The 57671-nt window shown below is 42.3% G+C and carries 45 protein-coding genes, 1 tRNA gene and 2 pseudogenes (1 of these 48 running past the window's edge); 38 read left to right on the top strand and 10 right to left on the bottom strand.

The genetic code is table 11. The features are described from left to right. The 5 genes from RMY31_RS34670 to RMY31_RS34650 all read left to right on the top strand — a co-directional run. A protein-coding gene (locus tag RMY31_RS34670; protein WP_322659277.1) for an inorganic diphosphatase crosses the window boundary here: on the top strand, nt 1–140 show its 3' end. 373 nt of this gene lie to the left of the window's left edge; the window shows 140 of its 513 coding nt (coding positions 374–513); its start codon lies beyond the left edge, outside the window; the stop codon is at nt 138–140. 59 nt (nt 141–199) lie between these two features. Further along, nucleotides 200–583: an aspartate 1-decarboxylase gene (panD, locus tag RMY31_RS34665; RefSeq protein ID WP_322659276.1), complete on the top strand. Its 384-nt coding sequence runs from the start codon at nt 200–202 to the stop codon at nt 581–583. An 11-nt stretch (nt 584–594) separates the two neighbouring features. Beyond that, nucleotides 595–1497 (top strand): MBL fold metallo-hydrolase, encoded by a 903-nt coding sequence (locus RMY31_RS34660; protein ID WP_322659275.1) that lies wholly within the window; start codon nt 595–597, stop codon nt 1495–1497. Between the two features lie 935 nt (nt 1498–2432). Next, nucleotides 2433–4406 carry a long-chain fatty acid--CoA ligase gene (locus tag RMY31_RS34655; RefSeq protein WP_322659274.1) on the top strand — a complete coding sequence of 658 codons (1974 nt, stop codon included), beginning with the start codon at nt 2433–2435 and terminating at the stop codon, nt 4404–4406. Between the two features lie 41 nt (nt 4407–4447). Beyond that, complete coding sequence (locus tag RMY31_RS34650; RefSeq protein WP_322659273.1) at nt 4448–4897, top strand: YlqD family protein; 450 nt, start codon at nt 4448–4450, stop codon at nt 4895–4897. A gap of 172 nt (nt 4898–5069) precedes the next feature. Here the strand turns inward: RMY31_RS34650 and RMY31_RS34645 are convergent, their stop codons facing one another. Beyond that, nucleotides 5070–5594, bottom strand: a complete 525-nt coding sequence (locus tag RMY31_RS34645; protein ID WP_322659331.1) for a hypothetical protein — start codon at nt 5592–5594, stop codon at nt 5070–5072. A gap of 578 nt (nt 5595–6172) precedes the next feature. Between RMY31_RS34645 and RMY31_RS34640 the strand changes: the two genes are divergently transcribed. The 5 genes from RMY31_RS34640 (at nt 6173) to RMY31_RS34620 (ending at nt 12151) form a co-directional block, all read left to right on the top strand. Further along, nucleotides 6173–7483, top strand: a complete 1311-nt coding sequence (locus RMY31_RS34640) for a dihydrolipoamide acetyltransferase family protein (protein WP_322659272.1) — start codon at nt 6173–6175, stop codon at nt 7481–7483. Between the two features lie 152 nt (nt 7484–7635). Further along, nucleotides 7636–8856: a class I SAM-dependent methyltransferase gene (locus RMY31_RS34635; protein ID WP_322659271.1), complete on the top strand. Its 1221-nt coding sequence runs from the start codon at nt 7636–7638 to the stop codon at nt 8854–8856. 358 nt (nt 8857–9214) lie between these two features. Then, nucleotides 9215–10081 carry an NAD(P)-dependent oxidoreductase gene (locus tag RMY31_RS34630; RefSeq protein WP_322659270.1) on the top strand — a complete coding sequence of 289 codons (867 nt, stop codon included), beginning with the start codon at nt 9215–9217 and terminating at the stop codon, nt 10079–10081. Nucleotides 10082–10506: 425 nt separating this feature from the next. Continuing rightward, nucleotides 10507–10992 (top strand): hypothetical protein, encoded by a 486-nt coding sequence (locus RMY31_RS34625; protein WP_322659269.1) that lies wholly within the window; start codon nt 10507–10509, stop codon nt 10990–10992. Between the two features lie 79 nt (nt 10993–11071). Then, the gene (locus RMY31_RS34620; RefSeq protein ID WP_322659268.1) at nt 11072–12151 is read left to right on the top strand and encodes a glycosyltransferase family 4 protein; all 1080 of its coding nucleotides are present in this window, start codon (nt 11072–11074) and stop codon (nt 12149–12151) included. Between the two features lie 59 nt (nt 12152–12210). On the opposite strand, the gene RMY31_RS34615 is transcribed toward RMY31_RS34620, so the two are convergent. Next, on the bottom strand, nt 12211–12699 hold the full coding sequence (locus RMY31_RS34615) for a DUF6174 domain-containing protein (RefSeq protein WP_322659267.1): 489 nt from the start codon (nt 12697–12699) through the stop codon (nt 12211–12213). 254 nt (nt 12700–12953) lie between these two features. After that, a complete protein-coding gene (locus RMY31_RS34610; protein WP_322659266.1) occupies nt 12954–15182 on the bottom strand; it encodes a glycoside hydrolase family 10 protein in 2229 nt (742 codons plus the stop codon). A 505-nt stretch (nt 15183–15687) separates the two neighbouring features. On the opposite strand from RMY31_RS34610, the gene RMY31_RS34605 reads away from it, so the two are divergent. Next, nucleotides 15688–16125, top strand: coding sequence for a DUF6918 family protein (locus tag RMY31_RS34605; RefSeq protein WP_322659265.1), 438 nt, complete (start codon nt 15688–15690; stop codon nt 16123–16125). Nucleotides 16126–16570: 445 nt separating this feature from the next. On the opposite strand, the gene RMY31_RS34600 is transcribed toward RMY31_RS34605, so the two are convergent. After that, nucleotides 16571–16717 carry a hypothetical protein gene (locus tag RMY31_RS34600; RefSeq protein ID WP_322659264.1) on the bottom strand — a complete coding sequence of 49 codons (147 nt, stop codon included), beginning with the start codon at nt 16715–16717 and terminating at the stop codon, nt 16571–16573. A 175-nt stretch (nt 16718–16892) separates the two neighbouring features. On the opposite strand from RMY31_RS34600, the gene RMY31_RS34595 reads away from it, so the two are divergent. From RMY31_RS34595 to RMY31_RS34560, 8 genes are all read left to right on the top strand, one after another. Beyond that, a complete protein-coding gene (locus RMY31_RS34595; protein WP_322659263.1) occupies nt 16893–17756 on the top strand; it encodes an STAS domain-containing protein in 864 nt (287 codons plus the stop codon). 17 nt (nt 17757–17773) lie between these two features. After that, on the top strand, nt 17774–18187 hold the full coding sequence (locus RMY31_RS34590) for an STAS domain-containing protein (RefSeq protein WP_322659262.1): 414 nt from the start codon (nt 17774–17776) through the stop codon (nt 18185–18187). A 4-nt stretch (nt 18188–18191) separates the two neighbouring features. Continuing rightward, complete coding sequence (locus RMY31_RS34585) at nt 18192–18572, top strand: anti-sigma regulatory factor (protein WP_322659261.1); 381 nt, start codon at nt 18192–18194, stop codon at nt 18570–18572. Between the two features lie 4 nt (nt 18573–18576). Next, complete coding sequence (locus tag RMY31_RS34580) at nt 18577–19581, top strand: ATP-binding SpoIIE family protein phosphatase (RefSeq protein ID WP_322659260.1); 1005 nt, start codon at nt 18577–18579, stop codon at nt 19579–19581. 83 nt (nt 19582–19664) lie between these two features. Next, complete coding sequence (locus RMY31_RS34575; protein ID WP_322659259.1) at nt 19665–21806, top strand: ATP-binding protein; 2142 nt, start codon at nt 19665–19667, stop codon at nt 21804–21806. 11 nt (nt 21807–21817) lie between these two features. Beyond that, nucleotides 21818–23857 carry a response regulator gene (locus RMY31_RS34570; protein ID WP_322659258.1) on the top strand — a complete coding sequence of 680 codons (2040 nt, stop codon included), beginning with the start codon at nt 21818–21820 and terminating at the stop codon, nt 23855–23857. Nucleotides 23858–24004: 147 nt separating this feature from the next. Then, a complete protein-coding gene (locus RMY31_RS34565) occupies nt 24005–24325 on the top strand; it encodes a hypothetical protein (RefSeq protein WP_322659257.1) in 321 nt (106 codons plus the stop codon). A gap of 263 nt (nt 24326–24588) precedes the next feature. After that, complete coding sequence (locus RMY31_RS34560; RefSeq protein WP_322659256.1) at nt 24589–30141, top strand: AAA family ATPase; 5553 nt, start codon at nt 24589–24591, stop codon at nt 30139–30141. Between the two features lie 381 nt (nt 30142–30522). Here RMY31_RS34560 and RMY31_RS34555 read toward each other — a convergent pair whose 3' ends face one another. Further along, the gene (locus RMY31_RS34555; RefSeq protein WP_322659255.1) at nt 30523–31572 is read right to left on the bottom strand and encodes an anti-sigma factor antagonist; all 1050 of its coding nucleotides are present in this window, start codon (nt 31570–31572) and stop codon (nt 30523–30525) included. 196 nt (nt 31573–31768) lie between these two features. Between RMY31_RS34555 and RMY31_RS34550 the strand changes: the two genes are divergently transcribed. Together RMY31_RS34550 and RMY31_RS34545 are read left to right on the top strand one after the other, a co-directional pair. Then, on the top strand, nt 31769–32566 hold the full coding sequence (locus RMY31_RS34550) for a 7-carboxy-7-deazaguanine synthase QueE (RefSeq protein ID WP_322659329.1): 798 nt from the start codon (nt 31769–31771) through the stop codon (nt 32564–32566). Between the two features lie 209 nt (nt 32567–32775). Next, nucleotides 32776–34269, top strand: coding sequence for an esterase-like activity of phytase family protein (locus RMY31_RS34545; protein WP_322659254.1), 1494 nt, complete (start codon nt 32776–32778; stop codon nt 34267–34269). Nucleotides 34270–34315: 46 nt separating this feature from the next. Here RMY31_RS34545 and RMY31_RS34540 read toward each other — a convergent pair whose 3' ends face one another. Together RMY31_RS34540 and RMY31_RS34535 are read right to left on the bottom strand one after the other, a co-directional pair. Continuing rightward, a complete protein-coding gene (locus tag RMY31_RS34540) occupies nt 34316–34960 on the bottom strand; it encodes a DUF3318 domain-containing protein (RefSeq protein WP_322659253.1) in 645 nt (214 codons plus the stop codon). A 77-nt stretch (nt 34961–35037) separates the two neighbouring features. Further along, on the bottom strand, nt 35038–35595 hold the full coding sequence (locus tag RMY31_RS34535; protein ID WP_322659252.1) for a hypothetical protein: 558 nt from the start codon (nt 35593–35595) through the stop codon (nt 35038–35040). Nucleotides 35596–36254: 659 nt separating this feature from the next. On the opposite strand from RMY31_RS34535, the gene RMY31_RS34530 reads away from it, so the two are divergent. The 4 genes from RMY31_RS34530 (at nt 36255) to RMY31_RS34515 (ending at nt 40264) form a co-directional block, all read left to right on the top strand. Then, entirely contained in the window at nt 36255–37322 is a 1068-nt protein-coding gene (locus RMY31_RS34530) for an amino acid ABC transporter substrate-binding protein (protein ID WP_322659251.1), read from the top strand. Between the two features lie 71 nt (nt 37323–37393). Next, complete coding sequence (locus RMY31_RS34525; RefSeq protein WP_322659250.1) at nt 37394–38317, top strand: ABC transporter permease subunit; 924 nt, start codon at nt 37394–37396, stop codon at nt 38315–38317. Nucleotides 38318–38331: 14 nt separating this feature from the next. Next, nucleotides 38332–39483, top strand: coding sequence for an amino acid ABC transporter permease (locus tag RMY31_RS34520; RefSeq protein WP_322659249.1), 1152 nt, complete (start codon nt 38332–38334; stop codon nt 39481–39483). A gap of 40 nt (nt 39484–39523) precedes the next feature. Beyond that, the gene (locus RMY31_RS34515) at nt 39524–40264 is read left to right on the top strand and encodes an amino acid ABC transporter ATP-binding protein (RefSeq protein ID WP_322659248.1); all 741 of its coding nucleotides are present in this window, start codon (nt 39524–39526) and stop codon (nt 40262–40264) included. Nucleotides 40265–40348: 84 nt separating this feature from the next. Here RMY31_RS34515 and ilvD read toward each other — a convergent pair whose 3' ends face one another. Further along, nucleotides 40349–42040: a dihydroxy-acid dehydratase gene (gene ilvD, locus RMY31_RS34510; RefSeq protein WP_322659247.1), complete on the bottom strand. Its 1692-nt coding sequence runs from the start codon at nt 42038–42040 to the stop codon at nt 40349–40351. A 101-nt stretch (nt 42041–42141) separates the two neighbouring features. Here ilvD and RMY31_RS34505 point away from each other — a divergent pair, with 101 nt between their 5' ends. Continuing rightward, a complete protein-coding gene (locus RMY31_RS34505; protein WP_322659246.1) occupies nt 42142–43026 on the top strand; it encodes a LysR family transcriptional regulator in 885 nt (294 codons plus the stop codon). Nucleotides 43027–43485: 459 nt separating this feature from the next. Next, entirely contained in the window at nt 43486–44757 is a 1272-nt protein-coding gene (locus tag RMY31_RS34500) for a glycosyltransferase family 4 protein (RefSeq protein WP_322659245.1), read from the top strand. Nucleotides 44758–44779: 22 nt separating this feature from the next. Here the strand turns inward: RMY31_RS34500 and RMY31_RS34495 are convergent, their stop codons facing one another. Then, entirely contained in the window at nt 44780–44977 is a 198-nt protein-coding gene (locus tag RMY31_RS34495; RefSeq protein ID WP_409879300.1) for a hypothetical protein, read from the bottom strand. 752 nt (nt 44978–45729) lie between these two features. Here RMY31_RS34495 and rsfS point away from each other — a divergent pair. The 5 genes from rsfS to RMY31_RS34470 all read left to right on the top strand — a co-directional run bounded on the left by rsfS (nt 45730) and on the right by RMY31_RS34470 (nt 49407). Beyond that, on the top strand, nt 45730–46188 hold the full coding sequence (gene rsfS, locus RMY31_RS34490; protein ID WP_322659243.1) for a ribosome silencing factor: 459 nt from the start codon (nt 45730–45732) through the stop codon (nt 46186–46188). Then, entirely contained in the window at nt 46185–46685 is a 501-nt protein-coding gene (locus RMY31_RS34485) for a CGLD27 family protein (protein WP_322659242.1), read from the top strand. The genes rsfS and RMY31_RS34485 overlap by 4 nt, the downstream gene beginning before the upstream one ends. A gap of 77 nt (nt 46686–46762) precedes the next feature. Next, entirely contained in the window at nt 46763–47716 is a 954-nt protein-coding gene (locus RMY31_RS34480; protein WP_322659241.1) for an asparaginase, read from the top strand. A gap of 47 nt (nt 47717–47763) precedes the next feature. Next, nucleotides 47764–47840, top strand: a tRNA-Met gene (locus RMY31_RS34475). A gap of 103 nt (nt 47841–47943) precedes the next feature. Continuing rightward, nucleotides 47944–49407, top strand: a complete 1464-nt coding sequence (locus RMY31_RS34470; RefSeq protein ID WP_322659240.1) for a YcjF family protein — start codon at nt 47944–47946, stop codon at nt 49405–49407. 73 nt (nt 49408–49480) lie between these two features. Here the strand turns inward: RMY31_RS34470 and RMY31_RS34465 are convergent, their stop codons facing one another. Then, the gene (locus tag RMY31_RS34465; RefSeq protein ID WP_322659239.1) at nt 49481–49996 is read right to left on the bottom strand and encodes a hypothetical protein; all 516 of its coding nucleotides are present in this window, start codon (nt 49994–49996) and stop codon (nt 49481–49483) included. A gap of 49 nt (nt 49997–50045) precedes the next feature. Here RMY31_RS34465 and RMY31_RS34460 point away from each other — a divergent pair. From RMY31_RS34460 to RMY31_RS34435, 6 genes and pseudogenes are all read left to right on the top strand, one after another. Continuing rightward, nucleotides 50046–51244, top strand: a pseudogene (locus tag RMY31_RS34460) (DNA cytosine methyltransferase). A 160-nt stretch (nt 51245–51404) separates the two neighbouring features. Continuing rightward, nucleotides 51405–52085: a deoxyribose-phosphate aldolase gene (deoC, locus tag RMY31_RS34455; RefSeq protein WP_322659238.1), complete on the top strand. Its 681-nt coding sequence runs from the start codon at nt 51405–51407 to the stop codon at nt 52083–52085. A 99-nt stretch (nt 52086–52184) separates the two neighbouring features. After that, a complete protein-coding gene (gene recO, locus RMY31_RS34450; RefSeq protein WP_322659237.1) occupies nt 52185–53108 on the top strand; it encodes a DNA repair protein RecO in 924 nt (307 codons plus the stop codon). Continuing rightward, on the top strand, nt 53095–54735 hold the full coding sequence (locus RMY31_RS34445) for an MFS transporter (RefSeq protein ID WP_322659328.1): 1641 nt from the start codon (nt 53095–53097) through the stop codon (nt 54733–54735). The genes recO and RMY31_RS34445 overlap by 14 nt, the downstream gene beginning before the upstream one ends. Nucleotides 54736–55083: 348 nt before the next feature. Beyond that, nucleotides 55084–56235 (top strand): glycosyltransferase family 4 protein, encoded by a 1152-nt coding sequence (locus RMY31_RS34440; RefSeq protein WP_322659236.1) that lies wholly within the window; start codon nt 55084–55086, stop codon nt 56233–56235. 325 nt (nt 56236–56560) lie between these two features. Continuing rightward, nucleotides 56561–57671: pseudogene (locus RMY31_RS34435) on the top strand (hypothetical protein); the annotation flags it as partial.

Below are 57671 nucleotides of genomic sequence, written 5' to 3'. Positions count from 1 at the left end.
CACACCGCTTAGATGAAATTGCCGAATTTTTCCGCAGTTACAAAAATTTAGAAAAAAAAGTGACTGAAATTCTCGGTTGGCAGGATGTAGAACAAGTCAAGGCCTTAGTAGATAAGTCCATCAGAGCTTTTAAAGGATAACTTAGAAGAGACGCGCCATAACGCGTCTCCTCTAAAATTGTTGATTACCCCTAAACCAAATGCAGCGCACTCTCCTTTTGGCAAAAATTCACAACTGCACCCTCACGGGGGCTAATATCAACTATGTGGGTAGTATTAGCATCGATGAAACCTTATTAGACAAAGCTGGCATCTTGCCTTACGAGCAAGTCCAAGTAGTAAATAATGCTAATGGGGAGCGCTTTATTACCTATGCAATTCCCGCTCCAGCCAATTCAGGAGTAATTGAACTAAATGGGGGTGCTGCACGTCTAGGCATTATAGGCGATCGCTTGATTATAATGGCTTACGGGCAGTTCACTTCGGAAGAGTTAAAAAGTTACTCTCCCACAGTAGTTATGGTAGACGAAAAAAATCGGCTTTTAGAAGTGCGGTACTACGATAACCTGCTCAGTAAGGTCTAATTTCAAGGAAAATGTCAAATATTGAGCTGTCGGGTTCCCAGAGCTACGTAACTGAAAAGCCAACTAGGCTGCTAAATAGTCCAGCGGATAGTTTTCTAGTGCAATTCTGGGGTGTACGGGGTTTAATTCCAACCCCAGCCAGCAACGCCAACCGCTATGGTGGCAATACTACTTGTGTAGAAATGCATGTAGCCGGCAAACACTTGATTTTTGATGGAGGTACTGGCTTACGCATACTGGGTAAATCTTGGCAGCAAATACAACAGCCGCTAGAAGCCTATCTATTTTTTAGCAACTCCCAATCAAATCGTATCCAAGGGTTTCCCTTTTTTGCCCCTGCATTTATTGCCAAAAATTGCTTCCACATTTACGGTATAGCTGCCTCAAATGGAGCTTCTATCAAACAATGTTTGTACGACCAGATGCTCCAACCGCACTTTCCTTACCCTTTGCAAGTAATGCAGTCTGATTTACAGTTCTACAATATGATTCCTGGTAATGAGGTGAAGCTAGATGATGTCACGATTACAACAGCATTAATTAATCAAACTCAGCGGTCAGTGGGTTATCGGGTTACTTGGCAGGAATATAGCGTTGCCTATGCCACAGATTTGCACAGCAGTGCTGATGAAGTCGAGCAAGAGCGAATTTTACAGATTATTCAAGGTGTCGATTTGCTGATTGCTAATGCTACTTATATCCCTCCAACATCTCGCAACCATGACTCAGCCGATTTACAATGGCAAACTGCGGTGAATTTGGCTCACAGTGCAGGCGTGCAGCGGTTAGTTATCTCTCATTACCACCCAGATGATGAGGATGATTTTCTAGACAAGGTTCAAGTTGACCTTCAATCTGCCTTTCCCAACGGATTACTAGCTTGTGAAGGTTTGGTGTTACCTGTGGGTAAGTGATTTTCAACTTGTGAAGTAGAGCAGGAGGAGATAGGGAATAGGGGAGAGTGTAAACAACCGATAACCGACAACTGACAATTACTGAACACTCGGATGACTCCGGAGAGTCCATTTGCGACGGTCTCCACATGGTCTGGATAAAAGCCTATTGTGAGTAAAATATGGCGCAGCTAGTCTAGTGTGGACAAGTGAAACCCAATACTCGGCAATGGCTTGAAAAAATTAGTAGCAAACTGTTTGCTACCCATACGCATACAATGAGATATTTTTATTTGGAAGTCTCTGATATGAACCACGCAGAGATAAATATTTTCAGACAGTCCATCAATTTACAGAACACCTAGAACAAAAACTAGGACTGAATTTACAGAATTGGCTGCCTGTCATTACATAAACCGTACAATAAGGAAAACTGGTAATTGGAATTCTGACTTTTCGTGATGTTGAACTTGTTGTCAACGTTTTAGCAGGTTTGGTTTTAGATGCCAAAATAGTAGATATAAGCTTGGGCAACACCAAACAGGCAACAGCATTGATCAGGGTCAGGAACACAGCATCTACTAAACCCATAGGTAATCACCCCCTGTAGAAAAATAGGTGGTCTCTATTTTTAGCTGCAAGCAGAATTTGCAACCAAATTACAAAGCAATATATTGCTTTAAGTCTATATAAATTAACATTAACATAAATTTTTATCAATACAATTGATAAATTCACGAAATTACTGACACAGCAGACGATATAGATATTTAGGCAAAATATTATAGCGCAATAGCAGAATAAGCTGGAAAATAGTCAACAAACAGGGGTGTAAGGGAACCACATCAATTTGAGGCGTGGATGCAGTGGATGTAAAGGTTATCCAGCCTTCTGCCCTACATCTGACATTTTTACACCCCTTTTTTAGTCAATTTTTTAAATTGAGGTGATGTATTATGTCGAACATCCAACCTGCATCTTCTTTTTTATCCAATATCACAAAACAAGAAAGTCAGGCATTACAGCATTTAGTAGATTATACAAGTGTGAACTCTCTACCAGAGATTTGGCCATTGGCAGCAAAGCGATTTGGTAACATTGTTGCCCTGCACAATCCCCACACTACGCCAGAGGTTGTGATTACTTATGCCCAGTTAGCGGAGCAAATTCAACAATTTGCTACTGGGTTGCAAGCATTGGGAGTCAAAGTAGGCGATCGCATCTCCCTAATAGCTGATAATAGTCCTCGGTGGTTTATTGCAGATCAAGGCATAATGACTGCTGGGGCAATTGATGCAGTACGTAGCTCTCAAGCAGAAAAAGAAGAATTGCTTTTTATCGTAGCTAACAGTGGTAGTACGGCACTGGTAGTCGAAGATTTGAAGACATTTAATAGATTGCGCGACCGACTTGACGATTTACCAGTGACATTGGTCATCTTACTTTCGGATGAAGCACTACCAAAAGAGGAAACTCTTAAGGTGCTGAACTTTCCACAGTTAATCGAAATTGGCACAAACAATACTTTTATAAAGATTCAGCACAACTCCAACACCTTAGCTACACTAATTTATACTTCAGGAACTACAGGTAAACCCAAGGGTGTGATGCTGTCTCACAATAATTTGATGCATCAGGTGAAAGCGCTGGGGGCAGTAATTCAACCAGAACCAGGGGAGAATGTCCTTAGCATCCTTCCTACATGGCACAGCTATGAACGCAGCGGTGAGTATTTTTTACTTTCTCAAGGTTGCACGCAAATTTATACTAACTTGCGCTCTGTCAAACGGGATTTGAAAGAATTTAAACCTCATTACATGATAGCGGTACCACGCCTGTGGGAATCGATTCATGAAGGAGTGCAAAAGCAGTTCCGCGAACAACCAGCGAAAAAGCAACGCCTGATTAACTTTTTCTTGGGTATTAGCGAGAAATATATCCAAAATCGACGAATTGCCCAAGGCTTGCATTTAGATAATCTGAATTCCTCAGTCGTCCAAAGATTAGCAGCCAGAATAACAGCATCTGCCTTGTTGCCTCTCCATGCCTTGGGAGAACGACTAGTTTATGCCAAAGTACGAGAAGCAACCGGAGGACAAATCAAGTATGTGATTAGTGGTGGCGGTGCGCTGCCAAGGCACATAGATAACTTTTTTGAAATTGTTGGTGTTGAGCTTCTACAGGGTTATGGTTTAACAGAAACTTCTCCTGTCACTAATGCGCGTCGTCCTTGGCGAAATTTTCGTGGTTCATCCGGGCAACCAATACCAGGTACAGAAGTTAAAATTGTAGACCCTGAGACAAGAAAGCCCTTGCCAGTTGGCGAACGAGGCTTAGTGTTGCTCAAAGGCCCTCAAGTTATGCAAGGCTATTACCACAACCCCGAAGCGACAGCGAAAGCAATCGATCCCGAAGGTTGGTTTGATAGCGGTGATTTGGGTTGGGTGACACCACAAAACGACTTGGTACTGACTGGTAGAGCCAAAGATACGATTGTATTAAGTAATGGGGAAAACATCGAGCCACAACCGATTGAGGATGCTTGTTTGCGATCGCCCTACATTGACCAAATCATGCTGGTTGGACAAGACCAACGCAGCCTCGGTGCCTTGATTGTCCCCAATCTTGAAGCTTTAGAAAAATGGGCAGAAAGCCAGAACCTAAAATTCAGCATACAGGACGAAAATGTCAGCTCATCCAGTCAAAAAATTGACCTGGAGAGTAAAATGATCCAGGATTTGTTTCGGCAAGAACTGAATCGGGAAGTGAAAAACCGTCCAGGTTATCGACCAGATGACCGTATTGGGCCATTCAAACTTATACTAGAACCGTTTTCTATCGAAAATGGCCTGATGACACAAACGCTGAAAATTCGGCGACACATTGTCACTGAACGCTATCACGATATTATTAACGGCATGTTTGCCTGATAATTCCACACCGCAAACTATAGAGTGAACGCGAAACTTTTATGGATATCTCCAACCCCCAATTGCTTTTGAAGCGCATTGTTAACGTCAAAGTTATTGTCACTCCCCTCTGGAAAGAGGAAGTGCAACAGCAACTGCAAGCTAATATCAATCAACTAGACCAGCAACTGCAACAACTGGACCTTGAAGGACAAAGAGCGATCGCAGCAATTCAAAAGCAAAGTCTACAACCACCAGGGCCTCAGACCCTCCAACAAATTGACAATGTCCAACTCCAAGTCAATCAAAAGAAAAGTGAACTGCTAGAGCAAAAAAATCAATTACTGCAAAACCTCCAGCAAGTGCAGTTTCTCGAATTAGATCAAGAAGTCAATCAATTCCAAATGGAAGGCTTTTTCCGGGTCGAACGGGGTGATAACTTGATTAGCAAAATGCAGGTCGAAGTCTTGTTGCGCGATGGTGTTGTCGAAGATATTCGTGGCGATATCTAAATTTGTCAGTTGTCTGTTGTCAGCCAGTACGGTCTTGGGGAGGCAGTGCGGTGGACGGGTTACCCGGCATAAAGCACCTGCCGTGGTTTCCCCTATGAGTAACTGGTGTTAGCGCAGCGTTAGCAAGCCTGCGAGCGTCACCCGTAAAGGTCAGTTGCTCTGTGACTAATGACTAATTACAGCTTTGAGTTAATTTGTTATGGGGGCGACTCCCAGATTGACATTGTGTCTGGGAGCCAGCCCAAATAATTTGCCACACAGGAGGCGAACTCACTAAAAGCGATCGCCCAAAAGTTGTCATCTCAACTCGATATTTAATGACGCTCGCGAAATCGCCACTTGGCTGGATTTGTGTAATCGTTACAAAAGCTTGATTTCGTTGTGGATAAACTACCTCTACCTTTCGCCTTCCTCTTACTAATGCTTCACCATCCAAGGCATTCAGGGCAAGGGTAGCAGGATCGCTACCTTGGAGAGCAGAGGTAATACTTTCTAATGGTATGGTTTTATAGTGGGAACGCTGTGGGTATCCCACTATATCCTGAGACTGTTGTACCACCGAAAATTGCTGTTGTTGACTATTGCTAATTTCTGCAACCGTCATAGGTTGTTGGTGCTGGGCAATATAAACCCCAGCACCAGCAGTGGCAAAGATACTGAGTATTAAAATTAAAAAGAATTTCCACTTTACCGACATCATAACTAAACAGACAATTATCAATTTTGAATTTTAAATTGATGTTTAACCATTAAGCTCATATCATACTAATTCGTAATTAGTAATTCGTGAGGAAGTTGCCGTCTTGGCACGTGCGAAGGGTGGCAAACTCCCGAACCCGGAGGCTAACTTGTAATGAAGACAAACTTCAAAAATACTTTATACAGGCGGTTTTTCGTTCGTTACTCTCCTTGGTGGAACAGTACATCGAATTCCAATTTGGTATTATAAACTTTGGAAAAGCTGCTACTGTGTCTTGGTGAGTGGTTATAAGAAATATAAACTCCAAAACAGTTCTATTTGAGTTGTGGAAACCTCAAAATGGCTATTACATAGTCAACAATCGAGACACGATGTTCACAAATAATTTATGGCTGCCATATACATAGACCCCTAAGTCTTCTTGAGGTTCCAAGGGTCAGTTGTTGTTCTCCCCCTGCTCCCCAGTCCTGAACCTAAAATAAGAAAATCTAAAACCCAAAACTGCTCCGCCGAGATACAATTCGATCTGGCTGAAGCTGTTAAAGTCCATAAACCATTGATTCTGAAACCACCATATGAGCATTCACGAAGTATTTATGCCGGCGCTTAGCTCCACCATGACCGAAGGCAAAATTGTCTCCTGGGTGAAATCGCCAGGTGACAAAGTGGAAAAAGGCGAAACAGTGGTGGTTGTCGAGTCAGATAAGGCAGATATGGATGTGGAAACCTTCTATGAAGGATATCTTGCCCACATCATAGTACAAGCTGGTGACACAGCAAGTGTAGGGGCTGCGATCGCTTACATCGCAGAAACGGAAGCCGAAATCGAAACCGCCAAGTCTTTGGGTAACTCAGCTGGCGCTGCGGCTACTCCTGTATCTGCTCCCACACCAGTTGCAGCCACAGCCTCTGTGGGCATACCTGCCTTAGCATCTCAAAATGGGTCTAACCACCGGGAAGGAAGGCTTGTGGCTTCACCCCGCGCCCGCAAGTTGGCGAAAGAACTCAAAGTTGATTTGACCGCTCTCAAAGGCAGTGGCCCCTATGGTCGCATCGTTGCTGAGGATGTGGAAGCTGTCGTCAATAAAGGTAAGCAACCTGCCCCCGCACCTGTTGCCCCAACAACACCTGCACCAAGCATCACTCCAATTGCACCGCCACCATCTCAGCCGACAGCACCTGCACCCATCCCAGCCGCAGCCAGTGCTGTTCCTGGCCAAGTAGTACCCTTAACTACTTTCCAAAATGCTGTCGTACGGAATATGGTAGCTAGCCTGTCCGTGCCTGTTTTCCGTGTGGGTTATACAATTACCACTGATGGACTAGACAAACTTTACAAGCAAATTAAGTCCAAAGGGGTGACAATGACAGCACTACTGGCGAAAGCCGTAGCCGTGACATTGCAAAAACACCCATTATTAAATGCGAGCTATTCAGAGCAAGGAATTGTCTATCACTCTGACATCAACATTTCTGTAGCTGTGGCGATGGATGATGGCGGATTGATTACACCAGTGTTACAAAATGCTGATACAGTAGATATTTATTCTCTCTCGCGTATTTGGAAATCTTTAGTAGAGCGCGCTAGGACAAAACAACTGCAACCACAGGAATACAACAGTGGCACTTTTACCGTCTCAAACTTGGGAATGTTTGGTGTAGACAAATTCGATGCGATTTTGCCACCTGGACAAGGCTCAATTTTAGCGATCGGCGCATCCCGTCCGCAAGTGATAGCAACATCTGACGGTTTATTTGGCGTGCGGCAACAAATGCAAGTGAATATTACTTCTGACCACCGGATTATTTACGGTGCCCATGCTGCGGCATTCTTGCAAGATTTAGCGAAGTTAATTGAGACTAACCCTCAATCTTTAACACTCTAGAAGCCAAAAGTATAGAGGGAGCAGGAGGAATGAGAGGGACAAGGGAGACAAGGGAGATGGAAAGACATGGGAACACAGAGAAATTATTTAAGAATTCTCTCCTGTGCCCTTCTGTCCCTCTACCTCCTCTCTCCTAATTCGTAAGTTTTTCTATGGATTCCAATCCGACGCTGTGTGTAGCCATCACTCATCGTATTGCTGCTAGTCCCCAACGGCGAATTACTTTCGCTGAATATATGGACATGGTGTTGTATCATCCGGAATACGGCTACTATTCCAGCAATGCAGTCAAAATTGGATTTAAAGGCAGTGATTTTTTCACCTCTTCCAATCTTGGCAATGACTTTGGCGAGTTATTGGCAGAACAATTTGTCCAGATGTGGGAAATTTTAGGGCGACCCGTACCTTTTTCTTTGGTAGAAATGGGAGCAGGTCAAGGACTCTTGGCGTTGCATATCCTCAATTACTATCAGTTGCACTACCCAGATTTCTTTGCGGCGCTAGAGTACGTCATTGTGGAAAAGTCACCAACATTAAGGCAAGAACAAGAGCAACGCTTGCAGAAGTTCTCAGTGCGTTGGTGCAGTTTAGAGGAGATACCAACTAAATCAATTACTGGCTGCTTCTTTTCTAACGAATTGGTGGACGCATTCCCAGTGCATCAATTTATATTAGAGGCGGGGGAACTGCGAGAAATTTACGTGACAACGCCGCAGAACTTAACCTCCCTAGAAAGGCAGAAGGAGGAAAACTCTTTCATAGGGGAGAGATCCAATTTTGAATTTGTAGAAGTGACAGGGGAACCTTCTACACAGCAACTAGCACAATATTTCAATTTGGTAGGGATTGATTTTGGTCAAAGGACTTATGCAGATGGGTATCGCAGTGAGATTAATTTAGCTGCTCTCGACTGGTTGAGTATAGTAGCAGACCGCTTGCAAAGAGGGTATGTGTTAACAATTGATTATGGCTACCCTGCCAGCCGTTATTATAATCCCAGGCGATCGCAAGGAACGCTACAGTGCTACTACCATCATCGCTATCACGACAACCCTTATATCAATGTCGGGCGACAAGACATTACAACCCATGTTGATTTTACTGCTTTAGAACGATGGGGTGAGCAGTGCAGGTTAGAGAAGGTTGGTTTTATGCAGCAGGGTTTATTTTTGATGGCATTGGGTTTGGGAAGTCGCATTGCTGCCCTCTCCCATCAAGAGATACCTCTCTCACAGTTGCTGCAACGGCGGGAGTCATTACACCAACTACTAGATCCCACCAGACTGGGCGGTTTTGGAGTCCTAGTTCAAAGTAAAGGACTTACAGAACAAGAAAAATCTCAATCGCTAAAAGGATTAACTGTACCAGAGTAAAGGTAAATCTAAAAAGTTAAAACTCTCTTTAAGAATGCTGTATCAGTCTGATATGGATTAGCATTACATTGATTACTCTAAACTCAAAAATAATAGGAAAGTAATAATTATGACTGCTCATGAACTTTTATTGTTAGTGACGCTACTTACCCCCGGTATTTTGCTGTCAGTTCTAATTATGGTGACTTTTGCCGCAGGTGGCTGATCGCTAAAGTTAAGGAGTAGGGAATAGGGAGTAGCGAAGTTGAGGTGGAATCTTAAATTTTAAATCACTGCTCTCTAGTAAATAACAATCAAACAACCGAAACGCGATGTCTACGACGGGCTTCGCCTACGCTGTACTAAAGGAACGTGAACAATGAAGGTGGCATTTCTGGGAACTGGACTCATGGGACTACCCATGGCTCAAAGATTGTTAGCAGCAAATATACAGGTAGTTGCCTATAACCGCACCCCAGAAAAATTAGCACCACTACAAGCAGCTGGTGCGGAAATTGTCACACACCCCCGCTATGCTATTCGTGCGGCTGAGTGCATTATTCTCATGCTCACAAACGCCGCAGCTATATATCATGTTTTGCTTTCAGATACTTCTTGGCGAACTTTAGAAGGACGCACAATTATCCAGATGGGAACAATTACTCCCACAGAAAGCCAAGAAATTAGAGACTCAGTAGTTGGGGGGGGTGGTGAATATATAGAGGCACCCGTACTTGGTAGCATTCCAGAAGCAAAAACTGGCAAGCTGATTGTGATGGTAGGTGCTGAACCAGAGCAATATCAAAACCATTTAGAATTACTGCAAAATTTTGGCCCAGAACCTTTACTTGTAGGGCCAGTGGGAACTGCTGCTGCGCTAAAATTGGCACTAAATCAACTAATTGCTTCTCTAACAACTAGCTTTGCCCTCAGTCTTGCTTTTATTCAGCGTCAGGGTGTTGATGTGGATTTATTTATGCAAATCCTACGCGACAGTTCACTTTACGCGCCTACCTTTGACAAAAAGCTGCAACGAATGTTGGATAGAAATTATGCTAATCCTAATTTTCCCACAAAGCACTTGCTAAAAGATACAGATTTGTTTATCTCTGAAGCTAAATCCCGTGGCTTGGATCTCAGCAGTATTAAAGGTGTGCGACAAATCTTACAAACAGCAGTAAAAATGTCATTTGCTAATGATGATTACTCATCACTATTTTCTGCGATCAAAGAATGGGGAGATTAAACAATTCTAAATTCTAAAGCGATCGCTACCTTGATACCTGTAATTTTTGTAACTTTTGCACTTCGGTTTCAAGTAATGCAGTAAGTTGGCTGATTTGTGCGATCGTCATCCCAGATTGAAGTAAATTCTGTGCTACCTGTAGCTGTTGCTATAATTCATCATGCTTATTGAGTTCATTGTCAATAAATTTTGACACTTTTCTGAATCACTAATTCTTTTAATCTTTGCTACTTAAACTTTTCAAGCTTTTTGGTTTATCGTACTCACGTTAACATATAATCTTTTAACTCTTTCCTAGTCTCCATTGTCCCTAATCCCCAGAGTGGGTTGCGAGTTCTCCAGCCCCTATATTCACTTCTTCTTACTGGAAGCTTTTAGCAAGTAAGGTTAAAATCGCAAGAACAGTGTAAATCTGAAGTGGAATTATGAAGACTGCTGAAAAATTAGCTGCGGGTTGGCTACTAACACTCGGATTCATGTTTTTAACACTATCAGTCTCAGCGGTACTTGCGAAAAATACTATACTGAAGCAAATCCCAACAGGTGATGCAGAGGAAGTGGTAGATTTTCCTAATACAGAAGCTCTCTATGTACTTAATGCTACCGCTACACAAGGTTTAATTTTTGGCGTTCCTACTATGGTGTTGGGTGGATGGTTAAGCGTAGCATTATACCGTCAAGGCAAGCGTGAGGAAAAGGCCATTCAGCAACAAGTAAGCGATCGCCTACAATCTCTTTTTTATCAAATGCTACAAGAAAATCATGGGCGCGTAACTGTTTTAAGCTTTGCGATGCATTCACAACTACCAGCAGTAATCGCTAGGCAATATTTAGATGAGAAAGCTAAAGAATTCAATGCGAATTTTCAAGTGAATGAAGAAGGGGCTGTATCTTATCATTTTGACATTTAAATGGTAGTTTGATTAATCTACCAAAGCTAGGCAGTATCAAAAGATTTAAGATTTACTGGATATATCGATTCTTGAATGAATGACCGTTTCTGCCAAAACTGTGAAATTACTCTTTGTTTCCACTCCTGTTGGCCCCCTCGGTAGTGGACTCGGCGGTGGCGTGGAATTGACTCTGTATAATGTCGCCCAAGAAATGATTCGGCGGGGTCATCACCTGCAAATCGTCGCCCCCGCAGGTTCTACCTGGAATGATTTATCTTTGGTGCAAATTCCTGGTAATTTACAAATTATTGCCCAAAGCCAGAAACGTACAGATCCCATTACCATGCCAGAAAATTCTCTGCTGGCAAATATGTGGGATTATGCTCGTCAAGTTCAAGCTAACTATGACTTGATTGTAAATTTTGCTTACGATTGGTTACCATTCTACCTCACACCTTTTTTCCAGCGACCGATCGCTCACTTGGTCAGTATGGGTTCACTGAGTAACGCCCTAGATCGAGTTATCAAAAAAGTAGCACAGCAGTTTCCTAATACGATTGGCTTCCATACTCAAACACAAGCTGCTACTTTTGCTCTTAAGCAGCAGTCTGCTGTCTTAAGTAATGGCATTGATTTATCACTGTATGATTTTTGCCGCGAACCAAAACAACAGTTAGCTTGGGTAGGTAGAATTGCTCCAGAAAAAGGTTTAGAGGATGCAGTCGCAGCGTCGCAAGCTACAAATATTCCTCTAAAGATTATGGGTAAAATTCAGGATGATTTATACTGGCAAAAAATTTGTCAGGACTACCCAAATGCGCCTTTGGAATACCTGGGATTTTTATCAACAAATCAAATGCAGCAAGTAGTGCGTGAGTGTCAGGCATTGCTGATGACACCTCATTGGGTAGAAGCATTTGGAAATGTGACAATCGAGAGTCTAGCCTGTGGAGTACCAGTCATTTCTTATCGTCGGGGTGGGCCGGCGGAAATTATCCAAGATGGCAAAACTGGTTTTTTAGTAGAACCCGATCGCGTTCCTGGTTTGATAAATGCGATCGCTCGCCTTGATGAGATCGACCGAAAAGCCTGCCGCCACCAAGCAGAAACAGAATTTTCTCTCCAAGCACTAGGCGATCGCTTTGAAAATTGGTTCTACAAAATTTTAGACGCTTGATAGTTGGTGAGATGGTATTTCGATTTTTGTATGGCTTTGTAAGTTCATCAAAGCAATATTTAAAGTTTCTTAAAATTCTCAATTGTCAGATATAATTCTTCATCGGCTATCTGACTGCTGTAATCTATATTAATTTGCATTGGGTAGCCGAGTTTATGATTGTACTGGACATTCAAGCTGGATGCTTTACGTTCAATAGCATCTTGAATGACATCAAAAAGCTTGGGAATTGTATTGTACTTTTGAAAAAATTCTGGATTAGCTGGTTGACCATCAGCTAAAGTAATGGAAATTGTTTGACCGTTACGTACTTTAATAACTACTGGCCCTCTAGCTTCAGGTATACAAAAGCAACCATTGCTCAGTGTATATTGGTAGTTGTAAATATTTTGCTGATTCCACAAATTGCGGTTAAATTTTAATCGCCTTAAATTCAAATTATTATTTGTCTGTGCTTGTGCTATTTGCACTTGAGTTTGAGAGATCGCTGGGATATTCAGACCTAAAGATAGCAACAATCCCGCACTAATAATGATAGGTAAACGCATATAGTTACTTACTGTTATTTTGATTTGATACTCTAAATATATTGTTTGTTTCTTTGTTTAACTACAAGTTATCCTTTTATTAAAAATAAACATGATGCTAGTTTTTGATACTCTAGCATCAGGTTACGGGTGGTGTCAGCTTGACGCTCGCTGAACAACTCACGGTCTGATGAGCTAGCTTTATTTCTGAGCCACTATCGCACCATAATCGTAGTTAAAAAGCGAAACTCTCCAGCAAATTACCAGGAACAAACTTACCGCCGACTGCGAAAACCCTGTCTTCCATTAACTAGGTCAAAAAGTACATCGTATTTATCAAAAAACGCGATGCCAGGATTCACAAATATAGGAAGTTCTGCTTGTGGCGAGATACTCAAATTCCAACGATTAAATCCATCGCGGGTTCCTGGTGTCATACTGTAATCAAAAATACCATTAATTGCTACCTTCAGAGCATTTGCTGAGCGTAATACTCCTGGCTTGAGTTTGCCTGCTGTGGCAGCTGACTTAAATTCAGTCAAACCATTAATAGTTGCAGTATCAGTTATCATTCTGCCATTACAAGCATTTTTAGCAGAACTTCCAGCAATAGTTAAACAAACCTTGCTGAGTCGAGAATCCCATCTTTTACCTGGTACACCATTAATATCCGGTTGTTGACTCCAAGAAGCCATTTTGAAACCTTTTTGATTGTCGACGGTTAAACCGAGAATTAAACTGCCATTGTTGTTACTACCACCGTTACCAATGGCGATAAATCCGTTACTGAGATTTCCTGGTAATTTTCTCAACGGATTATAGGGAAGTACCTTTTCAAAATAATTGACACCGATAACACCGGAAAATGGCACGCCACTCTTTGCCAAACAATTAGGTTTTTGTGCAGTACACTGGCGACTAGTAACAACCTGTACGGGAACGGGTTCTGCGGCAGGAATCAGACCAAACCGGACATTAGTATAAACTAATTCTCCTTCCAAAATAGTACCATCACTTAATACCTCCTTGATATTTTGACCAGTTCTGCGGATAGGAGCATTGCCCAAAAACTCTTTGGGTACTCGCAGCCCTGCTGACCCTGTATCTAATAAAACACGCTTTGGCTGACCATTGGCGATCGCTACTTCCAGAAAATAGCCGCGAACGCGTTGGCCGAGGGAAGGTTTTGGATATAAAGGTAAAGATATGGTATTAAAAGTTGGCTGGCGGGGTGTATTTTCAGAGATGTCGCGTAACGCTGAATTTGGGAAAAGAGCCGCAAATGCTGACTGTCGTTGTTCTGCTGGTTCTGGCGCGATATCCCAAAGGCTTTCGTAGTAGAAAAAGCCGATACCTAAACCGCGTTGTTGGGCTGCTCGCACCTGGGATTGGATTTGTGCTATGGAAACTGGGCGATTGCGTAACCCCGCCATAATACCGATACCAGTTGGGATGATTTGTTGGGTTTCTAAAATTTCTGGGCGGGTAATTTGACCGATAAAACTTTCCAAATCATTACGGTATACCTGCATGACCAACTCATCGACAATACCCAACCGTACCCAGTTCAGCCAGTCTTGCAATTGCAGCTTGTAGGCAAAATCATAATAATTGGGAGAAACTGAGAAAATGGCATTCGGTTTTCGGGCTTTCACGGTTTGGTAGAGGTCTACCATGAATGCAGTGATTTTATCTGCCCGCCATTTTATCCATGCTTGGGCTTGGGGATTAGGTGGGGGAGGATTGCCAGTTTCTTGAGTATACAAACTAATCGTGTACTTATCGTAACCAAAATCGACAGGCAAACTCATGTGGTCGTCAAATTGAACGCCATCAGCATCGTATTGAGCGATGACTTCCATCACGAGTTCTCTGATAAACTTTTGCACTTCAGGGTGAAAGGGATTCAACCACGCTACTTCACCCGCAGCACTAATTGAAGTTTGAGTGCCATCCTGCTTTTGTGTCAGCCAATCTGGATGCTGGGATGCAAGTTCCGAAGTTAAGGGAACCATGAAACCAAATTCAAACCAGGGTATCGCTAGTAGCCCTTGTCTGCGGGCTTGGGTAATGATGTCTGCAATCACATCTTGTCCATCTGTTCCCTTGAAGAAAAAGGGGATACCGATTTTTTGCGCGATCGCACTAGGGTAGTGTGTATAGCCATCGTTCCACACTACGGGATAAACAGTGTTAAAGTTGAGCTGCCGCAGTTGGCTCATAGCTGCTTGCACCTGTGAGCGATTTCTAAAAACGCCAAAATCGTTACCACTCAGCCATACCCCGCGAATTTCTTGACGAGTTTGAGCAGGTAACTGGGCAACAGCAGGAGCAAAGCTGTTTAGTAGCAATACTGCAAAAAATGATATCAAAAATAATAATGGCAACAGACGCTTCCTTAAAAGCCACCAACCTTGATGAATGAGCAATCGCACAGGGTTGGATAGTAAGTTAGTTAAAATCGCGTTAACTCCTATGCTTTTTTCCCAAAACTGACTTGCCATTACTTCTGCTTACTAAATGAGGTTAATTGGTTATATTTCATTCCATACGAACACTAAATTACTGTACTAGGAAAATTAATACAGTAATTTAGCGTAAGATAGTTGACGCAATTATTGGGTTAGTAGTGCCAAGGAGAAATAGTTGCGATCGCTAACGAAGAGAATCAGCCGAGCTATTTCGACTCAATTCTAGATGGAGCATAAAACCATTTGAGGTGAATTTGCCATGTCCTTAGAAAAAATTGGCTGATAATGAAACTTTTTGATATCATTCCAAAAATGAATCAACCCCCTAGCAAACAAAGTCATAACAATGGAAAACAGCAGGACGTGGATCGCCCTGATTCACCTTATCTGTACAATTAGATACTCAAAATATAACTTGGGTTAATGATAGCTCTACTGCTCTACCTTTGTTTAAATTACCAAAATGAGCTAAAAATTCCATTAGCTAGGAAAATTAATTGAAGATAAATCAAGCAATTTGACATTAAAGAGGAGTGTAATGGGACTTAGCGACGGACTCTTGAACCCGGACAAAAAGACTATGGTCGTAGACGACTGCTGCAACATGATAGAAGCACAGCTTGCTTCTAAGTCGGGTATCAGCGGCATTGCTCTGAAAACTGCTTTCAGCGCCTTGAAAGGGGTGAAGCCAGGATATATCCCTTACGTTGTCGAGCAGCTCCTGCCGCTGTACTGCACAGCGCTCGATCCGCTCTGGAGTGAGGGCGTGCAGAATGGCAACCCAGTTGAGTACCTCGATACCAATCGCTCACGTACGGCAGAAGCACTGCTGGGCGTTACTGATGCGAGAGTCAAGAGCGTGAAGCGCCCAATCGTGCGAGGAACATATGACAAACTCCGCGGTTCAGCTAAAAAACACGTAGAGGAAGCAGTGCCAGACTTCGCCAAGATAATTGATAAATATACTAAGGTCTGAAGTGAGTGGGGGGACAAGAAGATATAAAAACTCTGGCGTTGCATAACAGTGGGATGAATTGGGGTAACAGGGGAGGCAGGGGATGCAGAGGAAGCAGGGGGAGAATTTTAAAAGTTGCTAAATCATCCCGCAACTATGCAACGCCAAAACTCTTAACTCTTGTAAGGGCGCAAGGCATTGCGCCCCTACGAACTCCCTTGTACAGATGTGATTAATCGCGTCTGTACTCCTAACTTCTGACTCCTGCTTTTTCTATGACTAAATAAAATACTGTTGTTATAAAAGTTCAGTTTAAGGTCTTTTGCAAAAAGTTTATTGTAAACGAGTAGCGATCGCCTGAAGAATCATTTTTGTTGACAGCTACAGCATGAGTGAGGGAATCAGGTGACACAACAAGCAGCTGACACTGAAGCATAGCTATGGGTAAAACCAAAAACTATTAATCTCACCAACGCAGAGATAGAGGTGTGAGGCAGAGAACTCTATCTTCTCCTTTAACCCTTTTTACTCCGGGTTTTCCGATCGCGTGAGCGATCGCCCCTTGCCTCCCAATAGCTTGATTTGATTGAGATACAAAAAGTTTGTGTGGCACTAATATCTTTATAATTAATGAATGAATAAACTAAGTTGCTTTGAGATACCTACCTCCAAGTTTAGTTGGTTGTTCGCATACTAAAAAAATTCAACCAAGGTATGGAGCTAGTTAACTCAAAAATCTTTAGTATAGATTTATACATAAATCGAAATTAAGTGAAAGGAATCAATGTATGGGAGCGAGCAGGGGCAGTAAAATTCCCGATGTTCTGAAAAAGTATGAAGCCGAAATATTAGCAGAATGGATTCAGGAATTGATGTCCGTCGGCGCTCGTAAAGGCTTGATTAAAGAAACACAAATGCGGGAGGAATGTCAAGAATTTCTCTATTTGTTTAGCAATGCGGTACAAGGTGGTAACTTAACTAACATTCAATCAGCTGAGTGGCAGAATGTGAGAGAAATGCTGAGTAGTGTTTCCCGCACGCGATCGCAGCAAGGTTTTACACCTTCGGAAACTGCCCTTTTTGTATTTTCGCTCAAACAACCACTCTTTAATTATTTGCGTCAAGAACTCAGCCAAAACTCCACAGACTTAATAGAAGATATCTGGCAAGCAACAACACTATTAGATCGGTTGGGGCTTTTGACGATAGAAGCTTATCAAAAGAGTCGTGAAGAAGTGATTCTGCGCCAGCAAGAGGAGTTGCTAGAGCTTTCTACTCCTGTAGTCAAGCTCTGGGAAGGAGTTCTGGCATTGCCGCTGATCGGCACTTTAGACAGCGGTAGGACTCAGGTGGTGATGGAGTCGCTGTTGCAGAAAATTGTTGAGACAGGTTCAGAGATTGCCATCATCGATATTACTGGCGTGCCAACTGTAGATACATTGACAGCACAACATTTGCTCAAAACAGTCACCGCCGCTCGGCTCATGGGTGCAGATTGTATTATTAGCGGAATTCGCCCTCAAATTGCCCAAACAATTGTTTACCTGGGAATAGATCTAACAGATGTGATTACCAAGGCATCGTTAGCAGACGCGTTCCTGACGGCGCTGAAACGCACAGGGTTTACAATTGTCCGTCCCCAAGCTAAGTAAAAAGTCAGGAGTGTCTAATGGAGCGTATTCCCATACTTCAGATGGGCGAATTCTTACTGGTAACAATTCAGGTAGATATGCACGATCGCCTAGCAATGACTTTACAGGAGGATCTTACCAATCGTATCGCCGCCACCAATGCCCATGGGGTGTTAATCGATATTTCTGCCCTAGAAATTGTAGATTCCTTTATTGGCAGAATTCTGGGAAATATTGCCAAAATGTCACGAGTACTCGATGCTCAGACTGTAGTGGTTGGTATGCAGCCAGCAGTAGCGATTACTTTAGTAGAGTTAGGACTGTCTCTGACTGGTATTCACACTGCCTTAAACGTAGAGAAGGGCATGGGACTACTGCGGACATCGCTAAGTAGAGATGCGTCTCATGTCTCTGCCACCGAGGGGAGCATCAACGGGTATGCAGAGGTTTGAAATTATGAGTATTGAATCTTCTGCGGATGTCGTTTTAGTTCGGCAAGCGGTGCGTCAGTTAGCAGTAGAATTGAGGTTTAGTTTAGTAGACCAGACTAAAATTGTCACAGCAGCCAGCGAACTTGCTCGTAACACTCTCACCTACGGGGGTGGTGGCACTGTCAAGCTGGAAACCCTAGAAGAAGACAGGCGACGGGGTTTGCGGCTGACATTTGAAGACCAAGGACCGGGAATTGCCGATATCGATCTGGCGCTCAAAGATGGTTTCACCACTGGTAACGGCTTAGGTATGGGATTGAGTGGCACAAAACGGCTAGTAAACGAATTTAATATTGTTTCACGTGTAGGCGAAGGAACTTGCATCACAATTACAAAATGGAAGTAAAACTATGAGCAATTCCGTCGTCCTACCCATATCAGAGTCGAGTCAGGCAGGTGAAGCGCGACGAAATGCAGTTGCCCTAGCCAGCCGCCTTGGTTTTAACGAGACGGCAAAAGGCAAGGTCGCAATTGTCGCAACTGAAATTGCTAATAATCTAGTACAGCACGCTAGAGAGGGGCTACTCTTGCTGCAAACCATCAATAAGCAGAATGTATTGGGTATTGAGATTTTGTCCCTCGACAAGGGGCCAGGAATTGATAATATCGACGAATGCCTACGCGACGGTTTTTCTACTGCCGGTACTCCAGGCTACGGTTTAGGAGCAATCTCTCGCCTCTCGGATGTATTTGAAATTTATTCCCGTCCGAATGAAGGAACTGCCATTCTCAGCCAGCTTTGGGCTGCTCCTGTATCAGCCTCACTGCCAGAACAGCTAGAATTGGGGGTGGTATGTCTACCGAAAACAGGTGAAGAGGTTTCCGGTGATGCTTGGGCTAGCAAAATCAACGAGCAGCGCAGTCTACTATTAGTGGCAGATGGATTAGGTCACGGCCCCTTAGCCGCTAGAGCCTCTCTGGAAGCTGTGAGAATCTTTGAAGAGTCTAGCCACCGCAGCCCCAAAGAAATTATGGAAGCAGCACATGGGGCACTGCGAAGTACGCGGGGAGCAGCTGTTGCGATCGCAGAAATCAACTTCGAGCAACAGTCCATTCGCTTTACAGGAGTAGGTAACATTGGTGCCAGTTTCCTTTCCCCAGTCAAAAACTACAGCCTAGTTTCCCACAATGGTACAGTTGGTCATGAAGCCCGCAAAATCCAAGAATTTACCTACCAATGGCATCCTTCAGGCATTTTGATTCTACATTCTGATGGCTTGAGTACCCAGTGGCGCTTAGAACGCTATACAGGGTTGAGTTACAAACATCCCAGCTTAATAGCAGGTATTTTATACCGAGACTTTAATCGCGATCGCGACGATGTGACAGTACTAGTGGCGCGTGAGGGACGGTGAGAAGAGGGCAGGGGAGCAGAGGAGCAGAGGGGCAGAGGAGCAGGGGAGATAGGGAATAAAAACTGACAACCGATCGCTGACAAATGAATTTAACTATCCTCACCTTAGAAATTCGATACGAGCAAGATGTGGTGCTGACGCGGCAAAGGGCACGACAAATTGCGGAATTATTAGGGTTCGACTCTCAAGATCAAGTACGAATCGCTACGGCAGTCTCCGAAATTGTCCGGAATGCTTTTCAGTATGCAGGTGGGGGAACGGTTGAATTTAAAGTCGAAGGTGAAGCGCCCCAGAACTTAGTGGTGGATATCGACGACAGGGGGCCGGGGATTTCTAACCTAAAAATGATTTTGGAGGGACGCTATACTTCCACAACTGGTATGGGATTGGGCATCATTGGCACGCAAAAATTGGTAGACCAATTTCAGATTGAATCTGTGGTTGGACAAGGCACAAAAGTGCTGATTTACAAGAAATTACCCAAGAAAGCACCAAATTTAACTAGCCAACGCTTAGATCGAATCAAGCAAGAATTTGAAGAGCGATCGCCACAAAATCCCTTTGAGGAAATTCAGCGCCAGAACCAGGAATTACTCCAAGCAATGGCAGAACTGCGTAAGCGCGAGGAAGAACTCATGCAGCTAAACCGCGAGTTGGAAGATACTAATCGCGGTGTGGTCGCATTATACGCCGAACTGGATGAAAAAGCGGATTTCCTCCAGAAGGCGAATGAACTCAAAACTCGCTTCTTCTCAAACATGAGCCACGAGTTTCGCACTCCGCTCAACTCTGTGATTTCGCTCTCACGAATTTTATTGGCTCATATGGATGGGTCGTTAACAACAGAACAAGAAAAGCAAGTGACGTTCATCCAAAAAGCTGCTGAAGGTCTGTTGGAGTTAATCAACGATCTCCTAGACTTGGCAAAGGTAGAAGCTGGCAAGACTACCGTGCATCCCAGTGATTTTGAAGTCAGCGATTTATTTGGGGCTTTACGCGGTATGCTCCGTCCCTTGATAGCTTATAACTCCTCAGTTGCCCTGATCTTTGATGAACCTGTTGGTCTACCGACCCTGCACACCGATGAAGGTAAAGTAGCCCAAATTCTCAGAAATTTTATTTCCAATGCACTGAAATATACTGAGCAAGGTGAAGTGCGTGTGACAGCAATGATGACTGGTGATACTATTACTTTCTCCGTCGCTGATACAGGAATTGGTATTGCACCAAGCGATGGAGAGCGAATTTTTGAGGATTTTGTGCAAATTGAATCGGAATTGCAAAAACGGGTGAAAGGAACTGGACTGGGGCTACCGCTGTCGCGGAAACTAGCGCAGCTTTTAGGTGGTGATGTTTCATTAAAGAGCGAACTTGGCCAAGGCTCTACATTTTTTGCGTCAATTCCCCTGGTCTACACTGGCTCAAACACAACTCTGACTCTACCTTCACCTACTTGGCAAGTTGACCCAGAGCGCTTTCCTGTCTTAGTTGTAGAAGATAATGACGAAACCCTGCTGATTTATGAAAAGTGTTTGCAAGCATCGAATTATCAAATGATTTCAGCAACAACCGTGAATCAGGCAAAACAGGCTTTGCAAAAGTTCCGACCAGTCGCTATTATTCTCGATATTTTACTACAGGAGCAAAATACTTGGTCTTTCTTGGCTGAAATTAAGGATAATGACGTTACTCGCCATATTCCTATTATCGTCGTTACCGTGATTGATAATGAGAAACAAGTGCTAGCATCAGGAGCTAATGAGTTTCTAATTAAACCTGTAGACAGATTGTTACTGCTTACCAAACTCGATACGCTAGTTAAACAAGACAAGCTGCAAAAGCTTCTATTAATTGATGATGACCTGGCATCTCGGTACGTGTTAAAGCAACTTTTAACTAATACTTCGCTTCATATCTTAGAAGCAGCCAATGGCAGCGAGGGGCTACGACTAGCTGAAAGTGAAAAGCCGCAAGCAATTGTCCTCGACTTGAATATGCCGGGTATCAATGGCATGGAAGTGCTAAACCAGCTAAAAAGCAATCCCATTACTAGCGCGATTCCCGTGATTCTCAACACTTCCAAACCGCTAGAGGGAGAAGAGCAAAACTATCTAGCTAAAAACTGTGTAGCAATTATTACTAAACAGACATCATCTCAAGCAGAAGCGAGTACCCAACTTCGGCAAGCCTTAGTCACAGCAGGATTAATCCTAAATCACAACTAAAGAGGAAACACATGCCGGAACCATTGCTCACAATCCTGCACATTGATGACAACGCAGCTAATCGTTATGTTGTCGGTCGGATTTTGCGAAATGCTGGCTTTGTGGTTGTGGAGGCGGCTAGTGGGGAGGAGGGACTAAAAGCATTTGCCGAGCATCATCTCGATTTGGTGATTTTGGATGTCAAACTTCCTGGATTGGATGGTTTTGAAGTTTGTCATCGAATTAAATCTAATCCTGAGACTGCCTTTATTCCTGTCCTGCATCTGTCTGCCAGTTTTGTGAAGAGCGAGGACAAAGCTCAAGGGTTAGATAGCGGCGCTGATGCCTATCTCGTACAGCCTGTAGAGCCAATTGAATTAATTGCGACAGTGCGATCGCTAGTGCGAATTCGCCAAGCTGAAGAGTCTGCTTTAAAATCGGCGCGAGAATGGCAAACCACCTTTGACTCAATCAATGATGGCGTTGGCTTGCTCGACCGTGAAGGTAGGTTACAACGCTGTAATCGTTCCTTAATAGAGCTTTTGGGCAAGCCGCTTAGTGAAATCTTGGGCTACCACCATCACGATTTGATGAAAACATCGCTGGGATTTGGCAGTGGCGATTGCTTTAACCGTGCTAAGGAAACTTGCCGCCGCGAAAGCTTAGAAACCGAGTCTAGAGGGCGGTGGTTTTCTAAAACCATCGATCCGGTGTTAGATGAGCAAGGAAAATTTATTGGTGCAGTCTATCTGCTGGCAGATATTACAGACCGCAAGCAAATTGAACACGAACGGGCACAGCTACTTGCTCGCGAACAGCAGGCACGTCTGGAGGCTGAAGCCGCCAACCGTTTGAAGGATGAGTTCTTAGCAACCCTCTCCCACGAACTGCGTTCTCCCCTAAACGCGATGCTAGGTTGGACTCGGTTACTCAATAGCCGCAAATTTGACGAAGTTACCACCGTCAAAGCAATGCAGACGATTGAGCGCAACGCCAAAGCCCAAGCCCAACTAGTAGAAGATTTGCTTGATGTTTCCCGAATTATTCAGGGCAAATTACGCTTGCATATCCGCCCCATGAATTTAGTCGATGCGATCGAGGCGGCAATTGAGACAGTGCTTCCTGCTGCTAATGCCAAAGAAATTCAAATTCAAACCGTACTTGACCCAGCATTAGGTTCCATCACGGGCGATCCTGACCGCTTGCAACAAGCGATCTGGAACTTACTCTCTAATGCGGTGAAATTTACGCCCAAAGGTGGACAAGTTCGGGTACTAGTGGAGCAAGTTAATTCCCAGGTAGAAATTATTGTCACTGATACCGGACAGGGTATTAGCCCTGAGTTTATCCCTTTTGTGTTCGATCGCTTTCGCCAAGCGGATAGTTCGATTACCCGTACCTACAGTGGTTTAGGATTAGGGTTAGCGATCGTGCGTCACTTGGTCGAGCTACATGGTGGCATCGTTTGTGCTAATAGTCTTGGTAAAGGACAGGGAGCAACGTTTACTGTCAAACTACCGCAAATTCCAATTCCGCCCAAGACCAGCACGGTAGACCAGATACATGCAACTAATGATGGGCAGGAAGTAACATTTGAAAATTTACCAACTCTTGAGGGCATACGTGTACTAATTGTCGATGATGAAGCAGATGCTCGAAATTTTGTCGCAACTGTACTAGAAACATGCGGTGCAAGCATAACTGCCGTTACCTCGGCAACAGAAGCAATTGAAGCCATCTCTAAATTCAGTTTTCATGTCTTAGTCAGCGATATCGGAATGCCAGAAGAAGACGGTTATCAATTAATCCGTAAGGTACGTGCCCTCAAGCCAGAACAAGGGGGAGAAATTCCTGCTATAGCGTTAACAGCTTATACCAGAGTTGAAGACCGATTGCAAACAATTACAGCAGGCTATCAAATGCATTTATCTAAACCTGTAGAACCAGCTGCTATTGCTAGTGTAGTCGCTAACCTAACTGGAAGAACTGGAGAACTGGGACAAGGAATAGGAAAGTGGGAGTCAGAAGTCGGGAGTCCAAGCCCTTCAGTCAGGGAAAAGGGTAAAGGGTAAAGGGTAAAGGTTTGGATCTTTCCTTTTTCCCTTTCTACAGTACCCAGTCCCTAGTCCCAAAAACTGTGCAAATGAGCTTACTTTAGCCGATAATTACTGAAGGCTAGACATTTTTGATCTTCAGGGTGGCATGGAGTTAAAAATCTTATGTACTGGAATAGATTTGATATTTGTGCGGCTTATTACCACTATTGCCACTTACCGTTTAAGAATATTAATCTCCAAAATTATCAGTGGAAACTACTAAATCAACTATACCGATTAAGATATAGACCACTGTTCAGGGATAGAAGACTAGCTACCCTTAATCTCAACTCCAAAGCTCTTTATATGAGTTTAGTTAAATCTAGCTACGAGATAGAGGGTAAAAGTCCAACAAAAATGCATCAAGTTTCTGAGTATCTTGCTGGCAACGATGAGCAAGTTAATCAAAATCTGCCAGTCATGTCTACTCTCAGTGATTCTTAGAAAAACTATTTCGCATAAAACTTGCAAAATTTAATTATTATTTAATCATTGTTGAATATTAGATGATTATTAATAATGCTTCTAAATTATTGTGACAGATAGATTCACAAAACCTAGACTTAGAAAGCAATTTCCGATCCCAAATGGTATAAAGCATTTTTACTTTTAATTCTGCACAAAAGTTAGATTTTGTTAACTTCATGCTGCACATGGGAACAATAACTGTCATGTGGAGGAAAACTGTAAAGGTATGGTAAAGACCAATGGTAAAACTGACAGGTTATCAAATCCTTGAGCAAATCTACTGTGGTCGCAGAACTTTTGTTTATCGTGCTATCAGAGAGCAAGACCAGAAACCCGTCGCGATCAAACTGCTGCAAAATGAGTATCCCAGTATCAGCGAACTAGTGCAGTTCCGCAATCAGTACACCATTACTAAAAATCTCAACCTGCCTGGCATTATCAAAACCTACAGTTTGGAAAACTATCACAATCGCTATGCTTTAGTTATGGAAGATTTTGGTGGTATTTCCCTCAAGGAAGAAATGGAAAAAGGAGGAAATTCCAAAACTGTAGGTGAATTTCTCTCTATTGCTATTCAAGTTGTCACCACTTTAGAAGGACTTTATCAGCATCGGATAATTCACAAAGATATTAAACCTGCCAACATTTTAATTAATCCCACTACAAAAGAAGTCAGACTCATCGACTTTAGCATCGCCTCCCTACTACCAAGAGAAACACAAGCGATCGCTTCTCCCAATGTTTTAGAAGGAACGCTGGCTTATTTGTCTCCCGAACAAACCGGACGGATGAACCGTTTGGTTGACTATCGCACTGACTTCTACTCTTTGGGTATCACCTTCTACGAACTCCTCACAGGACAACTTCCCTTCATTAATACTGACCCAATGGAGTTGGTACACTGCCACATTGCTAAGCATCCCCCCACAGTGAATAGCCTCAATTCTGCTATTCCCCCAGTTATCTGTGAGATTGTTAGTAAACTAATGGCGAAAAATGCCGAAGACCGCTATCAGAGTGCCCACGGACTCAGGTATGACCTAGAAAAATGCTGGCAACAGTGGCAAGAAGATGCCAAAATTGACAGCTTTGAGATCGGACAACGGGATATTTGCGATCGCTTAAGCATTCCAGAAAAACTCTACGGTCGCCAACAGGAAGTAGAAAGCCTACTGGCTGCCTTTGAACGAGTTAGCGCAGAGGGAGTAAAGAAAGATTCTTCACCACTCTCCTCACGTAGTGAAATGATGTTAGTAGCGGGTTTCTCTGGGATTGGCAAAACTGCGGTGGTCAATGAAGTCCACAAACCCATCGTCCGGCAACGAGGTTACTTTATCAAAGGGAAATTTGACCAGTTTGGGCGTAATATTCCTTTCTCAGCATTTTTGCAAGCCTTTCGCGACTTGATGGGGCAACTGTTGAGTGAAAGTAATGCCCAACTTGAGGTGTGGAAAACCAAAATTCTCGGTGCTTTGGGAGAGAATGCTCAGGTACTAGTTGAAGTAATCCCCGAAATAGAATGGATTATTGGTAAACAGCTTTCTGTTCCCGAATTGTCAGGTATTGCTGCTCAAAATCGCTTCTATTTACTATTGCAGAAGTTCATCCAAGTCTTTACCACTAAGGAACATCCCTTAGTTATTTTTTTAGATGACTTGCAATGGGCAGACTTGGCTTCGCTCAAGTTAATCCAATTGCTAATGAGCGAAACTAATCTTAGTTATCTATTAATGATTGGTGCCTATCGAGATAATGAAGTTTTGCCTGCACATCCATTAATGTTGACTTTAGAAGAGATTTGCAAGACTGGAGCAATAGTAAATACCATTACCCTAACTCCTTTAAATCAATCTGACTTAAATCATCTTGTTGTCGATACACTCAGTTGTCCAATTGAACTGGCATTACCGTTAACTCAATTAGCCCACCAAAAAACTCAAGGTAATCCTTTCTTTACAAATCAATTTCTCAAGTCTCTATATGAAGAAGGGCTAATTACTTTTAACTTCAACGGTGGTTATTGGCAGTGTGATATTGCTCAAGTCAAAGCTTTGGCTCTCACCGATGATGTTGTCGAATTCATGGCGCTGCAACTACAGAAATTACCAGAATCAACTCAGTTGGTATTAAAGCTTGCTGCTTGTATTGGTAACAGATTTGATTTAGATACATTGGCCATAGTTTATAAAAAGTCTCCAGTGGAGACAGCAGCAGATTTGTGGGAAGCACTGCAAGAAGGACTTGTGATTCCCACAAGTGAAGTTTATAAGTTTTTTCAAGGTGAGTCAGGTATTAGTTGTCAGTTGTCAGTGGTTAATAAATATGAACAACTTACAACTAACAACGAACAATTAACGACAGTCACATACAGATTTTTACACGACCGGGTGCAACAAGCAGCCTATCTTCTGATTCCCGAAAACGAAAAACAGATAACTCATCTTCAGATTGGGCAATTGTTATTGAGTAATACTGCCGAATCAGAGTTAGAAGACAAAATTTTTGAGATTGTCAATCAGTTGAATGTTGGCGCAGAGTTAATTAGCAATCCAATAGAACGCCAGCAATTTGCCCAACTAAATTTAACTGCTGGTCGTAAAGCTAAGGCTACAACTGCTTACGCTGCCGCTATAAAGTATTTAACAACAGGCATACAACTTTTGCCAGCAGATAGCTGGCATAGTCAATATAATTTGACACTATCACTGTATTCAGAAATAGCAGAGGCAACTTACCTGAATGGCGATTTTCTGGAGATGGAGCAATGGATACAGGTGTTAGTACAATGCGGCAAAAATCTTTTGGATCGATTAAAAGCTTATGAAGTCAAAATCCTGTCTCAAATAGCTCAAAATAGGATGTTTGAGGCCATCCAAACGGGACTAATAATTCTCAAACTATTAGGAATCGAATTTCCCGAGCAGCCAACACAAACAGATATTACCAGTGAACTCAAAAAGACCCAAGCGGCTTTAGCAGAAAAGTCTATGCAGGACTTATTTGAGTTGGGATTAATGACTGACCCGGACAAACTGGCTGCTATGAATATATTGTCGAAGATAGTTTCCGCTGCTTATACAGTTAGTCCGGAATTATATTATTTAATCGTCTTTAAAGAGGTTACTTTATCACTGCAATATGGTCATACTGCTATTTCTCTTTATGGATATTCCAATTATGGGATTATTCTTTGTGCTGTTGACGGAGATATTGAAGCTGGCTATCAGTTAGGCAAGCTGACTCTCCAGCTATTAGATCAATTGAATGCTAAAGAATTTATAGCGAAGACACACGCACCTATTTATGGCATTATAAATCATTGGAAAGAGCATCTTAGAGAAAGTTTGCAACCCGTACAATTAGGTTACTCTATTGGACTAGAAACAGGAGATTTAGAATTTACAGCCTACTGCGCCAACCTCTATTTGTTTCATTCCTTCTTCATAGGAAAAGAACTGACCTCTGTGGCACAGGAAATGGCAATATACAATCAAGCGATCGCTCAACTTCAGCAAGAACCATCCTTACATAAACAACAAATGTATTGGCAGGTAGTGCTTAACTTGCTCTCGAACAGCGAACATGCTTATTGTTTAAAGGGCGATATTTACAATGAAGAAATCATGCTACCTCTGCATCAGCAAGGGAATGACAAAGGCGCAATTTGCTACTTGTATATCAACAAATTGATGCTCTGTTATCTATTTTGTGAGTATACTCAAGCTCTGAAAAATGCTGAGATCGCAGAAAAATACTTAGATAATATTTTAGGATTTTTTGCTGTTCCTCTATTCTATTTCTACGATTCTTTAACCCTACTAGTAGTGTATACTAATGCCTCTAATGACAGACAAGAAAGCATATTGAAGCAGGTGAAAAATAACCAGGAAAAAATGCAGAATTGGGCACATCATGCACCAATGAATCATTTGCATAAGTTTTACTTAGTAGAGGCAGAGAGATATCGAGTTTTGGGTGAGAATGGTAAGGCAATAGATTGTTATGAACGTGCTATTACTGGGGCCAAAGAAAACGAATATATCCAAGAAGAAGCCCTTGCCAATGAACTTGCTGCTAAATTTTACTTAGAATGGGGTAAAGAAAAGATTGCCCAAGTTTATCTATCTGAAGCTTATTACTGTTATGCCCGCTGGGGAGCATTAGCTAAACTTGCAAACTTAGAAAAATATTATCCGCAATTACTTGCTCCGATTCTCAAACCACAAAATATTCGTCAAGATTCAGGTCGCCATACCAATTCCCTAAGTGCATCTGTTAGAACTAATCTTTCTACTAGTAGCAGTGTTTCAGCGGTACTAGACTTAGTAACAGTTGTGAAAGCCTCGCAAGCCTTTGCTAGTGAAATCCAACTTGATAAACTAATTTCCACATTGATGCAAGTGGTGATGGAGAATGCAGGTGCTGTAAAAAGTATCCTGATTTTACTCAAAGGTGATGCCTTAGTTATAGAAGCAATGGCGGAAATTGGACAAGAAAATATTCTCCAATCCATCCCTGTTGAACAAAGTCAGGACATTCCTATTACTCTCATCAACTATGTATCTCGCACCAGAGTAACTGTGGTATTTGATGATGGAAACTTGCAGCCGTTGTTGGCTATTGATGATGGCAAGTTACAGCCTTTTTGGAAGATTGCTGATGAGAGTTCACAGCCTTTTTTTACTAGCGACCCCTATATTGTTCGCTATCAGCCTAAAAGTATCTTATGTACTCCTATTCTCAACCAAGGAAAATTAATAGGTTTACTCTATTTAGAAAATAATTTGACGACAGGGGCATTTACAAGCGATCGCGTCGAAATTTTACGTTATTTATGCGTGCAAGCTGCTATCTCTTTAGAAAATGCTAAACTTTATCAAAATTTGCTGCGATCGCAAACCCGAGAGCGAGATAAAGCCTCTGAATTAGAACAATCTTTACAACAACTCCAGCAAGCACAATTGCAACTTGTGCAAAATGAAAAAATGGCAACTCTCGGAAACTTAGTTGCAGGAGTTGCTCATGAAATTAATAATCCTCTAGGCTTTATTTCAGGCAGTATCAATAATGCTGAAGAATTTGTACAAGACTTGATTTCTCACATAAAAATTTATCAGCAACACTATCCCATTCCCATAGCGGCAATTGAAGAAAATGCCGAAGAAATTGACTTAGACTTTCTCATCCAAGACCTGCCCAAGCTGATTTCTTCAATGAAAGTAGGAACTGGACGCATCCGCAACATTAGTACCAGCCTACGCACATTTTCTCGGGCTGATACTCTCGAAAAAGTTGCCTGTAATATTCATGAGGGCATTGAAAGTACGTTACTGATTCTCAAGTATCGTTTAAAAGCTAACGAACAACGTCCAGCGATTCAAGTTATACAAAATTATGGGAAGTTACCACCTGTAAAATGTTTTCTCGGACAACTGAATCAGGTATTTATGAATATCATTGCCAATGCAATTGATGTTTTAGATGAGGCAAGTCTTAAATATTCTTTTGATGAACTCAAAGCTAACCCCAATCAAATTATTATTAGGACTGAAGTTGTATCAGATGAGAATGTTGTGGTAATTGGTATTAAAGACAATGGTTGGGGAATGACAGATGAGGTAAAATCACAGATATTCGATCATTTGTTTACTACAAAATCTGTGGGTAAAGGAACTGGTTTGGGGTTGTCTATTGCCCGTCAAATTGTTGAACAAACCCACAGAGGTAAGTTGAGTTGTATTTCTGTACCGCGAGAAGGTACAGAGTTTATTATTCAAATTCCAATTTCATAATTTTTAAGTAAGTAACTGAGTGCAATTAATTATACTAATTTGCGTTTTGTTGTAATAGTTCAGGGTGGATGAGATTGCTTACTTCCACTTTGTTTCAGTCGTAATGACGGGATATCATGTTTGACTGCAACTTGATATCAATAGACTTTTGTTCGTCGTAGAAAGCGCACGCAGAGAGCGCTAGGTAAATAAAAGCAATGCCCAAGTTACTTGTGGACTTGAGCATTGCCAAATAAAAATTTTAGCATTCGCAACTTTATACAGCGTTTTTCAGGTAAATGAAGTACACAAGTAGGGGCGAACGGCCGTTCGCCCTTACAATTATCTGTACCTCACTAACTTGAAATCTGCTGTAACTAATTACAAATGAATGGTAATTAGTTAATAAGCACCGCTGTTTCTATTAAAAAGAATGGCTACAGTTTTGAAAATTAACTTCAAATCGTACAGCAAACTCCAGTTTTGCTGATATAGCAAATCTAGTCGAATTACATCCTCAAAACTGCGTACTTTTGATCGCCCATTTACTTGCCATTCTCCAGTCATTCCTGGTTTAACATCTAAACGTTGCCACTCTGGTACTTCATAGCGTTCTACTTCATCTGGTGTGGGTGGTCTAGTACCAACTAAACTCATATCTCCTTTGAGAACGTTCCAAAATTGCGGCAATTCATCCAGGCTAGTTCGCCGCAAAAATCGCCCTACTCGCGTAATTCTGGGGTCGTTCTCATTCTTGAAAAAAGCACCTTCTACTTGGTTTTTGACTAGGGATTTCTTCGCTTCCGCATCCACACACATGGAGCGGAATTTCCAAATTTTAAAACGCCTGCCCAACCAACCACAGCGAATTTGAGCAAAGAAAATTGGGCCGGGATCGTCGATTTGAATAGCAACCACAATAGGAATAAATAAAACTCCTACGATCGCCAAACCTACTAGTGCGCCAACGATGTCTATAAACCGTTTCATCCAAGATGCTACAGAAGGATGAGTAGCTGGTAGCTGCTCTACCTTACGAGAAGTACTTTTGGGGCCGGCTATGAGGTTTTCAGCTTCTATTGGCGGCGTTTCACTAATAGACTCAATAGGAAAAACTTTATCTAATCCAGTGAGGTTTAGCACTGCCATCACCTGAGGAGTAACATTCCGCAGGATCAATGCAATCCCTTTTTCCTGGGTAGTTTTAAAATTACTAACCAGGGCCCCCAAACCACTACTATCCATAAAAGTAGTTTGATGAAAATCAAGAATGATTTTTTGGGGATGCGAGTTTGCTTGAGTTAAGTCTTGGCAGGTTTGCTTAAAGCCTACCGCTTCAAGCACGCTTAACCGCGCTGGCACCTGTACTATTGCCATTTCATTTAGGGAAGTAATTGGAAAATCTGCTTCTGTGGATTGGCTAGTCATGAAGCTCTGCACTTTCGTTGCCATATGAATTTAATCTGCCAAACATTATTTTGTCCTAGAAAATTACCTAACCTCATGTTAAATCAGTAGGAATTAGGACTAGTTGCTAGTTGTTTGGGGTGAGAGCGGAGATTGCCAGCGACGATTCACAATAGAACAAGAAGTAAAAAAACATTCTTGCTTTTGTGCCGACGCAGCGCGATCGCGTTGCTACTATCCCATGACTGCTAAAACTACGGTTAAACCTACTGCACGCCTGATTGAAGTCTTTTCTGCTATTCAAGGGGAAGGACTGAATGTCGGGACACGTCAAATTTTTATTCGCTTTGCTTTGTGTGACTTGCGCTGTCACTTTTGCGATAGTGCCCACACGTGGAATGCACCCGCTACCTGTAAGGTAGAACGATCGCCAGGATTACGCGACTTTGAAATTCACTCTAATCCCGTCCCACTGCCCACCTTAATCGAATGGGTTCAAAGGCAAAATCTACCGTGTCTACACGATAGCATTAGCTTAACTGGGGGAGAACCACTTCTTCATGTGCCTTTCTTAAAGGAATTTTTGCCCGAAGTGCGATCGCTCACTAATCTACCTGTATACCTGGAAACTGGTGGACATCGCCCAGAACAATTAGCTACGATTCTGCCCTACTTGGACTCTGTAGGTATGGATTTCAAACTGCCTAGTGTTAGCGGCGAAAGCCATTGGTCAGAACATGCAAAGTTTCTCCAACTATGTTTTGGTTCACACTTAGATATTTTTGTCAAAATAATTATCTCCAATAATACAGACCCAACTGAGTTGGAACGTTCTGCTTTGTTGGTGGCAGATGTCAGTCCCGACATACCGATATTTTTACAGCCTGTCACACCTTTACCAGCATCTGAACAATTCACTCAAACGCCTGTGCTTGCTCCCACTCCAGAACAAGTATTAATGTGGCAAGCTTTGATGAAAAAGTTTGTACCACACGTCCGTGTTATACCCCAAACTCATAAAATGTTAAATCAGCTGTAAACTGCTCAAACTCTAAAATGGTATTGCTCACCAACCCTAGAAGGCTTAGTAAAGGTTACTGTCAAGTAAAATTTTGATGAAGATGTAATCAAGTAAAAACCGATTTCTATAAAAAATCGATGTCACAATAATTACCTTAATATTGCATTAACCTTTCTTTAATCCGCAAGTCTAAAGCTGAAAAAACTGATTATGTTTTGGAAGTGGACATGATTTTTGCAAGGCATTGGATTTTTGGATTAAGCCTTTCACTGGTCACCAGTGTAGTTAGTATTGCGGGGTCGGCAAACTCTGCCCACGCTATTGCCTTCGTCAACGACATCATCATACCCGGTGATAGTAAAGATTTGTACGAACCTAGTAGCAGTGGTGCTAATATCAATCGCTTAGGTTTTTTATCCGATCTCTACTACGATCGCTACAACAATGTTTACTACGGTCTTGCTGATCGCGGCCCCGGTGGCGGTGTCATTTCCTACAACACGCGGGTGCAGAAATTTTCCTTAGATGTCGATCCCAACAGTGGCGCGATCGGCAACTTTAAAATACTGGACACTATTCTCTTTACCCAGGATGGTCAAAACTTCAACGGGTTAAACTCCAGCCAACTCAACGGCAATGTGGCAGTTCTTGGCAAAAGCTTCGACCCAGAGGGATTTGTAGTTGCTCCTAATGGCAATTTCTACGTTTCTGATGAATATGGCCCGTCTGTTTACGAATTCAGTCCTATCGGTTCTTTCATCCGGGCATTTGAGACTCCGAGTAATCTGATTCCTAAACAGAGTGATGGCACAATTAACTATGTAGATGGTCGCCCAGATATTACTAGCGGTCGCCAAGATAACCGGGGCTTTGAAGGTGTAACTCTTAGCCCAGATGGCAAAAAATTATACGCAGTTCTGCAAGACGCATTAGTGAATGAGGGTTCGCCAGATGGGCGGCGTAGCCGCAATTTAAGGTTAGTAGAATTTGACACAGCAACAGGTCAGAGTTCTGCTCAATACATTTATCAGCTAGAAAGTTTGGCAGCTATCAACGATCGCATTCCTGGAGAAGACGATGATTTTGGAGCAAATGCTCAAGGGCGGAATATTGGTGTCAGTGCCATTACCGCTTTGAATAATGATGAATTTTTAGTATTGGAGCGAGATAATCGGGGTGTTGGTGTAGAAGATGCCGGAGGTGAAAATCCTGTTGCTAGTAAACGCGTCTACAAAATTAGTCTGACAGGAGCAACAGATGTTAGCAACATTAGCTTGGCAGGTATAAATGACCTACCCTCTGGCGTATTACCTGTGGAGAAGTCTACATCACCGTTTATTGATATTGCTGAGCTTCTGAAAGCCGAAGGGCTAGTAATTCCAGAAAAATTAGAAGGTTTAGCGATCGGCCCTCAACTGGCTGATGGTTCCTACGCAATTTTATTGGGTACGGATAACGACTTCAGTGTGACTCAGAATGAAGATACTAATGAGCAGTTTAATGTTTGTACAGATGGCTCTGACGATAATCCGCTTGATAGTGGTTGTCCGCAAGGAACCTCTTTACTTCCTACCTATCTTTATTCTTTTAAAGCTAGCCGCGAGGAGTTAAAAGGATTTGTACAGCCGACCAAAGTACCAGAACCAACCACAACTGCTGGACTAATGGTGCTGGGGTTAAGTGGTTTCTGGTTGAAGCGATCCAAGTTGAAGATTAATTAAATATTTTTTTGGGTGGGCAATACCCACCCAATCTAATTTCCAGTTTCTAGAATCCACCTTCATCTGTGGGTCTGGATTTAGCTTTTGCCTTGTTGGCACTGCGTTTGAGAGCAGAAAGACGTGCTTCGTATCTAGACCGTTGGCGCTTGCTAGGAGTGTTGTCAATTAGGGTTTTTAAGGCGCTACCCAGACTTTTGTAGGCGTTGGGGAGGCTATAACCAAAGCGAGTTGCTAAAGCGATCGCTTTCTCGTCAGCATCAAGCAATTCTCTGAGTTGCTTGTCCCCGTTATTCTTTTGATATAGTCGCCAGCCTGAAACGCCACACAGCGCTAAAGCCAATACTAGTAACAATCCATCCTGCACCCACAACTCACCAACAGCGCCACCTAAACCGATAGCTAATGCTGCCATTTCCCAACCATCTTTGGGAATTGTGTCATTTTGGATGCGCGCTACTTCATGCCAGAACAGCAGATTACGCTGATCCATCGCGAGAGCATCCCATTTCACCAAGTCAATTTGAATTTCTACTTGGTCTTTACCAATTTCTTCGCTACGGATCAGGGGTGGATTGACCTCAGTTGTGCCTTCAACCGTGACCCAGCTTTGCAATTCTGGCGGCAGTAAGCCTTTTAATCGCCGGAGTTCACTCATTTCCGCTTTGGCAGAGGAGGTTGCATAGGATGTCATAAAATCCAGCCCTAGAAAAATTCAGTATATAGTGAGGGTATCACTTTGGAGTATAGCTATTTCAGTGATAGATCGCCTCACTCGCTGGGAAAACTTCCCCGCTTTTTCCTAGCTTCCATGGCCTTTTCCAGGACTTCTAGCAATCCAGGAGCTTCTTCTTGAATACTCAGTAACATTCTTTCCCCAAGTTCTACATTCCCTGGATCTTGACCTGTGGCCATCACCTCTTTCAGCCGAGGTAACGCTATACCATCAACAATCTGAATTAAACCACTTAAACAACGGTGAAATTGTTTTTCTGTAAGAATCGAGTCTTCTAGAGGAAACTCGATAATGGCACGGATTTCGCCATCGGAGGGATCGTACTCCCATTGCAGCATTTTGGTTTCCCAAGAAATAGCCAACATCGTCTGGAGAATTACACTCTTGTGAGGATGATCTTGAACTCCCGCCAAAACATGAGGCGCAAATACCCGAAAAAATTTTCCCTCCTCATCCAGTTGGACAACTATCAGAAAATCTTCTAAGTTATCAGCTTCTACACCTGTGATAATACGATCTTCTTCATCATCAAAACGGTAGTCCCAACCTAGTTTGTCTAAGTAATTAGCAATCTGTTTGAGATTAGCTCCCATAAAAGCCTCATAAGGAACGGTGGAGCGGCTGTCACCAAAACTAGTTTAACCTGCTAGTGGCAGGTGCTTAAGTTGGTGTAGCTACTTCTCTCCTTTTAGAAGTATGCAATGAGTTTTTGCACAATAGTTGAGTCTGTTTGCTAATTTATCCAGATTCCATGATTAAACAAATTTTGGTCTGGGAAATGAGCATGAAGACCAGATATCTTACATTGTCGTAGCTCCACAATCAGTTTGCTTGCAAGAAGGCCAGCCGCCTAACAAGAGATATATTAATCCTTATCGAAACTGTGAAACTATCGTTAAGCTAGACAAAAGTCAATCACATAACATAAAGTTAAATAATTTATTTCCATATTCAAAATGCTAAACAAATCATAAATTAATTAACATTATATTTTAATTTTTATGATAATAATTCTGTCTTACTACGGAAAAATATAATATCTAATCTATATTTTTTTGTGAACCATATTTTAGTAATTAATATATAAACTATAAGATTTATAAAAAAATAAGTAAAAACGTCATCTATCTCTGTATTAAAGGGAAATAAAGCATAGGTGCTGAAAAAGTTTTATATTACAAGCATCTACTTTGTTTTACACAATCATTGTAGTTAGAAATACATTTTTGGTAGTTCAGTATTCATGAAGTTTATGCGGAAATCAGCTTTAATCCTAGCGATCGCCCCCATGCTTTTTACCATTACCGCTTGTGGTGGAGACTCAGGACAAACAGCAAATATAGCCAGTAATCCAGCAGCACAAGCAACTAGAAATCGCTGGGATACTATCAAAAGCCGTGGTCAGCTAATTTGCGGTGTCAGCGGTGAAGTACCAGGATTTAGCTTTGTGGGAACTGATGGTAAATATAGCGGCATAGATGTAGATGTTTGCCGCGCCATAGCAGCCGCTTTGTTTGATAACCCAGACGCAGTAGAATTTCGCAACCTCAATGCCAAAGAGCGCTTTACAGCCTTACAAACTGGGGAAATAGACGTTCTCAGCCGTAATACCACCTGGACACTTAGTCGTGATACCTCAGTAGGTCTGGAATTTGCACCAGTCGTATTTTACGACGGACAAGCCATAATGATTCGCAAAAGTAGCGGCATCAAGTCACTGGCAGATCTGAAAGATAAGGCAATTTGCGTGCAAACTGGTACTACTACCGAGCAAAACTTAGCAGACCAAATGCGGAAACGTGGTATTACTTACAAACCCGTTGTTTTTGAGGACGTTAATATCACCTTTGCTACCTATGCTGAAGGGCGTTGCGATGCTATTACAGCCGACCGTTCAGCATTGGTTTCTCGACGCACGACTCTACCAAAGCCAGAAGATAACACAATTCTTGATGAAGTCATTTCTTCGGAACCACTTGCACCAGCAGTTGCTAAAGGGGACACTAAGTGGGGTGATGCTGTCAAGTGGGTGGTTTATTCACTAGTAAAAGCCGAAGAGTTAGGCATCAATTCCCAGAATTTAGGGCAGTTCACCAATAGTACTGACCCAGATGTGAAACGGTTTTTGGGAACAGAAGGCAACCTCGGTGAAGGAATTGGTTTAACAAAAGACTTTGCAGCCAGGATAGTCAAGCATGTAGGCAACTATGCTGAGATTTACGATCGCAATCTCGGTCCCAAGACAAAACTCAATCTAGTTCGCGGTCAAAATCAACTCTGGACAAAGGGCGGACTGCTCTATTCTCCACCGTTTCGGTAAAAAGATGGGAGAGATGACGAGGAGAACAACTACTAACAACTGTACAGACGCGATTAATCGCGTCTCTACTAATGACTAATTCAAAACCGCCTATATGGCGCGATCGCCGCTTTTGGCGCATTGCTGGGCAATTCATTACCGTATTTGTAACAGCAGTTATAGTAACAATGCTGTTGGGTAATCTTAAACGCAATTTGCAGCAATTAGGTATTCAGTTCGGATTTGATTTTCTCAAGCAGCAAGCATCCTTTGACATAGGTGAAACCCTTATTGCCTATAATCCAACTGATACTTACAGCCGCGCCTTGTGGGTAGGCTTAATTAACTCTTTGCGGATAGCTGTAACAGGAATTTTCTTCGCCACAGTTGTGGGCGTAAGTGCAGGAATAGCCCGTTTATCTGATAACTGGCTAGTGCGGAATATCGCTCTAGTTTACGTGGAGATTTTTCGCAATATACCTTTACTACTACAATTGCTATTTTGGTACTTTGCTGTTTTTCTTGGTTTTCCCAAAGCAGAAAATAAAATTTCTTGGGGGTTCATTGGTTTGAGTCAAAATGGCTTAGAACTTCCTTGGTTTACCTTGTCGCCTGAATTTGCAGCTTTACTTTTGGGGTTGATTTTTTACACAGGTGCATTTATTGCAGAAATTGTTCGAGGTGGGATTCAATCAGTAGCAAAAGGACAATGGGAAGCAGCGCGATCGCTAGGTTTAAAACCAGGATTAGTGATGCGGCTAGTGATTTTTCCTCAAGCTTTGCGGGTGATAATTCCACCACTAACGAGCCAGTATTTGAATTTGACAAAAAATTCTAGTTTAGCGATCGCGATCGGCTACCCCGATATTTATTTTGTCGCCTCAACCACCTTTAATCAAACAGGGAAAGCCGTAGAAGTAATTTTGCTACTGATGCTTACCTATCTTACCCTCAGTTTAACTATCTCCGTAGTGATGAATTTGTTTAATCGCACCGTACAAATTCAAGAAAGATGACAGAGAAGTAACTCATGACTAATTCTCAATTGTTGTGGCTGCGTAAAAATCTGTTTAGTAACTGGTACAACAGCTTATTAACAGTTATCTGCTTAGTATTCCTATTTTGGGTAGTGCGAGGAGTCATAACTTGGGCAACTACTCAAGCACAATGGGCAGTCATTCAAGTTAATTTGCGTTTATTTTTAGTTGGTAGGTTTCCCCAAACGCTATATTGGCGAGCCTGGATTGTACTGGCGATCGCTTCGACTTTAGGCGCTGTAACTGCGGGAATATTCATGACCAAGCAACAATTTACAAAGCGTGGAGTAGCTTTATTTGCTTTCATTGTCGGCTTGCTATTAGTTATTTTGCCCTTAGATTTAACATCCCGCCTTTGGTTATTGTTGGTTGCAGTTTTGCTATTTGTCGGTTTTGGGATTGGAGGCAGGTTTTCTAAAGTAATAGTCCCTTGGCTTTCCATAGTATGGCTGTTGTCTTTCCCAATAATTTTGTGGCTAATTGGTGGTGGATTTGGTTTGCAATCTGTATCCACAAATTTATGGAACGGTTTGCTACTTACCCTACTAATGGCAGCAGTTAGTATTGTGCTTTCTTTTCCTATTGGTGTGTTGCTTGCTTTAGGACGCACAAGTAGTTTGCCTGTAGTACGTTGGTTTTGTATTCTTTACATTGAAATCATTAGAGGACTGCCGCTGATTGGAATTTTGTTCCTTGCTCAGGTAATGCTGCCCTTATTTCTGCCAACAGATTGGCGTTTAGATCGGGTAGTACGAGCGATCGCTGGACTAGTCCTATTTAGTGCTGCTTATATGGCAGAAAATGTACGCGGCGGACTCCAAGCAATCCCACGCGGTCAAATTGAAGCCGCAAATGCACTAGGGCTTAACATACCCTTAGCAGTTATATTAATTGTGCTACCACAAGCCTTGCGTGCTGTTATTCCTGCTATTGTGGGTCAGTTTATCGGCTTATTTAAAGACACCTCACTGTTATCTTTGGTAGGATTGGTGGAACTCACAGGTATTGCCCGTTCCATTTTGGCACAGCCACAGTTTCTCGGTCGCTATGCAGAAGTGTATTTATTTATTGGATTGATTTACTGGGTATTTTGTTATTCAATGTCGCTGGCTTCTCGGCAATTAGAAAGACAATTAAGTAATTAAAAATTAATTTTTTTGATTTTTTATTTATAGGTAAAATACCGTGACAGAACAGACATCAATAATTGTTGCTGAAGATGTTCATAAGTGGTATGGCAAATTCCACGTTCTCCAGGGTGTGAGTTTAACAGTAAATCGCGGAGAAGTAGTAGTTTTAATGGGACCTTCGGGTTCGGGTAAATCAACATTTATCCGCACATTTAATGCTTTAGAAGAATACCAACAAGGAAAAATTGAAATCGATGGTATTACTCTCAGCCATGATTTGCGAAATATTGAAACAATTCGGCGAGAAGTGGGAATGGTATTTCAGCAATTCAATTTGTTTCCCCATCTGACAGTGCTACAAAATATCACTTTGGCACCAATTTGGGTACGTCGATTCTCGAAGACGAAAGCTGAAGAATTAGCGATGCAATTGCTAGACAGAGTCGGAATTTTAGAACAGGCACAGAAATATCCAGGACAATTATCTGGTGGACAGCAACAACGGGTAGCGATCGCCCGCGCATTAGCCATGCAACCTAAAATTATGCTATTCGACGAACCCACTTCAGCCTTAGATCCAGAGATGGTCAGAGAAGTCTTAGATGTGATGCGAAATCTTGCCCGTGACGGCATGACAATGGTAGTCGTCACCCACGAAGTCGGATTCGCCCGTGAAGTGGCTGACCGAGTAGTGTTAATGGATAGCGGTCACTTAGTCGAATCAGCCACCCCCGATAGCTTTTTCACCAATCCCCAAGAAGAACGCACCCGCAAATTCCTCTCACAAATTCTCTAAAACTTCGCGTTTCTCTGCGCTAAACTTTGCGCCCCTCTGCGTTTTAATTCAAAACCCATCAGGTTTTTGGAAATAGGTGTTTAATTACTCATTAAATAAATCCAAATCAGTAACAGCACCGACACTACTAGAAGCAACCAACTTGGCATATTTCGCCAAGATGCCTTTTGTATAACGGGGTGGACGGGGTTGCCAGTTAGCTCGTCGTCGTGCTAACTCTTCATCAGAAATATTTAACTGTAACAACCGAGAATGGGCATCAATGGTGATGGTATCACCTTCTACCACTAGAGCGATCGCACCACCAACAGCAGCTTCCGGCGCAACGTGTCCCACGACCATACCATAAGTACCACCAGAAAAGCGTCCATCAGTAATTAAACTGACCGCATCACCCAAACCAGCACCGATAATTGCCGATGTCGGCGCTAACATTTCCCGCATCCCAGGGCCACCTTTGGGGCCTTCATAACGAATCACGATCGCATCTCCAGCTTGAATCTTACCCGCCAGGATGGCATCTAAACATTCTTCCTCGGAATCAAATACCCGTGCAGGCCCAGTAATGCTAGGATTTTTCACACCAGTAATTTTAGCAACAGCGCCTTCTGTTGCCAGATTACCTTTGAGAATAGCTAGGTGTCCTTGAGCATACACGGGGTTATTCCAAGGACGAATTACATCTTGATTAGCGGGTGGCTCGTCGGGAACATCTGCTAAGACTTCGGCGATACTTTTACCTGTAATCGTCAGACACTCACCGTGGAGTAAACCATGCACTAGTAGTATTTTCATCACTTGGGGAATACCACCAGCTTTGTGTAAGTCTGTAGCGACATATCTACCACTCGGTTTTAGATCGCACAAAACAGGCACGCGCCCACGGATAGCTTCAAAGTCATCAAGATTTAGTTCTACATCCGCAGCGCGAGCGATCGCCAGAAAATGTAATACGGCGTTAGTTGAACCACCTACAGCCATAATTACAGAAATAGCATTTTCTATGGATTTGCGGGTGATAATCTGCCTGGGTAAGATTTGTTGGCGAATTGCTTCTACTAAAACCTTGGCGGATTCGGCGGTGCTATCGGCTTTTTCTCCGTCTTCTGCTGCCATTGTGGAAGAATAGGGTAAACTCATGCCCATTGCTTCAAAGGCTGAGGACATAGTGTTGGCTGTGTACATCCCACCACAAGAACCCGCACCAAGACAAGCCCGACGTTCTACTTCCATTAGTTCGGTGTCGTCTATTTTGCCAGCGCTGTATTGTCCGACGGCTTCAAAGGAACTAACTACGGTTAAGTCCCGACCGTTGTAGTGCCCGGGTTTAATTGTGCCACCGTAGACAAAGATTGCTGGGATATTCATCCGCGCCATTGCAATCATTGCCCCTGGCATATTTTTATCACAACCGCCAATGGCTATTACTCCATCCATGCTTTGGCCGTTACAGACGGTTTCGATGGAGTCGGCGATGACTTCTCGCGATACTAAGGAATATTTCATCCCTTCTGTTCCCATTGAGATGCCGTCGCTGATGGTAATTGTGCCAAACATTTGCGGCATTGCTCCGGCTTGTTTAATACTAGCTTCGGCTGTCTTTGCTAGTTGATTGATTCCCATGTTGCAGGGGGTGATGGTGCTGTAGGCATTGGCTACGCCGACGATGGCTTTGTTAAAGTCTTCATCTTGAAATCCTACTGCTCGCAGCATCGCCCGATTTGGCGATCGCTGCACTCCTTGTGTGACCGCCTGACTTCTCATGTTCTCTGACATCTGTGTTTCCTTCCATGCTTTGTACGAGTATCATAAGTAGACTTTTTTGAGATGTCCAATATATATTTATGCAAAATTAAGACATTTTAAATATCAAAACTATGGAATTACGACACCTGCGCTACTTTATCGCTGTAGCTGAAGAACTGCACTTCAGTAAAGCTGCCGAAAGATTGCACATTGCTCAACCTCCCTTAAGCCAGCAAATTCAGCAGTTAGAGGCGGAACTGGGAGTAGAACTATTTCACCGCAAAACCAAGCGACAGGTACAGCTAACGCAAGCTGGGCAAGTATTTTTGCAGGAAACTTATCAGCTATTGGCTCATCTGGAAAAAGCAATTGAGTTAACTCAAAGAATGGGAAGGGGTGAGAAAGGACAACTGCGAGTGGGGTTTACCAGTTTAGTCACTTACAATTTGCTGCCTCAAATTTTGCGAAAATTTCGAGAAAAGTACCCAGAAGTAGAGTTGGTATTACAAGAGTTAACGACAACTCAGCAAGAGCAAGCACTACAAAATCGCCACATCCATGTAGGCTTTGCCCATCCACCTTTGGAAGACAACACACTCAATCAAGAATGCATTCAGCAAGAACCCCTAGTTGTCGCTTTACCGGAAACTCATCCCTTAACCCAACAAGAACGCATACCAATGCGATCGCTTGCTGACGAATTTTTTATTATGTTTCCCCGCCATTTAGGACCAGGACTTTACGACCAAATCGTGAGTCTGTGCCAGCAAGGAAATTTCAGCCCTAAAATAACTCAAGAAGCAATCCAAATGCAGACAATTATCGGGTTAGTGTCAGCGGGTATGGGAATTGCGATCGTACCTTCTTCTTTGCAAAATCTTCAGCGTTCTGGTGTAATTTACCGCCCAATTGAAGAGAAAACACCATTAATAGAAACGACTATAGTATGGCAAGAAGAAGAGATAACGCCTGTTTTATCAGAATTTTTGCAACTAGTGAAAAGTTTTTCTGTTTAAGGAAATGCAACTATTCTAAAAACAGACATGGATTTTTTAAATGCTAAGAACAAATCTAAATAATTAATTTAAATACAAAATACTGAAATCGTATTTTATCAATTAGGGATAATAAATTAATTTTTCTATTTAAAATATTCATTTTATTTTTATTAAGATATGTCAAATTATACACAAATACAAATAATATTATATAAAAACTTTTTAATCTCGAATTTTTACTATAAGTAAATTTTTAATTTATACAATTAAACTTATGTCTAAATTGTAAAATATCTACTAAATAATACTTAAGTAAGCAATATCAAATTTTACTGAATCTTCAATAACAAACCACTGACATAGAAATCCTTTGAAGACAAAATTAAATGATGGGTGCTTCAAAAGACAAAAAGATAATTTTTTGAAGAAAAAGACTTTCATCGTCCATCAAATCCAGAAAACTCTGACTAATTTGTTATGCGGATTTTAATTTACTCTTACAACTACTATCCAGAACCAATTGGTATCGCCCCACTGATGACAGAATTAGCAGAGGGACTGGTCAAACGTGGCCATGAAGTACGTGTAGTCACTGCTATGCCGAACTATCCCGAACGCCAAATTTACGAAGGCTATCGGGGCAAGTTATATTTCACCGAATATAAAAATGGTGTTCAAATCCAACGCAGTTATGTTTGGATTCGCCCACAACCTAATCTGTTAGATAGAGTCTTGCTAGACGCTAGCTTCGTTGTTACTAGTTTTTTGCCTGCTCTCGCTGGCTGGCGGCCAGATGTGATTCTCTCAACTTCGCCATCACTACCTGTTTGTGTACCAGCTGCTCTTTTAGGGTGGCTGCGTGACTGCCCTGTTGTATTAAATCTTCAAGATATATTACCAGAAGCAGCTGTCCATGTTGGACTACTGAAAAATAAATTGCTCATCAAAGTATTTGCTGGATTAGAAAAATTTGCTTACCGTACCGCCTCTAAAATTAGCGTCATTGCCGATGGTTTTGTAGAAAACTTACTATCTAAGGGCATAGAATCGAGCAAAATTGAGCAAATTCCTAACTGGGTTGATGTTAATTTCATTCGTCCTTTGTCCAAAGAAAATAACCCTTTCCGTGTGGCACATAACCTAAATAGCAAATTTGTAGTGCAGTATTCTGGAAACATTGCACTGACCCAAGGTTTAGAAACTGTCGTCAAAGCTGCTTCTGTATTGCGTCATATCCCAGAGATTGCCTTTGTGATTGTTGGAGAAGCGAAAGGTTTGCAGCGATTACAACAGTATTGTCTAGACTGCGGAGCCGATAACGTTTTGCTATTGCCGTTTCAACCCCGCGAACATTTACCACAGATGCTAGCAGCTGCCGATGTTGGCTTGGTGGTGCAAAAGAAAAATGTGATCTCATTCAATATGCCATCAAAAATTCAAGTACTACTTGCTAGTGGTCGGGCTTTAGTCGCATCTGTTCCCGAAAATGGTACAGCAGCAAGAGCAATTAGACAAAGTGGCGGTGGAGTTATTGTTCCTCCAGAAGACCACGAAGCTTTAGCAATGGCAATTTTGGAACTATACAAACACCCGGAAAAAGTCAAAACTCTGGGTTATAACAGTCGTCAATACGCCGTTGAACAATATGCTTTTGAACATGCTTTAAATCATTATGAAAATTTACTTTACTCAGTAACCGCAGATAGTCAAGCAATTGAGTCAAAAGTAGTTTCAAAACAGGAAGTATAAACCTAATCAGAATGTTCTCATGTTATGGTGTCATAGCTAACTTAAACTGAAAATAATAATTGCTGTGGTTTCTACGCCACTTGATGCCAGTCGCTTCACGTCGGAAAACCCTTTCGGCAGTCCGATCTTGGGGGTTTCCCCCATGATCGGACTGCCTCACCATAGTGCTGGCTCGTTTATGTTGGGAACCCATCCACAGTAGTGGTTCTTGATACATCACTGGCGTTGAAAATACTACAGCGGTTACTTTTGGATAAAAGCCCTAAGACCCTACCCTGCGATTTCTGTAGCAGTAAGGGTAACGCTCTTTCTTTACAAGACGCTACGCGCAGCTTGCTTCGACCTAGGAGTACCTTGCTAACACCTGTCACCTGGGTCAGAAACCCTCCCATAGTGCTTGAATCACCGCACTGCACTGGCTTTTCAAGACTGGACTGCCTTACCAAGACTATAGACTACCCCATGTTGTACTATGCCTAAGAAATATTGTGACTTCCCTTCAATGTCCGCAATGGAACTTTATTTCACCATCGCTTTTAATCAAAAACTATCGCTAATTCTTGCCAATCACACTTTAGGTAGACTATGCAGAAGTCTGCTATGCTATATACTAAATGATAAATTTAACTTTTAGCAAAATTCCTAAAGTGTGGGATGCAGTAATATACCCAAATCCTGAGCTTTTCAACTTTAGGAACAATCTAAAGAAACATTTTACTGTTTGGCTAGTCTGCGATCGCTCATGAAAATTTTTGGATTGAAGCTATCAATCGATTCATATCAACGTAATAGCCAACTGCAATTCGTTCTGATTGATATTGCAATCCAAAATAGCCAATTGTCTAACCAATCCCATAGATACCTGTTTTTTTGTTAGTATTCAAAAAAACCCATGCATACAGTTGCCATTCAATAGTTGTTTGTAGGTAACTGTAAAAATTGTAACAAAAGGGATAAAGCACCTGAGGTTGAATGTCTGATTTTTTCCAAGGAAATTTCCCATTAAAATCCGTCTCAGTGACAAAGAGTGCGCTCAGAAGCCCAGAGGCTGAAAATGAGGTGAGTGGAAATTTAGCTGTAACCATAGCCGAAGCTGCATCAGACCGTAAGGCGGGCGATATTTTAGTACTTAAGGTAGCCGATGTATCTTACCTAGCAGATTACTTTGTGATGATGACTGGCTATTCCAGAGTACAAGTCAGGGCGATCGCTGAAGCAATTGAAGCACAAGTAGAAAGTGAGTGGCAACGCCGTCCTTTGCGGACAGAAGGAAAAGCCGAAGGGAGTTGGGTGCTACAAGACTACGGCGAAGTTATAGTTCACATCATGATGCCAAAGGAACGGGAGTTTTATAATTTAGAAGCATTCTGGGTTCATGCAGAACGCATTCCCCTTCCAAAATCTGATGATGGTGGGAGTAAGCCAACATGATTAGGTCTTCGGTTTCCAATTGCCCAGTTCCCACAGACCAACAACCACTCAATGAGTACGAAGAGTTAAAAACCTCCTGGCTGTTTCGTGATTGCACCTTAAATTGGCGGCAGTACATCACGAAAATGCTTTGGATTTGGGGTTTATCGTGGCTAGTGGCAGGTCCTGTGGCAGCAGCCAGTTTTCCCGCACACAAAAATATTGCCCATTTTATCCTCTGTGGTGCAGCAGGAGCGAGTATAGGGGTAGTCCTAACCTTAGTACGATTGTATTTAGGCTGGCAGTATGTGCGCGATCGCCTGTATAGTATGACTGTATTTTACGAAGAGTCAGGCTGGTACGACGGTCAAACCTGGACAAAGCCTCAAGAAGTGCTAACCCGCGATCGCTTGATTGTCGCATACGATATCAAACCAATTCTCCGACGACTACAATTTACCTTTGCTGGCTTGGCTGGATTGTTGCTTATTGGTACTATGGTTTGGCATTTGTTTTAAATAGTCATTAGTCAGTTGTCAGTTGTTTGTACTACTGACAACTGACAACTCATAAAAAAGGTAATAAATTTTAACCCATGGCAATGGGAAAACGAACTCAAGCCACAGCACTGGAAGTCCGGTTGCTGCGAGAAGGTGTTATTGAATCGAGACATATAGTCCAGGCTGTTGTATGCGATGAGCGGGGACGGGTTCTGACTGTTGCCGGAAACTCTGAAACTGCTACATTTGTCCGTTCAGCACTCAAACCATTCCAGGCACTCGCAGTCACGGCTACAGGCACACTGGAACGCTATGACCTAAGCGATCGCGACTTAGCAATTATCACAAGTTCCCATAAGGGAACAATCGAGCAGGTACGACAAGTATTCAATATCCTTTGGCGGGCCGATCTCGACCCGACTATACTCCAATGCCCAATTCCTCAGGGTAAGCGAAGTCCTCTAGAATACAATTGTTCTGGTAAACATGCAGGAATGTTAGCTGTTTGTCAACAGCGACATTGGCCTTTGAATAACTACTTGGATCGCAAGCACCCAGTACAGCAGTTAATTTTAGGCAAAGTAGCTGAGTTGCTACGAATGCCAGCAGAAGAATTTATCAGCGCTCATGACGACTGCGGCGCACCAACTTATCTCATGCAACTCGGCCAAATGGCATCTTTGTATGCACTGCTAGCCTCTAGTAGCAACTTGGATATGGAACGTATTGTCCGTGCCATGACTCATCACCCAGCGATGGTAGCAGGAGATGGGGAATTTGATACAGAACTGATGCGTTTAACTCCAGGGGAACTGGTAAGTAAAGCTGGTGCTGAAGGAGTACAGTGCATTGGCAGACTTGGTGAAGGCATGGGATTAGCAATTAAAGTCCTGGATGGGGCAAAACGGGCCAAATATGCCGTTGCTATCCATTTACTTCAGCAGATGGGTTGGGTTAGTCCTAGCGTGGCAGAAAGCTTGGCAGAAAAGTTTATGACTTTGGGTAAATACAAGCGTCTAGAAGTGGTTGGAGAATTATCGCTGTTATAGTTGCCAAACTTCTAAGTTTGAGTTATAGTTGAAAAGTCAACAAGCGACGCGGGATAGAGCAGCCTGGTAGCTCGTCGGGCTCATAACCCGAAGGTCAGTGGTTCAAATCCACTTCCCGCCACCAAGTAGAAGATAAGAGAAACCCCTGCAATCTGTAAAGGTTGCGGGGTTTTGTTTTATTTTTGATCTATTCTGGAGTAGAAACCTTCCAAAAAGCGCGGAGAATCATGGTTGTGAAGTTGCAGCGACCGATTTTAGTGGGAGGATTGGGACTATCCTTTTCCCTATGGATATTACAAAGTTGGCATCATTCAATAGTGCAGCTGAGTGAGTTCGGTTTATTGAGTGCCTTAGCTGTTGGTGGTGGTTTGTGGTTATTCCAGCAAAATCGCCCGAAAGGCAGTTTAGAGAAGCTAGATGGTATGCCTGTAGATCGGGCAACAGTGGAAAGTGCGATCGCCAAAGCTGAAATCGTTATTAACCAAATAGCACAAGAGGCAGAAAACCATATAGCTTTAGAGGCACTACAAGAAAAAGTTGCCCAGTTGGTTTTAGAGTTAGACAGGCAAGAAATTAAACTGGCTGTTACTGGCGGTAAATCCGTAGGTAAAAGCACTTTAATTCGAGTGCTAGAGTCTAGTTGGCAGCAAGAAATACAGCAAAAAGTTAACTTCTGTGAAACAGCACCTTTATTTAGAGAAGTAGGCGAGCGATCGCATACAGTTGCTTTAGCCGAAGTAAATCAAGCTGATTTTGTTCTGTTTCTGACAAATGGTGATTTGACAGATTCAGAATTTCAAGTTTTACAGCAGCTAAAGGCAGCGAATCAGCCGACAATCTTGGTTTTCAACAAACAAGACCAGTATTTAGCAGATGAACGTGCTAACGTGTTGCTGTCGTTAAAACAGCGGATGCAAAACAATGTAGTTGCGACTGCTGTGTCTCCCGTTCCTATCAAAGTGCGGAAACATGAGGCTGATGGTTCTGTGCAAGAGTGGATGGAACAACCAGCACCAGACATCCAGCAGTTAACGCAGCAGTTGAGTGAAGTCTTGCTACAGCAGGGACAACAGCTAGTGTGGGCAACTACTTTCAGGAAAGCTATGTTGCTGAAAGCTGAGGCAAAAAATCTGTTGAATGGAACCAGACGCGATCGCGTCACCCCCGTTATCGAACAATATCAGTGGATAGCTGCGGCGGCTGCCTTTGCAAACCCAGTACCAGCGCTGGATGTTCTGGCAACTGCGGCAATTAATGCCCAGATGGTAATGGATTTAGGTAATATCTATCAGCAAAAATTTTCCCTAGAACAAGCGCAAACAGTAGCCGGAACAATGGGAAGTTTGATGCTGAAACTGGGTTTAGTAGAACTTTCTACAAAAGCTGTTAGCACTGTCCTCAAAAGTAACGCTGTCACCTTTGTGGCTGGTGGCGTTGTACAGGGAGTTAGTGCGGCTTATCTCACCAGAGTAGCAGGGTTAAGTTTAGTTGAGTATTTTGAGCAGCAGGAAATAGCGATCGATTCTGGCAGCAATTTGAATTTGGACAAGTTGCGGCAAACTTTGCACAAGGTATTTCAGCAAAATCAGCAGATTGCTTTTTTGCAAGGTTTTGTTAAGCAAAGTGTAAAGCGTTTGTTACCAGAGACACAACAGGTTGAACTTGTTGGTGCTGAGAAAGCAGTTGGATAATTTCGCGCAAAGGCGCTACGTATTTTCTAGCGTCTTTGCATCTTGAAATTAAGCTTAATTATAAATTGCTCGTCTAGTTAATAGGGTGGTAGCACTCAGAATTGAAAGGATGATAATTTACTTCAAATAAGTGATTGTTATAACGTTTAATTATGACAAGATTTTTAAAAGAGTAGCGATATTCCGAACTGTATCTTCCAGGTATATGAATGCAATCACAGTCATCATATCCTTTTCCAAAATCTTGAGATGATAAAGGTGAATCACAATAGAGTATGCCTTGAAAGTCTGTTCTCAAACCTACCCGTAACTTTATGATTATGCAGTAACAATCATTAGATGTATGGAGCGCTTCAACAAAACCCAGCACATCAATACGTGATAGATAATAAGGTAATTCAAATCCATCAGCAGTATCTAAAGGCAAATTCTGCGTTTTGATCCAATCAAGGATTTTTGGAACTTTTTTGATTGCCAAATATCTTCTATAACTATACCAAGCTTTTCTGAATAAATCGCTTGGAATGATTACTAACCACAGTGGAATAATTAATAAAAAACTTAAAATTCTAGTTAAGGAATATTTCATGTTAAAATATAGTTACTATTAAGTAATTAGTATATATTAAAAATAATTAATGGCTAGCGACCGCCCTTGTATTTTCTCTTTTTTTGCTGGATCTGGTTTCCTTGATTTAGGTTTTGAAACAAGCGGTTTTAACATTGTTTATGTCAATGAAATTTTTTCTCCATTCATGGCAGCATACCGCTATTCACGAGAAGTTCTCAACTTACCATCGCCAGAATACGGATATCATGAAGGCGAAGCAGCAGACATCACTAAACTTACAGAAGGTGTAAAAGCACAACATCTTTGGGGGTTAATACAAGATTGCCGCAAATCTCATAATATTATCGGTTTTATTGGCGGGCCTCCTTGTCCTGATTTTTCTATTGGTGGAAAAAATAGAGGACAATGGGGAGATAATGGAAAAATTTCAGGTGCTTATATAGAATTAATTTGTCGTAATCTTCCAGATTTTTTTTATTTGAGAATGTTAAAGGTTTGTGGAAAACAACCAAACACCGTTTATTTTTTGAATCGCTTAAAGAAAAACTACAGCAAGCAGGCTATATATTAGCAGAACGGTTAATTAATACCATTGAATATGGTGTCCCTCAAAATAGAGAAAGAATTATTCTTGTTGGTTTGCGAAGTAATATTATAAAGGACATAAACAGAAAAATTGGTAGTGACAAGCTATTATCTAAAAGTTTTTTTGATTGGAATAGCCAAATTTTATATTCTCAAGAGAAAGTTTTTGCTTATCCTTGGCAAAAGTGCGAACCATTTCAAGAAGATTCTATACTGCCTTGTCCTAATGGTATTCCTCAAGAACTTACAGTTGAATACTGGTTTAGAAAAAATGATGTATTAAATCATCCCAATGCTAAACACTATTTTCAACCAAGGGCAGGTATCACAAGATTTGCCACTGTTGATGAAGGAGATGATTCTAAGAAGTCTTTCAAACGTTTGCACAGATGGCGTTACTCTCCGACAGCTTGCTATGGCAATAATGAAGTACATTTACATCCCTACAAAATCCGCCGAATTTCTGTAGCCGAGGCTTTAGCTATACAATCTTTGCCTAAAAATTTTGTACTTCCAGAGAATATGTCACTCACTAATATGTTTAAAACTATTGGTAATGGGGTACCCTATTTGGCATCAAAGGCCTTAGCTCAAACTATTCTTGATTTTTTAGTAACCAGTCCTAACAATACTGCTGAGTTGCCTACATCGTCAGTAATTAAAGTCAAATTAAATACCTAATTAAACCGGAATACCAGCAAAATTGTCTTGTAGACTAAACTAGCTGGCTTGTTTTCAAGATAAACTCGTAATAAATGTGGTTTAAGTGGTTTAATATATATATAAGAAATGTCTTAATTTTTTATAAAGATTAATAATCAATTACTGGTAAAAGATAAAGATGGCAGCAGACTATCCAGATATTGATATTGCGCCATTTATAGATCACGCCTTATTAACGCCAACGGCTACTCCAGAGCAGGTTGAGCAATGGTGTGAAGAAGCAGACAGATATCATTTTGCGGCAGTTTGTTTATATCCCGCCCATGTAAAGCAAGCAGCAGAACTCCTTCACGGTAAGAACCCAAAAATCTGTACAGTGATTGGTTTTCCTACTGGGGCAACGACTTCAGCAGTCAAGCTGTATGAGGCTCAAGAAGCAGTGGAAAATGGAGCTACTGAGTTGGATGTGGTTATCAATTTAGGCTGGTTGAAAGTTGGTAAAACCGAGCAAGTTCATCGAGAGATTGCTGAAATTTGTGAAGAGACTGAGCAAACGGTCAAGGTAATTTTAGAAACCAATCTGCTGACGGATGCGGAGAAAAAACTAGCAGCAGAAATATCTATGGATGCAGGGGCGGCATTCTTAAAAACTAGTACAGGTTGGAATGGCGGTGCCACTGTGGCGGATGTGCGGCTGTTGAAAGAAGTGGCACGAGAAAGGGTGGGAATTAAGGCATCGGGGGGTATTCGCAATCTTAATCAAGCCTTAGATTTAATACTGGCGGGTGCTACTAGATTGGGCACGTCTCGCAGTATCGATCTGATCCGCCAGCGCGATAACCTGGAAAAGGGAGAATAGTCATTTGTCAGCTGACAGTTGTCAGTTTTTTGTGTCTGATTACTGACCACTGACTACTGGCAATATAGCTAATGACTGATGACTAACGGCTGATGACTAATGAGTAGAACCTATAAAGCAACTGGAATTAATCTCAAAACTCAAGCGCTGGGAGAATCGGACAGAATAGTGACAATTTTGACAAGAGAATTCGGTTTGATTCGAGCAGTTGCGCCGGGGTCACGCAAGCATAACTCCAGCTTAGGCGGTAGAAGTGGGATGTTTGTAGTCAATGAACTGTTGATTGCTAAAGGGCGATCGCTCGATAAAATTACTCAAGCACAAACACTCAAAACTTATCCAGGTCTAGCTAAAGATTTGGGAAAACTGTCTGCCAGTCAGTATTTAGCAGAAATAGTACTGTGTCAGGCTTTAAGCGAACAACCCCAAGAAGAACTGTATGAGTTACTTAACGAACATCTCCATCGTTTAGAGGTATTGCCTAAGACAGAGACATTTAGTATTTACGCATACCTAGCTCATGCAGTGTTTCACCTTTTAGCATTGGCAGGACTGACACCCCAGGTGCAAGTCTGTTGCCTGACTCAACAACCCCTACGGCCAGATGTTACAGATGCCAACTGGCAGGTAGGATTTAGTATCCCTGCGGGTGGTACGGTTTCTTTAGATGCTTGGGAACGCTTGCGAACAGAGGGGAAAATTGGAAGAGACAGGGAGAATTCAAAACCCATCCCATCAGCCAATCGCCCCATCGACCAATCACCCCAAACATCTAGTTACCAAACAGTTGCCCATAGGCAAGAAATACCAGCGATTTCTAGCCGCCTAAGTTCTACAGAACTGGCTATGTTCCAACAGCTGTCACAACCAGAGATAATGCAAATTAATCCAGCCCAAGATTTTGGCTGGTTATCTGTTGAGCAGATTTTGCGCCAGTATGCTCAGTATCATTTAGGTCGTCCTATTCGCTCCGCTACCTTGATCGACTCTTATTTTGCTGCCAACCATGATGCAACCGTCTGATTTGGATACAAAAATCCTACCTTTGTCACCAAACTACGCCAAAAAACAGAATCGGGCATCAGCACCGACAGTCCCAAATCACCTAAGTGCTGTTCCCAAATCTACACCCAGTCAGCTCAATGGTCATGAAATGTCCCCACAAGACGTTTCGACAAATAATAAACATTGGACATCGGAAATCCCAAAAAGCGATATTCCCAAGGAATGTGAAAAACAATCCGATGACCACCTAACCACCGCTGAGGCAGATAGCAATGGGAAGAGTTTGCCAGTAGCTACTACCCCGAAAAAAGAACCGTCGAAATTAGATGTATCTAGTTCCAGTAAGGAAACAACATCGGGAAATGTACAACAACAAGGATTTTTACCTGTATTAAAAAATCCTAATTTCTTAGCTCTTTGGGGTGGTCAAGTTTTTTGCCAACTGGCAGATAAAGTGTATTTGGTGCTAATGATTGCCTTAATTAACAGTCAGTTTCAGACGGGTAATCAAAGCATTAGTGGTTGGGTATCAGCATTGATGATGGCTTTCACCATTCCAGCTGTACTGTTTGGTTCTGTGGCTGGTGTGTTTGTAGATCGCTGGTCGAAAAAAGCTGTACTGGTGGCATCGAATGCTTGGCGCGGCATCCTAGTTTTAGCAATTCCCTTTTTGTTGTGGTTGACTCATGATTGGAAACCCATAGGATTGTTACCAGTGGGTTTTGCGATCATTTTGGGCGTAACTTTTTTGGTTTCCACGCTGACGCAGTTTTTTGCACCGGCAGAACAGGCTGCAATTCCTTTAGTGGTGGAAGAACAGCACTTACTTTCGGCTAACTCCCTGTACACGACAACGATGATGGCATCGGTGATTGTAGGGTTTGCTGTTGGAGAACCTTTGTTAGCGATCGCTGATGGAATTTGGTTGCAACTTGGTGGTAATAATGGGTTGGGCAAAGAAATTTTAGTGGGTGGCAGTTATGCGATCGCTAGCGTCATTTTGTTACTCTTAGTGACTAACGAAAAGCCCCATGACGAAAAAACAGAATTCCCTCACGTTTTCTCTGACTTGCGCGATGGTTTCGGCTACCTCAAAGCAAATCCTCATATCCGCAATGCTTTACTACAACTGATTATCTTGTTTTCTGTCTTTGCGGCATTAACTGTTCTAGCTGTTCGCATGGCAGAAATAATTCCTAACTTAAAAGCTTCCCAATTTGGCTTTTTATTAGCATCTGGTGGTGTTGGCATCGCTGCTGGAGCAACAATTCTCGGTCAGTTCGGTCAGCGCTTCTCCTATACGCAACTCAGCTTGTGCGGTTGTGTAGGTATGGCAGTATCTTTGATTGGTCTTTCTATCTTTACTACACAGCTATGGATAATCCTACTGTTGGTAGCGCTGTTGGGTGTCTTTGGGGCGCTAGTGGGTATCCCCATGCAGACAGCAATCCAAACGGAAACCCCACCAGAAATGCGGGGTAAGGTCTTTGGTTTGCAAAACAATGTAATTAATATTGCTCTTTCTTTGCCTTTAGCATTGGCAGGTGTCGCAGAAACCTTTGTGGGATTACAAGCAGTGTTTTTAGGATTAGCTGCGATCGTTTTTTCAGGAGCAATCTTAACTTGGTATAACTCCCGTGAGTAGTAGCACAAAAGTTATTATTCGCTACCTTGACATCATTACTCACTTAATTAAAGTTTTTACTTTCGTGGTAAACTGATGCCAGCAAAAATATATCGCAAACTTGCTAGTTATACTTTGATATTAACTAGAGAAAGTTTTTATCAATGTATAGGCATAACCTAGTTATTAGGTAGGCTAGATTAGCCATAAATGCGTTGATTTCATCAACGCAAAATTTTGCTAATTGATTAGTATTGGGTGGAATTTTATGGTAAACAAAAAGCCAGGAAGTGCAACAGGATAAAAGACGAAAAATCAAAGAGACGAAACTGTATGAATAAAATTTGCTTTTCTCATAGCTAATAAAGAATGCGTATAGCCTGGATTGGAAAAAAATCACCCTTTTGTGGCAACGTCACCTACAGTCGGGAAATTACAAATGCCTTGCTAGACCGGGGACACCAAGTTAGCTTTCTTCACTTTGCTCAAGAAGAATCTGAACCTGATAACTGGCCAAATTGTCAAGAAGTTCCCCTACCTTTTATTTATAAATCTCAAGTCTACACAATTCCCACTTTCAAAGCGACCAAAGTCTTAACCCAATCGTTGCGCCGCATTAAACCAGATGTAGTCCATGCATCCTTAACCCTTTCTCCTCTCGACTTTGTTCTACCGGAAATTTGTGAAGAACTAAATTTGCCTTTAATTGCCACTTTCCACACACCATTTGCAGGTAAAGGGGCAAAACTAATCTCAGGAACACAACTTTTGGCTTATCAACTCTACGCGCCTTTTTTGGGTAACTACGATCGCGTAATTGTATTTTCCCAAATTCAAAGAGAATTGTTGGCACGCATGGGTGTAAAAGAAGAAAATATAGCTGTGATTCCCAATGGCGTAGATACTACCAAATACTCTCCTGGACTTTCTACAGTCAAAGCAGAATTCAAAGCCGAACGCTTGTTTGTCTACCAAGGTCGAATAGCCCCAGAAAAAAACATCGAACCCCTCCTTCGTGCTTGGAAACAGTCGGAGATGGGAGTTGACAGTAAGCTGCTGATTGTCGGTGACGGGCCGTTGAAGCCATCTTTAGAGCAATTTTATGGTTGGGAAGAAGGCGTTACTTGGTTAGGATTTGTTGCTGATGAAAACCGACGTATCGAAATTTTGCGGGGTGCAGATGTATTTGTTTTACCTTCATTAGTAGAAGGTCTATCCCTGTCTCTGTTGGAGGCAATGGCGTGTGGAATAGCTTGTTTAGCAACTGACGTGGGTGCAGACGGGGAAGTATTAGAAAAAGGCGCAGGCGTAGTTCTGAATACAAAGACAGTGCGATCGCAGTTAAGAACTCTTTTGCCATTATTCCAAGACCATCCAGAATTAACAACTCTGTTGGGGCAAAAAGCGAGAAAGCGCGTACTAGACCGTTATACCCTGAGCAAGAATATTACTCACTTAGAACAACTGTATAGTGAAGTTTTAGCACAGCGACAACCCGTACCATTGAGTTGGGGAGCGTAGGAAACTGAAGCCCAGATTCAATCCGAGTAAAGGCGCAATGCATTGCGCCTTTACTCGGATTTATGAGTTTACTTTACTCATTTCTTGCACCAACCGTAGTCACCCGTACAAGTCAGAGAAACCAGTGTTCAACTGTAACAACAGATGAATTGATACAAGTAAGTAGTTTTTGTTTCAAAAATAACTTAGAAGTTGGGATTAATGCAGAAGATGTGAGATGAGTGAATGCAGAGACGGTTTGACAAAAGACATAGATATGATTGCATCTGAATCTCAAAACATGAGAGAAAGGGCGTGAAATGTATTTCGATAAAAAGCAAGAAAAATGCTTGCCCACGCCCAAGAACTAGTTTACAGCTTAAAAGAATTGATGCCGACACCGTACCAAAAAGAGAACCTAGAAGCGATGTTGGCATTATTTTTAGAGGCACAAGGACATCCATTACCCGAACACAGTCAAACAAAATCCCCAAGTGCAATCAGCCGATTTTTAAATATCAATCCTTGGTCAACTAGGGAGATGATTCGTGTAGTTCGTTCCACCGCATTACAAACAGTTTTCAATGTATTAGCATCATCTGGTAGAGGAAGGAAACCCTTTTTACAAGTAATAATTGACCTGACAACTTTAGAGAAACGAGGCAAATTTCCAGAATTTAGTGATTTAATCAGAGTCTACAATGGTAAACGTGGGTTGCATCTGGTCGTAATTTATTTAGTAATTGGAAGATGCCGCATTCCTTGGAATTTTCGGGTTTGGAGAGGTAAGGGAACGCCCTCCCCTGCACAGCTTGGATTGAAACTCGTGAAACGTTTACCGCAATCTTTAACTCAACATTTCCAGACTATTATTTTAGCTGATACAGATGAGTGGCAGTGTCGAATTTCTTGAGGGTATACGTCAACTCAAATATCATGCTATTACAGGTGTAGCTATTAGTCGTAAATTAGCTGATGGTAGACTGTTAAGACTTTTACACCAACAAGGGCAACAAGTTTATCTGTTTGGTTTAAAGTTTCCTGTTACTGTTTCTTGGTATTACTTAAAGCGTGATAATGGCAAGTTAGAAAAGCGTTTTGTTTTGTCTACTCGACCTATCAAGGCTTCTACTCTCAAGTGGTGAGGCAGTGCGGTCTTGGGGGTTTCCCCCATGAGCGACTGCCGAACCCGAAGGGTGGGGTAAACGTCGTTGGTGAGCCAGTGCGGTGGACGGGTTCCCCGGCATAAAGCAACTGGCGAACCCGAAGGGCAGATAGAAGGTTGGTTTAAAACCGCAAAGCATCGTTTTGGTTTGCATCGCTTTGGGCAAGGAACTCTGCTGGGTATGTATCGCTGGCTGATTCTTTCTCTGACTGCCTTCCTGATTGCTCACTGGACTCATCTCCATATTCAGCCAGCGTCACCACCTAACTGGGGACAAGCTGCACAAACTGCC

This window comes from Dendronalium sp. ChiSLP03b, from assembly GCF_034531165.2.
GTDB lineage: Bacteria > Cyanobacteriota > Cyanobacteriia > Cyanobacteriales > Nostocaceae > Dendronalium > Dendronalium minutum.
Note: the sequence above shows the minus strand (reverse complement) of the source record. Positions and strands in the feature narration are given on the sequence as shown.

Bases quoted from the DNA above. Each gene is read 5' to 3' on its own strand.
- panD (WP_322659276.1), top strand. From the start codon at position 200: ATGCAGCGCACTCTCCTTTTGGCAAAAATTCACAACTGCACCCTCACG.
- RMY31_RS34660 (WP_322659275.1), top strand. From the start codon at position 595: ATGTCAAATATTGAGCTGTCGGGTTCCCAGAGCTACGTAACTGAAAAG.
- RMY31_RS34655 (WP_322659274.1), top strand. From the start codon at position 2,433: ATGTCGAACATCCAACCTGCATCTTCTTTTTTATCCAATATCACAAAA.
- RMY31_RS34650 (WP_322659273.1), top strand. From the start codon at position 4,448: ATGGATATCTCCAACCCCCAATTGCTTTTGAAGCGCATTGTTAACGTC.
- RMY31_RS34645 (WP_322659331.1), bottom strand. From the start codon at position 5,594: ATGTCGGTAAAGTGGAAATTCTTTTTAATTTTAATACTCAGTATCTTT.
- RMY31_RS34640 (WP_322659272.1), top strand. From the start codon at position 6,173: ATGAGCATTCACGAAGTATTTATGCCGGCGCTTAGCTCCACCATGACC.
- RMY31_RS34635 (WP_322659271.1), top strand. From the start codon at position 7,636: ATGGATTCCAATCCGACGCTGTGTGTAGCCATCACTCATCGTATTGCT.
- RMY31_RS34630 (WP_322659270.1), top strand. From the start codon at position 9,215: ATGAAGGTGGCATTTCTGGGAACTGGACTCATGGGACTACCCATGGCT.
- RMY31_RS34625 (WP_322659269.1), top strand. From the start codon at position 10,507: ATGAAGACTGCTGAAAAATTAGCTGCGGGTTGGCTACTAACACTCGGA.
- RMY31_RS34620 (WP_322659268.1), top strand. From the start codon at position 11,072: ATGACCGTTTCTGCCAAAACTGTGAAATTACTCTTTGTTTCCACTCCT.
- RMY31_RS34615 (WP_322659267.1), bottom strand. From the start codon at position 12,699: ATGCGTTTACCTATCATTATTAGTGCGGGATTGTTGCTATCTTTAGGT.
- RMY31_RS34610 (WP_322659266.1), bottom strand. From the start codon at position 15,182: ATGGCAAGTCAGTTTTGGGAAAAAAGCATAGGAGTTAACGCGATTTTA.
- RMY31_RS34605 (WP_322659265.1), top strand. From the start codon at position 15,688: ATGGGACTTAGCGACGGACTCTTGAACCCGGACAAAAAGACTATGGTC.
- RMY31_RS34595 (WP_322659263.1), top strand. From the start codon at position 16,893: ATGGGAGCGAGCAGGGGCAGTAAAATTCCCGATGTTCTGAAAAAGTAT.
- RMY31_RS34590 (WP_322659262.1), top strand. From the start codon at position 17,774: ATGGAGCGTATTCCCATACTTCAGATGGGCGAATTCTTACTGGTAACA.
- RMY31_RS34585 (WP_322659261.1), top strand. From the start codon at position 18,192: ATGAGTATTGAATCTTCTGCGGATGTCGTTTTAGTTCGGCAAGCGGTG.
- RMY31_RS34580 (WP_322659260.1), top strand. From the start codon at position 18,577: ATGAGCAATTCCGTCGTCCTACCCATATCAGAGTCGAGTCAGGCAGGT.
- RMY31_RS34575 (WP_322659259.1), top strand. From the start codon at position 19,665: ATGAATTTAACTATCCTCACCTTAGAAATTCGATACGAGCAAGATGTG.
- RMY31_RS34570 (WP_322659258.1), top strand. From the start codon at position 21,818: ATGCCGGAACCATTGCTCACAATCCTGCACATTGATGACAACGCAGCT.
- RMY31_RS34565 (WP_322659257.1), top strand. From the start codon at position 24,005: ATGTACTGGAATAGATTTGATATTTGTGCGGCTTATTACCACTATTGC.
- RMY31_RS34560 (WP_322659256.1), top strand. From the start codon at position 24,589: ATGGTAAAACTGACAGGTTATCAAATCCTTGAGCAAATCTACTGTGGT.
- RMY31_RS34555 (WP_322659255.1), bottom strand. From the start codon at position 31,572: ATGGCAACGAAAGTGCAGAGCTTCATGACTAGCCAATCCACAGAAGCA.
- RMY31_RS34550 (WP_322659329.1), top strand. From the start codon at position 31,769: ATGACTGCTAAAACTACGGTTAAACCTACTGCACGCCTGATTGAAGTC.
- RMY31_RS34545 (WP_322659254.1), top strand. From the start codon at position 32,776: ATGATTTTTGCAAGGCATTGGATTTTTGGATTAAGCCTTTCACTGGTC.
- RMY31_RS34540 (WP_322659253.1), bottom strand. From the start codon at position 34,960: ATGACATCCTATGCAACCTCCTCTGCCAAAGCGGAAATGAGTGAACTC.
- RMY31_RS34535 (WP_322659252.1), bottom strand. From the start codon at position 35,595: ATGGGAGCTAATCTCAAACAGATTGCTAATTACTTAGACAAACTAGGT.
- RMY31_RS34530 (WP_322659251.1), top strand. From the start codon at position 36,255: ATGCGGAAATCAGCTTTAATCCTAGCGATCGCCCCCATGCTTTTTACC.
- RMY31_RS34525 (WP_322659250.1), top strand. From the start codon at position 37,394: ATGACTAATTCAAAACCGCCTATATGGCGCGATCGCCGCTTTTGGCGC.
- RMY31_RS34520 (WP_322659249.1), top strand. From the start codon at position 38,332: ATGACTAATTCTCAATTGTTGTGGCTGCGTAAAAATCTGTTTAGTAAC.
- ilvD (WP_322659247.1), bottom strand. From the start codon at position 42,040: ATGTCAGAGAACATGAGAAGTCAGGCGGTCACACAAGGAGTGCAGCGA.
- RMY31_RS34505 (WP_322659246.1), top strand. From the start codon at position 42,142: ATGGAATTACGACACCTGCGCTACTTTATCGCTGTAGCTGAAGAACTG.
- RMY31_RS34500 (WP_322659245.1), top strand. From the start codon at position 43,486: ATGCGGATTTTAATTTACTCTTACAACTACTATCCAGAACCAATTGGT.
- rsfS (WP_322659243.1), top strand. From the start codon at position 45,730: ATGTCTGATTTTTTCCAAGGAAATTTCCCATTAAAATCCGTCTCAGTG.
- RMY31_RS34485 (WP_322659242.1), top strand. From the start codon at position 46,185: ATGATTAGGTCTTCGGTTTCCAATTGCCCAGTTCCCACAGACCAACAA.
- RMY31_RS34480 (WP_322659241.1), top strand. From the start codon at position 46,763: ATGGCAATGGGAAAACGAACTCAAGCCACAGCACTGGAAGTCCGGTTG.
- RMY31_RS34470 (WP_322659240.1), top strand. From the start codon at position 47,944: ATGGTTGTGAAGTTGCAGCGACCGATTTTAGTGGGAGGATTGGGACTA.
- RMY31_RS34465 (WP_322659239.1), bottom strand. From the start codon at position 49,996: ATGAAATATTCCTTAACTAGAATTTTAAGTTTTTTATTAATTATTCCA.
- deoC (WP_322659238.1), top strand. From the start codon at position 51,405: ATGGCAGCAGACTATCCAGATATTGATATTGCGCCATTTATAGATCAC.
- recO (WP_322659237.1), top strand. From the start codon at position 52,185: ATGAGTAGAACCTATAAAGCAACTGGAATTAATCTCAAAACTCAAGCG.
- RMY31_RS34445 (WP_322659328.1), top strand. From the start codon at position 53,095: ATGCAACCGTCTGATTTGGATACAAAAATCCTACCTTTGTCACCAAAC.
- RMY31_RS34440 (WP_322659236.1), top strand. From the start codon at position 55,084: ATGCGTATAGCCTGGATTGGAAAAAAATCACCCTTTTGTGGCAACGTC.